Origin of the sequence: Shewanella ulleungensis (genome assembly GCF_014648315.1) — a bacterium.
GTDB classification, from domain to species: Bacteria; Pseudomonadota; Gammaproteobacteria; order Enterobacterales; family Shewanellaceae; genus Shewanella; species Shewanella ulleungensis.
The window spans coordinates 57,672-115,342 of record NZ_BMQW01000010.1; the positions used below are offsets into that span (position 1 = coordinate 57,672).

Consider the following 57,671-nt stretch of genomic DNA (forward strand, 5'->3'; position numbering starts at 1 on the left):
TTAACAGCACAATGGACATTGGCTAATAAGCTGGTTTTTAGCAAGTTACAACAATTACTCGGTGGTCGGTTAAAGTTTATGCCAGTGGGCGGCGCGGCATTAGACATTAATGTTGGCAACTTTTTTCACAGCATTGGTCTGCCAGTATTATGTGGTTATGGCATGACAGAAACTTGCGCGACCGTTACCTGTAATACGCTCGACAACCGGGTGCCAGGTTCAAACGGTAAGCCATTAGATGCCATGCAAATTAAGTTGGGTAAAGACGATGAGATTTTAGTGCGCGGCGACACTGTAATGCGCGGTTATTACAATCGCCCTGATGACACCGCTGAAGCTTTTGAAGACGGCTGGTTAAAAACCGGTGATGCAGGACGTATTGATGAATACGGTAACTTGTACATTACTGACCGCATCAAAGAGTTAATGAAAACCTCTAACGGTAAATACATTGCCCCGCAGCGAGTTGAAGGTAAGGTTGCGTGTTGCCCGTTTATCGAACAAGTGGCTATTGTTGCAGATGCGCGTAATTACGTTTCAGCCCTTATTGTGCCAGCATTTGAAGCATTAAATACTTGGGCAACCGCACAGGGCATTCATGTTGAAAACCCCATTGAATTGTTACGTCACTCACAAGTAGTGGCGCATTTTGAACAGCGATTAATCGAACTACAACATGAGTTAGCAGGGTTTGAGAAGATTAAAAAATTCACCTTGTTACACGAAGCCTTTTCAATGGAATCTGGACTGATTACGCCAACCTTAAAACTGCGTCGTAAAATGATTTACAGCAAATACCACAGTGAAATTAATGCCATGTACGCTAGCTAACGGTTTGAGTGTTTAAGTCATAGGGCGCCTGATGCGCCCTTTTTTATTCACTGAATTGTCATCTTTTTGTCTTATGCTCAAGTCTGTCTTACCTGACAGGCCATAGGATGTGAAAAAGCTTAAGCGTTATCAATATGAACGTTACGCAGTGCTCTGTAAGGTAACGTATCAAACCGACTTCGATCCACAAAGTTTGGGATTCTCATCTGATAATTATGCCGAAATTGCCAATCGTTGGGGGCATATTTGTGCGCGGGTATTATGGCGTGATGATCACCCTGAGGTGCTGGTGGTGTTTAGGGGATCGCAAACCGTACACGAATGGCTTATTAACATACATTGTTTACCCAAAGTGAAACGCTTTGTTGATTGCCGTTATCATGTTCATACGGGTTACGATTATTTACTCGAGCAGCCTAGTAACCCTTGTGCGCCTGATTATCAAAGTGGCGTTAGTATTTATCAGCAGTTAAATGCCATTGTGAGCCCTTTGATTCTATTTGGAAAAAGAGTCTCGCTAACAGGACATTCATCGGGTGGTGCGATGGCGATATTGGCAGCCGACAGGCTAGAGCGCCAATACACAAAATCAATTAAGCGAGTGGTTACATTTGGTCAGCCCGCAACGGGTTTTGGCAGTTTTAAGCGTCAATATTTACTGCATCGACGCACATATCGAATTTGTTGTGGCGTTGATGTGGTAACATTTTTACCGCCCCTACCGGGGACGTTTCATCATGTTGGGCGTATGCTGTGGCTGCATAACGAGCGTATTTATGAGAATATTTCGCCCTTTAAACGTTTTGTATTGAGTTTTGCCAGTTGGTTATTGTCGCCATTTGCTTCGCATTACATGCACAAATATATTCGCGATAAAGATTTTTTTGATGACCTGTAGCGAGATGTGTCGTTAGAATGGATTAACATCGATACATTATAATAACAAAGGATTTATTGTGGCAGACACTCAATTTAGCATGACCCTCAAACCGCGCTTTTGTGAAACCGATGCGTTAGGACACATTAATAACACGATTATCCCTGTGTGGTTTGAAGCGGCGCGCGAGCCGATTTTTGATATTGTTAATCCAGGGCAAGATTTAACTAAGTGGAACATGATCATTGCCGGTTTTACCATCGCTTTTACCGCGCCCACATACTATGGCACTGAAGTGACGGTGAAAACCCACATTAGCCGTTTGGGTAATAGCAGTTTTGATATTTTACAAAGCTGTTGGCAAAACGGCAAAAAAACCGCCGAAGCCACCACCACAATGGTGCATTACAATTACCAAACCGAAAAAAGCGAACCATTGGCCGACAATGTGCGTCAGCAATTAGCTGCGTTAACGGGCCCGGTGTAATAGCTAATTAACGTAAAAATTTAACCACATAACTGCAACTGGCATTGATATTAAAATCTTCCGCTTTTGCCCATGCCAGCCCAGTACGCACGAGCTTTTCTGCAATTCCCTGTCCGCGTAATACTGGCGGAACAAAGGTGCGATGAAAATCAATATCTTGGCCAGCCAAATGGTATTCAAGCACTGCTTCAACGCCCTGGGTGTTGACCACAAAACGATGCTGTTCGGCCTGGTGCGCTACGGTGATGACGTCTTGATTACTCATGGTGTTATCCTTGATTTCAATGTGCATTGCTAAAGCTTACTGATGCTTCGACAGGGCGGCCAGTAATTCTGGGGTTAATTTGGCTTTTTGTCCCGTCTTAAAGTTAAACATCACTACTTTAGCCCAACCCTGTGTGGTTACCGATTGCTGAGCCTGGCTAAACACGGTGTAATGCATCACGAAGCGGTCTTCTGTAATGTCGCTAATTTTGATACCTACAATAATTGAGTCCGGAAATGTTAGCGGTCGCTTAAAACGGGCGTTAGTTTCGCTTAATACTGGGCCAACACCTGTAGTTTTTAAGTCGGCAAGTAGGTTAATTTGATGAAAGAAATCGAGACGAGCTGTTTCAAAGTACTTAAAGTAGACTGAATTATTAACATGCTGTAGTGCATCCATTTCCCCCCAGGCTACTTGAATTTTAGTGCTGATAGAGTGTTTGGCTAAAAAGTCTTCCATGGGATACCCTGTGTGAGATAAAAATTAAACACTTGTTTGAAATTGCCATTAATCTACCAGTCACAAGGCACAACAACAAGGGTTATGGCCACCGGCCTACAATCAATAAGGACTTTATCTTGTCAAAATCGACTTTATTAGCCACCTCTAGTACATGGCTGTCGTCTAGCTGGGCGGTATTGTCAGCGCGACTAACAAGGTTACAAACTCAACTGAGCTTACCGCAAAAGTTATATCTGCTTGCGATAGTATTGTTGTTTACTACAGATTCTGTGGTGTGGGTGGCAATTATTAGTGTTATCGCCATGTCGATTGAGTTTTGGCATTTGTTTGAACGCATGTGGCACAGTTTGGCAGGTAAGGCTGTTTTATTACTGTTTTATGCCATTGTGGCTAACTTTGCCGTAGCCAGTTCAAGCTCGGTGGTGAACGATGTAGTGGGCGTGGCATCGAACAGCTTTAATTACACGCATAATTTCGCCATATTGCTTTATATTCCTGCGTGGAGCGTGATTATGAGCAGTATTGTATTGTTACTTTTACAGCTTATTTTCCCGCTAATGTTTAGCGTGTCATTTTTATTGCGTCCCTTTGGAGTGACTAATTTTAGACTGATTAATCATCAACATTTTCATCGCACCACATTTTGGGTGCGAGTCGTACTTGCGGCTGTGGTGTTGTATCACTTAGCCATGTTGATGGACCTTTATGGCCAAGTAGAAAAAGCCTTAGATGACCCGCAAGTTGTGCAACTCGTTGAAGCCCAACCTGAAGACGCGCTCATAGTAGAAAATGATTTGGCTTTGGTTGCGAGCGACTTAGCAAAAGAGGCTAAGCCGAAACCTAAACCTGTCCCCAAAGCTAAAACGGCTGCAGAGATAGAACGTGAAAAAGAATTAGATGCTATCGACGAAATTGCTAAACAACCTTATAACCAATTACGTAGCCAGTATTTTTCGAGTGTGCGTAAAGCAATTGCCTTATTTGCGTTTCAGCTTGAGGCCAATGCTAAATCGCGTTGTAAAAAGTCAGCAAAGTCGCATGTGGTTGAGCTTAATGATTACGAAATTTTAGAGATCACTCCAGATATCAATGGCGAATATGGTTACCATTTTGAAGTGAAAAAGTGTATCTCGCCAGCATTTCCCAGCTAAGTAAGGTCAGCTAGGTGTACGGGATTTAATGCTAATGAGAAAAAACGACCATTAGGGTCGTTTTTTATTTGGTAATATTTTTAAACAACAGGCTTAGTCAAAATGCAGCTCATCAAAACTGGCTACTTTTTTACAATCTGCTTGGCGCTGGTCGGCAAAACGGAGCATTTGGCAGGTTGTCATACCCGCAGCTGCAGCGGCTTTTAGCTCTTCAGCAACATCTGACACAAATAAAATTTGCTTTGGCTTTAGGCTAATCGTATTGCAAATGTTGCAATAGGCTTGCTTGTCTAATTTATTGCCTGTGCGGGTATCAAAGTGACCGCTAAATGAAGGGGTTAAATCACCTGAGTCAGAGTGGCTAAACAGCAATTTTTGTGCTTCAACAGAGCCTGAAGAAAAGCTGTAAATACGGATGCCTTTTTCTTTAATACGTTCAATGCTGTTGATAAAGTCAGGGTAAATATGCCCTGTAAAATCAACACGATTATAACCTTGTTTCCAAATCAAACCTTGTAAGGTTTTCAGTGGGGTGACTTTACGGTCTTCATCGATCCACTGCTGTAAAATTTCAGTCACACGCGCTATTGAGGCATCTTGCTCAAGAGCGATATCTTTAATGTCGCTGATACAACAATCTACCAACACATTGTGTTGGTTTTGCTCAAGGAACTCAGCCATCGCAGTGCGTGAATATGGAAATAACACATCCTGAATAAAGTTAAGATCGGTAGTGGTACCGGCGGTATCAACGATGATAGCTCTAATACTCATAAGATTTGTGACTCCCAAACAATAAATTAACTTAATGATGATCCTATGCTTTATTGGCCTCTAAGGCTAGTGCTATTGACTACATTGCTCCTAGGTTTGATGACTTTTAGTACAAGATGTGAGCTAGATTTAGATAATGCTAAATTGCTCGAGCGCAATGAGGGGAGAGTCGCTTTAGGGACACTGTTTAAAGCTGCTAAAGTTAGTGTGATGATTATCATCATTATGTTTATTAAGCATTTTAGTTAATGTTGCCATAATTGAGTTGGGGTAATCGATAACCATTATTTTTCAACCTAGCTCACGAATTAACAGGCCAATGAAATATAGTCTAACCTTAGGAATGGTTTACATGATTGGATAATTATAAAGGAGCGAGATATGTTAGGTGAAAGCCATGCGTTATTAGTCGATTTCCCTGAATACACAGTGACCATTTTAACGTTAATTGATGGTGACAGTGAGTTTGCGACAAATGCTCGTCGTTATCATGATTTAGACACTGAAATCCGCAAATTAGAGTTGAGAAATTCCCCAACGAGTGATGAGTTTATGCATCAAGCTAAACACGAACGATCAGTGCTTAAAGATAAGCTTTATCTTCAGTTTACTAAAACATAGAATTTTCTCGGCAGCCTCTTGTCGATAGTCTTTTTCGTCTTATCGGCAGTGTTTGGGCCTGGCCCCAGGTGTTAGCTTATACTTTTGTGTTTATGGCTTGTGGCCACTACGTCGTGGCGCTTCGCCCACACAAGACCAAGAGGAAACCAACGGCTGTTCCCTCTTTGTTTTTATAAAAAATTGGTCCCGCCGCCACATCAAACTTATTCTGTTTGATTTAAATGCTAGAGGCGATAATTTCACTACGTGGTTGAATCCTGCTTTTGATTGCGTTTCGGTTTTTATCGGCCCATCTTGTCATGCAGAGTGAAAATGCTAATGCTTCAGATGTGAATGACTTAAGCTGCGGGTTTACTTGTACGCTATTAGGCGAGTTAAATTTTTTCGGAACTTCTGGATGGAAATAATTTTTTAATCAACAGGTTAATTAAAATTATTGACAGGGTTGGTCATGGTGGTTTACGAGCCTCATCCTACCGCATGGGCGGTAGGCTGAGGTGCAGGGATGTACTTGTTCGTGTCGCTGAGTGAATGCCATGACTAACCAGTAAATGCACCCTTGGTGGAAAGAGCTTTGCTATCAGGTTTTAAGCTTAATACAGTACTTAATCAAGCTTGCTCTTACACACAAGTAATTTATGGTTTAGGTAATTTACTCTTTTACAAACACCTGACGGCCGTTTACCCAGGTGGCGATGACCTTGTTTTGCCATATTTGTTGTGGGTTTATTGCGAAGTAATCGTCCTCAACCAAGATAAAGTCGGCTTTCTTGCCGGCCTCTAGTGTACCTAATAACTGCTCCTGGTGGCCGGCATAGGCTGCGTCGATGGTGAAGCTTTTAAAGGCTTCAATGCGTGATAATTTTTCACCTGCTAACCAGCCATCCAAAGGTTTGTTGAGATGATCTTGGCGGGTTACCGATGCATGTAATCCAAAGAATGGGTTAGGTGATTCGATAGGGAAATCCGATCCATTGGCGATGACGGCGTTAGCGTTTAATAGTTTGCGCCATGCATATGCGCCAGCGAGGCGGGCCTTGCCTAAACGGTTTTCGGCCATATTTTTGTCGCTGGTGGCGTGGGTTGCTTGCACTGACGCGATAACACCAAGCTGAGCAAAGCGGGGCACATCGGCAAGGTCGAGTATTTGTGCATGTTCAACACGGTGGCGTAATGCTTTTGAATCGGTCGAAGCTATGGCTGTTTGATATTTATTGAGTACGACCTGGTTAGCGTTGTCGCCAATGGCATGCGTGTTAACCTGAAATCCGGCTTTCATTGCCTGTAAAATCAGCTTGCCGAGTTGCTCGTCTGAATACAGCATTAAACCTTTGTGACCTGGTTGATCTGAGTATTCTTTGATTAATGCCGCGCCACGACTACCCAAGGCACCATCTGCAGAGATTTTTACACTGTCAACTTTAAACATGTCGTCTGTTGTCGTGATGTGGCCTTGCTTTAAGATGCTATCAAACCTTGGGTCTTCTACCGACAACATGCCGTTAACGCGCACGCTCATGGCGTTGTTTGCCGCTAATTGTTGATAGGCTTTGATGTTACTGATGCTTATGCCAGCATCGTGCACGCTGGTTAACCCGTAAGAGGCTAAGCTGTCCATGGCCAAGGTTAACGTAGATTCAAGTTGTTGCTGATTAAGATCTGGAATAACGTTAAAGACTAGGTTCATGGCATTATCGATAAGTACACCTGTAGGATTACCTTGCTCATCTCTAACTATTTCACCGCCTTCTGGCGAGACTGTATTGGCAGAGATTCCGGCCAGAGCCAGCGCTTTGCTATTAACCCAAATGGCATGACCATCAATACGGCCAAAAGATACAGGATTAGCGCTAAAGGCTTTATCTAGGCTTTCTTTGCTAGGAAATTGCTTGTTATCCCACAATTCTTGGTTCCATCCGCGACCCATTAACCAACTATCCGTGGGATTTTTCTTAATGAATGCCTGCGCGCGGACCACGGCGTCTTGTTCGCTACTGGTGTTGGTTAAGTCGGCGGTTAATAGGCTTAAGCCGTAGCTTAGTACATGACCGTGGGCGTCGATTAGCCCAGGTAGTAACGTTTTGCCTTTACCATCAATAGTGGCGATATTGCTTGCTGAGGGTAAGGTTTGGTCTTTGGTAAAGAGCCGATCGATTTTGTCGTCGGTGAATTGAATCGCATTAAAGGTTTGTAATTTACCGCCAACTAAGGTGTAGCCATTAACATCATGCACCAATGTGGTTTGCGCAACTGTACTGGCGCTTAAACCTGTGAGACACAATGCCACAGACAGTGTTAAATACCTTTTTTTCATCATTTTATCCCTTTATGCGACTAAATTAATCAACACTTATTAAATGTTAATTAATGGTTAATAGCAAGAGGGCGCAAACGTCAGATTTAAAGCAAATGTATTCGCTTTTCTTAGTCATTTTATGTTGGTCACAAAGTTGGTTATATACATATCTGCAACTATTGTATGACATAGAGGTTTGGTTTAAATTATCAGATTAAGACTGCTCTATTTATCTCAAGGACAGAGCTACAGAAAGTCGGGATGACTTATTTAATTTCCTACCTTTTACCGTCTAATTACTTGAGTAAACGGTCCGGCTAACCGGGCTAGAACATCATGCTATAACAATTCAAATGAGTAAATTTAGATGAAAAAAATCTATTTAGCGTTATCACTGATTGCGGTGACATTTTTCTCAGGTTGCGCCTCTGTACCTATGGCCTCCTCTGAGCAAGACAATGCTTTAAAGCAATTCCAAAAACCACAAAATGGTAATGCTGGTTTATATATCTATCGAAATAGCTTTGTGGGCCAAGCGCTTAAGAAAAATGTGTATATTGACGGAAAATTAATAGGTGAAACTGCAAATAAAGTTTATTTTTACAAAGAGTTAGTTCCAGGCAGCTACGCTCTAGCTACTGAGTCTGAATTCAGTGAAAATAACATTGAATTACCAGTGGAGGCAGGGCAGCTCTATTTTGTTGAGCAGTATATTAAAATGGGTGTTTTTGTTGGCGGTGCAGCGTTGAAAAAAGTAGATATCGACACTGGTATGAAAAACATTAAAGAGTGTAAGTTAGCGAAAGAGACGGATTTGGATATTTATTTACCGAAACAAGCCGTAGCTCAAAAATAGAAAGCGTTAAATTGTCAGCTCAAAAATCGCCTAGCCAATGCTGGGCGATTTTGTTTTTAAAATTTAATTGCCTAGGGTCTGTTTATCTTTAAAGGTTATTTTTGCAGCGAATTGTTGGACATTTGTACAAGGCAGAGACTTTGAGGTGTAGTTATTCTACATAAAAAGTCGATAACGCAGTAAAAATGGCCAACAAACGCTGCCCGAAGGGTTCGGCTAAAAACGTTTTACTCTTTGTTGAATGATTCTTTGCAAATAAAGAGTTGCTTAGATTGCTAGGCATCAATCCATTCGCCTCGATTAAAACGTTTTTAACTCGAACAAAATTCAACCAGCAAAGATCAACGATGGCCCTAGTTAAACTTAGCCAAAGTTTTAGCAAGGTCATTCACATCTAACACGTTATAGTCTGGCTCTGCTGCAAGCGGGAACAATACTTTACCCTGACGACGAATGAACGCAGTTTGTAAACCTGCTTTATCGGCACCAGCAATATCCCAACCGTGGGCAGCAACCATTAGGGCTTCGTTAGCATTAACGCCTAAATCTTTGATTGCCCATTGATAAGTGCTTAAATGCGGCTTAAATACGCCAACAGATTCGATGCTCAAATTGGCATCAAAATATTGGCTTAAGTTTGCATTTTTAAGCTGTAATTGTACGCCTTCTAATGATGAGTTAGTTAATGTAACGAGCTTATAACCTTGGGCTTTTAATGCTGCTAAACCTTCTGCAACATCTGGATGAGCAGGCAATGAGCGTAATGGCGTAACAATAGCGGTTTTAGCTTGTTCGTGAGTGATTGCAATACCGTTTATTTCGGCCACCATCTCTAATGATGCCACCCCAATATTACCAAATGACTGATATTCGCCAGTGGCTGAAACCACTAGAGAGTGATGTAACATGGTTGAGAACCACAATGGCAATAAATCGTCACGACCATTTAGCGCAGTGCCAACTGATTTTCGCATGTTTTCTAGATCTAACAGGGTTTCATTCACATCAAAAATAATCACTTTGGGCTTGGTAAGTTGAGCCGCTGATTCTGTTGAGTCATTAGCGAGAACGTTGCTGCTATTAAGCAACAAAAATGCACTAGCAAGTGATAGTAGTGTGCGGATTTTCATAATACCTCTGTCAATATAGGTTAGATTAAGGGGAATAATTTGAACGTTCGTTCATAATATGGCTAGCCTAAATGAAATAGAGCTTAAAATCACGCTTTAATTGATATTGGCTGTTGAGTGAAATAGTGGTCGAACGTTTTAAATGCGCAGAAAACCGGCGACAGTAATAGTATACTAACACCGGAAATACGTTTAGCGAGGCAGGGCAACCACTTGACCATTTTTTACCACATTTTGGCAAGGATTAACCCCGTAGGCATATGCCAGCTGTGCCGGAGTGTTGATATCCCATAAGCAAAAATCTGCCTGTTTTCCCACAGTAATACTGCCAATGCGATGCTCGAGCCCCAAGGCTTTGGCGGCATTAAAAGTAACGCCTTGTAACGCTTCTTCAGGGGTTAACCTAAATAAGGTGCAAGCCATGTTAAGCATTAGTAAGGTTGAACAAATCGGTGATGAGCCTGGATTAAAGTCGCTGGCAATCACCATCGGCACCTTGTATTGACGCAGTAAATCGATAGGTGGTAATTGAGTTTCACGTAAAAAGTAAAACGCTCCTGGTAATAAGGTCGCGCAGGTGCCACTTTCGCTTATAGCTTTAACTCCCGCCTCATCTAAAAACTCAATATGATCAACCGACTTAGCGCCCAAACTTGCAGCTAAAGCACTGCCACCCATATTAGATAATTGTTCAGCGTGTAGCTTTATCTGCAAACCCGATTGCTTGGCAGCGTTTAACACTCGCTCGGTCTGCTCAAGATTAAAGGCGATATTTTCGCAAAATACGTCAACGGCATCTGCTAAACCTTCTGCGATAACCGCGGGCAGCATGTCATTAATAACAAAGTCGACATAGCCGTCTACATCGTCCTTGTATTCTGGCGGGATGGCATGAGCACCTAAAAATGTGGTGCACACATCGATATGATGATGCTCACCAAGTTCACGAGCGACCCGCAATAGTTTGAGTTCGGTTGCGGTGTTTAAGCCATAACCCGATTTAATCTCAACGGTTGTGACACCTTCTCTAGCCAAGGCATTTAAGCGTTGGCGGCCTAATTCAAATAACTCTGCTTCATCTGCATTACGACAGGCATTAACCGTTGAAATAATACCGCCACCTGCGCGGGCAATATCTTGATAACTAGCACCTTGGAGTCGTTGTTCAAACTCATTAGCGCGATTGCCAGCAAACACCAGGTGAGTGTGAGCGTCGATAAGTCCTGGGGTTATCCAACCACCTTTACCTCTGTAAACCGGCGTTGCCAAAACATCAAACTCTGGCAGATCGCTGCGTGGGCCGACCCAAGCGATTTTACCGTCTTTTACTGCAATTGCAGCTTGAGGTATCGCCCCATAAGCACCATGAACGCTCGGGTCCATCGTTGCTACGTTGACATCTATCCAGACTTGATCCCACACCATGAAAACCCCTAGAAAGGCAAAATAGCAGTAAATATTTATTCGCTAAACAATACTTGTTTTAACTTGTATATACAAGGTAGAGTTGATGCAGTAATAAACAATCATCCTATTTTAGTGAGTGTGGAAATCCTGATATGGCCCAAGCAAAATTCGCTCAAATTAAACAATTTATTTTGAGCCGTATTGAAACCGGTGAATGGCAAGAAAACGAACGCGTGCCGTCTGAAAATCAATTAACTGAATTATTTGTTTGTAGCCGCATGACTGCAAGGCGAGCATTAACTGAGCTGGTGGACTCGGGCGTGTTAGAGCGTACTCAGGGTGTGGGGACTTTTGTGGCCGGGCTTAAGTCGCAGTCATCACTGTTGGCTATTCGTAATATTGCCGACGAAATTAAAGATCGTGGTCATGGTTACAGCGTTACACCGCTTGAGTTAAAGCAGATTGCAGCCAGTGCCGCAGAGGCGAATGCATTGGGACTTGAGGTTGGCAACCCAGTTTTTTACTCGGTATTGGTCCATTGCGAGCAAGGTATACCTCTGCAAGTGGAAGAGCGATTTGTTAATCCAGCGTTGGTACCCAATTATCTAGCACAAGACTTTACATTGCAGACGCCTCACGAATATCTCTCTGCCGTAGCGCCGTTAACAGAAGCGCGTCATACCGTTGAAGCCATTATGGCCACAGCAGAATTACAGCAGCAATTGGCTATATCAGCGACCGAACCCTGTTTACAAATTTTACGCCGCACCTGGTCACGTCAAGGTGTCGTGAGCTTTGCACGGTTAGTGCATCCTGGTAGTAAGTTTAAATTAACTTCAGCGTTGGTAAAACCATGATGCCAACCAATGAGGTTTCAGTACCCGGTTAATAACCATTTCATTAAGACCTAACATTTTAAACAACAAGACCAATAAAAAACCAAACCGAATTAATCGGTTGAAGAGGATAATATGGATAAACGACACGACCCAAGCCGACGCATTATTGCGCCACATGGTACTCAATTACAGTGTAAAAGCTGGTTAACTGAAGCGGCAATGCGGATGTTAATGAATAACCTTCATCCTGATGTGGCCGAACGCCCTGAAGACTTAGTGGTGTACGGCGGTATTGGCCGTGCAGCGCGTGACTGGCAAAGTTACGACAAAATTATAGAGGTATTGCAGCGCCTTGAGGCTGACGAAACCTTATTAGTGCAATCTGGTAAACCTGTTGGGGTGTTTACTACCCATACTAATGCGCCAAGGGTGATTATTGCTAACTCTAACCTGGTGCCGCATTGGGCAAACTGGGAACACTTTAACGAGCTAGATAAAAAAGGCTTGGCAATGTACGGCCAAATGACTGCGGGTTCGTGGATTTATATTGGTTCGCAAGGCATTGTGCAAGGCACATATGAAACGTTTGTGGCTATGGCTAAACAGCACTTTAATGGCTCGTCTGCCGGTAAGTGGATTTTAACCGGTGGTTTAGGCGGTATGGGGGGGGCGCAACCATTAGCGGGTACTATGGCCGGTTACTCTGTACTCACCTGCGAAGTGGATGAAACTCGTATCGATTTTCGCATGCGCACTGGTTACGTCGACAAAAAAGCCACGTCATTAGATCAAGCCTTAGTGATGATTGATGAAGCGAACCAAAGCAGCCAGCCCGTTTCGATAGGATTGTTGGCTAACGCTGCTGATGTGTTTACCGAGTTAGTCACGCGCGGTATCACCCCAGATGTGGTGACTGACCAAACTTCGGCGCACGATCCATTGAACGGTTATTTACCCCAAGGTTGGACCTTAGAATATGCCGCGAAAATGCGTAAAACCGACGAAACTTTAGTGGTTAAAGCGGCGAAGCAATCGATGGCAGTTCAGGTTAGAGCCATGTTGGCGTTACAAGCAGCAGGCGCGGCAACAACCGATTATGGTAATAATATTCGTCAGATGGCCTTTGATGAAGGCGTAACGAATGCGTTTGATTTCCCTGGGTTTGTCCCAGCCTATGTGCGGCCATTATTTTGTGAAGGCATTGGTCCATTCCGTTGGGTAGCCTTGTCTGGCGATCCAGAAGATATCTACAAAACAGATGCCAAAGTAAAAGAGCTTATCCCAGATAATCCACACTTACACAATTGGCTAGACATGGCACGTGAGCGCATTGCGTTTCAAGGGTTACCTGCACGTATTTGTTGGGTCGGCTTAAAAGACCGTGCTCGTTTAGCCTTAGCATTTAATGAGATGGTTAATAGCGGCGAGTTGTCGGCACCCATTGTAATTGGTCGAGATCACTTAGATTCAGGCTCGGTTGCCAGCCCTAACCGTGAAACCGAAGCCATGCTTGATGGCTCTGATGCGGTTTCAGATTGGCCATTAATGAATGCGTTATTAAATACTGCAAGTGGTGCCACTTGGGTGTCATTGCATCATGGCGGCGGTGTCGGCATGGGTTTTAGTCAACATTCTGGGGTAGTGATTGTTGCTGACGGTACCGACGAGGCCGCTGTGAGGTTAGGCCGCGTATTATGGAATGATCCCGCAACTGGCGTGATGCGTCATGCCGATGCAGGTTACGACCTTGCAACAAAATGTGCCAAAGAGCAGGGCTTAGACCTGCCAATGTTAGGAGCGTAACCATGTCGACGTATTCATTTGAACTGGTGCCAGGCACTTTAACCTTGGCGCAAGCCCGTGCCATTAGTCGTAATAGTGTCAAGCTAACGCTTGCCAAGGTTGCGATTAAAGACATTAATCAAAGCGCTGAAATTGTCCAGCAAGTGCTGCGAGAAGGTCGTACCGTATATGGGATTAACACCGGGTTTGGTTTATTGGCCAACACTAAAATTGCACCGCAAGATTTACAGTTATTACAGCGTTCAATCGTGTTGTCTCATGCGGCAGGTATTGGCCAATATATGCAAGATGCCACAGTGCGTTTAATGATGGTGTTAAAGATTAATTCATTAAGTCGCGGCTTTTCAGGTATTCGTTTAGAGGTGATTGAGTTTTTAATGCAGTTGGTTAACGCAGGCGTGTATCCCTGCGTACCCGAAAAAGGTTCTGTTGGTGCATCGGGCGACTTAGCACCATTAGCACATATGTGTTTACCACTATTAGGTGAAGGCGAAATGAGTTACCAGGGACAGATTATATCGGCAACCGAAGGGCTTGATATTGCTGGATTAGCGCCAATTGAGCTGGCAGCCAAAGAAGGGCTAGCGTTATTAAATGGTACTCAAGCATCGACAGCACTGGCGCTTGAAGGTTTGTTTAATGCTGAAGATTTGTTTGCTGCTAGCTCTGTTATTGGTGCCATGAGTGTTGAGGCGGCAATGGGCAGTCGCAGCCCATTTGATGCACGTATTCATGCAGCGCGGGGGCAAAAAGGTCAAATTGATTCAGCGGCAATCTTTCGTCATTTGTTAACTAACGAGTCAGAGATCAGCCAAAGCCACACCAATTGCGAAAAGGTACAAGATCCATACTCACTTCGTTGTCAGCCACAGGTATTGGGCGCATGTTTAACCCAAATCCGCCAAGCTGCAGAAGTGCTAGGTGCTGAGGCAAATGGTGTGACCGATAATCCGCTGGTGTTCCAAGATACCGGCGACATCATTTCTGGCGGTAATTTTCACGCTGAACCTGTGGCAATGGCGGCAGATAATTTGGCAATTGCAATTGCCGAAATGGGCTCGATTGCTGAGCGACGTATGGCATTATTAATTGATTCGAGCTTGTCAAAATTGCCACCATTTTTAGTCAATAACGGTGGGGTCAACTCAGGCTTTATGATTGCACAGGTCACGGCAGCGGCACTGGCGTCTGAAAATAAAACCTATGCTCATCCTGCTTCGGTAGACAGTTTACCGACATCGGCTAACCAAGAAGATCATGTGTCGATGGCCACTTTTGCCGCGCGACGTTTGCGTGACATGAGCGAAAACACTCGCGGCGTGCTCGCCATTGAATTATTGGCGGCGGCACAAGGGTTAGATTTTAGAGCCCCATTGCAAGCCAGTGCCTCGGTGGCTTTGGCCAAAGCAGAGTTAAGGGCGGTTGTGTCATTTTATGATCAGGACCGCTACTTTGCTCCTGATATCGAAAACTCGGTAGATTTACTATTTAGTGCCAGCTTTAATCGATTATTACCGCAGGGGTTAATGCCAAGCTTTTAGACCTGATTTTTCGGGCCAAACTTTTAGCGTTAAACTTATATAATGAAAGGGCCGCAAGGTCCTTTTTATTAGGTAAAATCCCTCATCTATTGCTGGTGGTATGTTGAGTTAATTTTATTGAATTAATGTGTACAATTAAGTGCATAATGTTGGCTGTAAAACCTTTACATCTTGGTTTGTCTTTTAGGGTATTAAAGGTTCTTTTGTGTAAAGGACAATGTTGCTAAGGATTTGTGTGTGAATACAGAAGTACGGATTGAAATTGCGGCTTGGTTAACGCGCCTAGGTATTAACAGCCAACCTACCGATGGATTAGCTACCTCTATATTAATTTGTTCCTGCTTATTGATTGCCGGGATTGGTTATTACATTGCACATCGTTTTGTCGTGCATGGGTTAAATGTGATTATTCGTCGTTCGTCAGTAACGTGGGACGATATCTTTATGCGTTTCAATGTACTTGAGCGCCTTGCGTTACTGGTACCGATTGCGATACTCGACTTGCTCATACCTATTGTGCTCACTTCACATGATCTTGCCAGCATGATTATCGATCGCTTGTTGAGCTCATTATTAGTATTTTTTATCTTACGGGCAATTTACGGTGCATTGAATGCCGCTGATGAAATTGCCGATGTTAATCACATTAACCGCCGCTTACCAGTAAAGAGCTTTGTTCAGTTAACCAAATTATTCTTGTTTTTTATTGGCTTAATTGTTGTGTTTGCCATATTAGCCGACCGGTCACCTATCTATTTTTTTAGTGGTTTAGGTGTTGCCACTGGTTTGGTTATGCTGGTGTTCCGAGACACTATTTTAGGTTTTGTCGCGGGTATTCAGTTAGCGGCTAACCGGATGGTGAGCAAAGGCGACTGGATCCAAATGGACAAGTACGCTGCAGACGGTGCGGTTGAAGATGTGACGCTAACCACGGTCAAAGTGCGCAACTGGGACAATACCATTACGATGATCCCAGCATATGCTTTGGTGTCTGACGCCTTTAAAAACTGGCGTGGTATGTCTGAATCTGGTGGGCGCAGAATTAAGCGCTCAGTAAATATCGACGTTAACAGTATCCAGTTTTTAACTGATGAAGAGCGTATTCGCTTGGGTAAAGTCAATTACTTGAAAGAGTATTTACCGCAGATATTTAATGAAATTAATGCTGCGAACGCCAATGTTAGTGATATTGATATGAAAGTTAACGGTCGTCATTTGACAAATATCGGTACTTTTAGAGCGTATTTGCAAGAGTATTTACGTCGTCATGACAAAATTCATAAAGACATGACGTTAATGGTAAGGCAGTTGGCTCCAACAACCGAAGGTTTACCGATAGAGCTGTATATTTTTACAAATGATATCCGTTGGACTTATTACGAAGCGATTCAAGCTGATATTTTTGATCATATTTTTGCGGTATTACCAGAGTTTGGTCTACGTGCATTTCAAATACCTACCGGCAATGATATCCGCAGCATTAAACAAGGTGCTGAGCAACATTGATAACCGTGCAATATAAGGGAATTTGAAGTGGGTAAGATATTTGTGCTGATGTGGTTGATTGTGCTGGCGTTGCCAGTCCAGGCTAATTGGCTAAACGACATCAATCGGAAAGTCCGTTCTTTGGCACCTGAAGATGCACAAATAGCTAAACCTCCTTCGGCATTAGAGCTAGCTGATTATCCACCTCAGTATCAATATGAACGTGTTATGGCACCAAGCCATGACACGCCTTTATTTGTGCTGCAGGCAGGACTAGAGCATCTAGACACAGTTGTACTTATACATGGTTTAGGCGACTTGGCCTCTAAAGATTGGCTCAAGGTGATCCCGGCATTAGCAGCACGATATCATGTAGTCGCTATAGATTTACCAGGTTTTGGTTTGTCTCAAGGGGCGGTATTTACTTACTCTCCAAAAGAATATGCCAAAGTGATTGAATGGGTTATTGGGCAGTATCGTCACTCTGGGCAAGTCCGCTTGGTTGGCCATTCAATGGGGGCTGCGATTAGCCTGTATTATGCCAGCCAATATCCTGGGCATATTGAGCAACTGGTATTGGTAGATGCCGCTGGGATTTTAGATCGTACAGCTTATATTAAACATCTTTCTACCCGCGATAATGATCAGGCTGATTTACCGCAAGGCATAAGGCGAGTATTAGCTCGAGTAGATAATTTTGCCGATAAAATGCTTGAAAAAACCGGCACTGGGTTTGATCCAACAAGGCTGTTTAGCGCTGATTCGTCGTTGCGTAATATGACCATTGGTGAGCAAACTAATATGAATGCAGCATTAGCGTTAATGGAGCAAAATTTTTCAGTGCTAAGTTATTCGCAATTGCCCTCGACCCATATTATTTGGGGGGCCCAAGACACTGTGGCGCCATTGCGAACCGCCTATGCTTTACAGCACGTGTTGCCGTTGTCTCACTTACATGTGATTAACGATGCTGGCCATGTACCGATGAAAACTCACACTCAGGTATTTAATTCATTGTTACTGGCTAGCTTGCAAGCCTCATCTACTTTGCGCCCATTAAGAACGACTAATCTTAGCCAGCGCGTTGGCCGTTGTTTTCAAGACGACCAAACTCATTTTAGTGGCCAATACCAACAGATTATATTGAATGATTGTAAGCTCGTGCGTTTTGATAATGTGGATACTCAACAACTCACCATGAACGACTCAATACTCCACATAGTAAAGAGCCGAATTGGAAAAATGGGCCAAAATATTGCAGTTACTCGTAGTGTCATTACCGCAACAGATACCGATATAGTGGGCAGGATGAAAAGTGATCGCAGTCGTTTTGATTTTGCGGGGGTCACCTTTTACGGTGAATCGCCGGTGTTTGTATCGCAAGCGTCGACAAGATTAGTACTGTCGTTGACAAGAATTATTACACCCACTCAATCAACACGTTTAGGTGGAAGCTATGTGTTAGCCGAGCAAAGCTTGGAAAGCGCTTTGTAAGCCCTAAGGCCGTTCGGTTGTAGACTGTAACTGGTAATCTGGAATGTCTTTGGCTCGATAACCTGTTATTGAACGATAAAAATCCATTAATTGATTCATCTCAGCTTCAATATTACCAGTAGGTATCATTGGCGCAGACAGCACAATTGTTTTACGGCCAAAATCTAATCCTACAGGAACAATATTAACCTCAGCTTTGATGGCAATATGATAAAAACCACTTTTCCAACGAGTAACAGGGCTACGTGTTCCTTCTGGTGCGAGTGCTAATTTATAATTATGATTTTGTTTAAACAGCTGAACCGCGGCATCCACTAAATTATTATGTTTACGCCTATCAACCGGACTACCTCCCATTGCGCGAAATATCCATCCCCAAGGAGCAATAAACAATTGGTGTTTGCCTAAAAAATGGATTTTAGTGCCTAATGCACTGCGGGCCATAATACCGATGATAAAATCCCAGTTACTGGTGTGAGGGCCTACAATCATTACGCAAGGTTGGGTTTTATCGAGCTGTCCTTCAAACCTCCACCCCAGTAGGCGCAGCAATCCTGAACAAAGTCTATTTAACATATTGAGTCCTAATCAGAGCGTTTACGCTTCTTGTTATTGGGCTTTTCATATAACGCACCAAATCGGGGCGTTTAGTGATTAAAGCATATAACTGATTATTAGCCAATTGTGTATGATGGGGCAATCGCGGGCTTGCTAAGTGCTGCCCGTAACGATGCTGCTAAACATACGATGAAAGATTACTAATGAGTGGTCGGTTTTTTAAATTCAGCAATATGCTTTGCTTCGTCTAATATCACTTGTTCTAACTCCGATTCGGACTTCATTCGTTCAAAATCAAATTTCATTCGTTGCTGTTTAGGCAGTGCTTGACGCGCTTCCATAATCGGATGATCTCTAATAATGGCATAGTGAGCGAACAAATTAGGAAAATCGCTTGCGACTTGTTCCGACATTGATAATGCATCAAATAGTTTACCGATGCGAACGACACCTTCTGAGAGCTCACAACGATCCTCTAACATGGCTGCTGCAATATAGCGGATATCGGTGAGGATTTGTTGTCTTCGCTCTTCTGCTTTGGCTTGACGTTCTGCTTGTGCTTGTTGGTTAGCTTCAGTTCGACGCTTAAGCGTTAATAATAGGTGAGTAGCATACGCGGCAAGAGCGATAATAATGAGCAATGCAATAACTATGGCGATTGTTGGCACAATTTATCCTTTTTTGAATACAAAACTGGCGCGCACCTAATCGATTGGGTATATACCCAATCAACTAGGTGTGCGCCAGTTTATCCCATTCAAATGAAATTCATTGAGTGGTTTAGTCTTCTTTTTGATAATCTTTTAGCAGATCGGCACCCGACTCAAAACGACTTAATAGCTCATCGTCAGTCAGTTGTTTTTTAGGACTTGGTGCTGGTGATTCATCACCTTCAGTTAAGCCTAAACGTTGCATTAACTGTTCAATTTTATCTAATTGAACGTCTAGCCACTTTTGATCAGCATCAGACAGATCACGACCTTCTTCAAGTTGGTCAAGCAACTGATTTAGTCTTGGATCATCTTCTAACTTTAATAACTTTTGCTCGTCAGTTAATTTAGGCTGTTTAGGCTTAACCACTAACGGCTCAGTAATTGATTTAGGTAATGTTAATGCAACCGGCTTTTTACTGCCATGGCGTGCATCTTTTTTTACCGCTGCTCCATTGCCTGAAGCTTTACTGAGTAAAGCTTCATTGTGGCGACTGCCAGACTTACGGCCCGTTTCTGATTTCTTACCATCGACCGCGTTGCGATCGGCTTTTTTTACTCTTGGGGCAAACTTAGGGCCGTTTTCGCCGCCTTTGCGAGTTTTTTTACTGCGAGCCATGATGTTCTCGTTAGGTTTTCTAGACACGTCCTTACAGAGCAATTTCTATAAGGCACTAAATATGGATGCGCTTTATATCAGGTTTTGACGATTTTTGCATCAAAACCAGATCTTTCGATGCAAATAATAGCTCAAAATCGCTATTGGAGGCTAAATATTCGAATGTTGCTTGCTGATAAAAGCTTACATGCGTGGGATTATTTTTATAGTGCCATTTCGCAAATAAGGCTTTGTCAGTCATCAATGGTGTACTAATGGCTAACCAACCTTTGGGTTTAATCAATTGATTGAGTAATGTCCATTCCCGGTATGGATGCCTAAAGTGCTCAAATACTCGATAACAGCAAACAAAATCGTAGCTTTGGCTTAATACAGATTGATCTGCTGCGAAGAACGGATCGTATTGATTAACCCTATGGCCAGCCTCAGTAATGGTTTGTTGGCTTTTTTCATCTAATACTCTGCCAAAGTTTAGCCCTGTTAAGCGGCCTGTTTGTTGCTGTGAGATTTGTTGTAATAACGGTAAAACAAACTGTGATAATTGCTTTTGTTTTGAAGAACGTTGTGCTCGACCATAGCGTTGCCGCTCTAAGTTGGGCATTAGGTGTGATTTTGGATTAGCGAAAATTAAGCCGCATTGTGGGCAGGCGTAAAAAGCTCTTTTTTTGTCTTGCACAAAAAAGTCAGCTGAATGATGACAAAGTGGGCATGGGCTCATTAACGACAGCAGCACCTTAGTAAACAATATATATAGTGATAACAGTAAATTATATCAATGTCCAAATTCTAATGCAGATTCGTATTAGAAATTTAGTTGTTGACGATGGAACGATAAAAAAGGCATAAAAAAAGGTGGCAGTAAACTGCCACCTCGTAAAACAGTGCTTATATGCACCTTATTCTGATTCCAAGTATCCGTACTTGCTATGTGACTATCCCGGTCAGATCGTAACTTTTATTGTGCTTTCCGTGCTTTTTTAGTTGTTATTGGTCATCGCTGACGCTTTTTTATGTTCTGTCGCCGTCCTGACTACAGCTTCCGTAGATGGTCTTCAATGACTCATCATTATCCTAATTGTCTTCTGTGACAAGCAGTCAACCATCCATGTTTTAATGTACCTTCGAGCAAGCTTCTTATGGATGCATATCCAACAAAATGTTGAGTTTGCAATTATTTGAGTCATTCAAATAATACCAAAAGGGTTACTCTGTTGTGTAAGGCAGTGCTAAATAGCGGATTGACCAGTCGGTCTGTTCCTTACAAGTTTTACGACCTGGATTTCAAATTGAAACCGCGACTCATATTGTTATTGTTGAGTGGCCTTAAATTATTATTGTTATGTGTTTTCTTTATTCTTATATCTTAAATGTATCAGTCCGAAATCTGCTTGATGTTATTAGATTTATGGTTCAAACAGTTGGGTTTACCTCGGTACGGGGTGTATTTAACTCTAAAACCGTGAACTATGTCAAGCAATAATCGGTGAAGTTGACGTAAACGTAAACTTTTACTGGTAAAAAAAGGACGTTTTATTGTCCTTTTTACTATTCAATATTAAGCTAATTACTTCTTAATGGTTGAAATATATTTAGATAATGCTTCGATATCTGCATCAGATAATTTTTTAGCAACATCTTGCATCATACCATTCAAATCGTTGTTACGAGTACCGTCACGGAACTTAGTTAACTGAATTTTGATGTAGTTAGCATGTTGACCACTAATCATTGGGAAGCCAGCTGCGCCAGCGCCACTACCATCTGGACCATGACAAGCGATACAAGAGGTGATGCCACGAGCTGCGTCGCCGCCTTGATATAATTTTTCGCCTGCTTCAGTACCTTCAACTGCTGGATTAGTTGATTGAGTTTGGCTTGCAAAGTATGCAGAGATGTCAGCAATATCTGTATCGCTTAATCCCATTGCCATACCACCCATAATTGGGTCCATACGGCCTTCTTTACCGCCAGTCTGCATGGCAGAGCGGAATTCTGTTAATTGTTTTGCAAGATATGCAGGGTGTTGGCCTGCAATTTTGGGGTACATATCGATCATGCTGTTGCCGTCAACACCGTGACAGGCAGAACATACGATTACTTTAGTTTTGCCGACTTCAGCATTACCTTCAGCCATAGCAGGTGATGACATAGTGGCTACTACAGACAGCGCAAGAGCTAACTTTTTCATGGCGTTCCAACTTCTTGTTAATTTATTGTCCTGAGCTTACTAGGAAGACCCGCAAGCGTGGTAAAATGGTTTTTTCCAAGCGCTATTGATGTAGTTTACGTCGTTCGAGTAGAACGAGATCAAATATTACTACATCACACATTTAAGCGTTGCTTGGGTATATAATGTGATCAAGCTAATATTTTACACGAAAACGTGCAAAAGTAAGCAATTGTTAAACATTTATGGTAATGCGTTTACTGAAAGTAATTAAATTGGAGTGACTAGTGACCGAATCTCGTATCGATTTCCGTAAGGCAAAATTTTTAATCAGTGCGCCAGATATTGCACATTTAGATCAGTATCTACCTGGGGATATCGGGGTTGAGATTGCGTTTGCTGGCCGTTCAAATGCTGGTAAGTCGAGTGCGTTAAATGCACTAACAGAGCAAAAAAGCTTAGCTAGAACCAGTAAAACTCCTGGTCGTACGCAGCTTATTAACGTATTTGAATTAGATGCAGACCGTCGTTTAGTCGATTTACCGGGTTATGGTTTTGCTCAAGTACCATTAGCATTAAAAAATAAATGGCAGCAAGCGTTAGGCGAATATTTGCAAAAGCGCGCCTGTTTAAGTGGTGTGGTGGTGTTAATGGACATTCGTCATCCACTTAAAGATCTCGATATGCAGATGATTGAGTGGGCGGTATTAAGCCATATTCCGGTGTTAGCGTTGTTGACTAAGTCAGATAAATTGACCCAAAGCGTTAAAATGAAAACCGTTAATGATGTACGTAAAGCGTTAGGTGAGTTTGGCGACAAGGTGCAAATTGAGCCGTTTTCGTCATTAAAAGGCACGGGTAAGCCAAAAGTTTTGAGCATTTTGAATGAGTGGTGCCATCCAGCATGGTTGGCTGAGCAAAAAGCTTTACGTGAGCAAACCGAGCAAGAATAACGTTTGTGCAACGAGTAGTGATGCTATTGAATTAACCGACTTTATGTCGGTTTTTTTATGTGAAAATATAAATGAAAAAATTTAAGCAAAAAAAAACCGACAACCAAGAGGCTATCGGTACAAAAATTAGCTCTTTTGGGGAGAAGCTAAATTCAACAAGACTCAAGTGTCACCAACTCAATTTGATGACTCTCAATGACCATAGAATAACTGCTTTTTTAGCAAAGTTAAAGTATTTACTCTAAATATTTTTAGGTACGAAAAAAAACCAAAAAAAGCCCCAGCAACCTAAGTTGCTGGGGCGCCGAATTTGGCTAGTCACTATTGCTAGTGAAATAAAGGTTTGAAAGATTGAACATCTTAACCTCTGTACCCTACGAATGAGATAATAGCGCATTCGCCTTAAAATGAAAAACTGTTTTTCATAAAAAGACACAATAACTGTGATTGTTATTGCAAAATATTGTTTAAATGTTAACCGTGTCGTGTAGGTTGTTGAGTGTTTTACACACTCGTTAAAATTTATACAAGATTGTATGGCGTTTATTTTTAGGGAAAATGATTTTCGTTAAAACAAGCGCGAAGAAGCGTCGAGTCAGGTTTATTGAGGTCCATCGATGTTGGCAACAACGACTGAGTAGCTTTATCTGTGCCCTTATTGGCCGGTGCAATAAACAACAATGCCGTATTATCAAATACGGCATTGTTGATGTACGAGTTAATACATTAAAAATAGGTAATAAACTTATCTGAAATTAGTGTGCTTCATCCCAGTTATCGCCTACACCAGCTTCTGCTAATAACATGACATCAAGTGATGCAGCTTGAGCCATTAAGTCACACACTTTAGTTTTAAGTGTTTCTGCTTTGGCTTCATCTACTTCAAATACTAATTCATCGTGTACTTGCATAATGAGGGTGATTTCACCTTGCGTGTCTTGTTTTATCCACTGGTGAATCGCAATCATGGCTTTTTTGATGATATCTGCAGCGGTACCTTGCATTGGGGCGTTAATGGCCGCGCGCTCAGCGGCTTGGCGGCGCATGGCATTACGGTCGTTGATTTCTGGTAGGTATAAGCGTCGGCCGAATAAGGTCGATACATACCCTTGCTCAGCGGCGGCTGCACGGGTTTCTTCCATATACTTCAATACACCGGGATAACGAGCAAAATAGGTGTCGATATAAGTTTGTGCCTCGTTACGCGGAATATCTAATTGCTTGGCTAATCCAAACGCAGACATACCGTAAATTAGGCCAAAGTTAACCGCTTTAGCACGGCGGCGCTGTTCGGTGGTGACTTCTTCAAAGTGAACACCAAATACCTCAGCTGCGGTTGCTCTATGAATGTCTTTACCTGCAGCAAAAGCGGTTAATAAACCATTGTCTTGAGATAAGTGAGCCATAATGCGTAATTCGATTTGCGAGTAGTCGGCCGCTAAGATCTTACGACCGGCTGGTGCAATAAAGGCTTGGCGAATACGGCGACCTTCTTCGGTACGAATAGGGATGTTTTGTAAATTAGGCTCACTAGATGACAAACGCCCTGTTGCCGCATTGGCTTGATGATAACTGGTGTGAACACGGCCGGTGGTAGCATTAACCATTAAGGGGAGTTTATCTGTATACGTGCTCTTTAATTTGGCTAAGCTGCGATGCTCAAGAATAATTTTAGGCAGCGGATAGTCTAAGGCTAATTCAACTAATACTTCTTCTGAGGTTGAAGGAGCACCTTTTGGGGTTTTCTTTTTAATAGGGTAGTTAAGCTTTTCAAAAAAGAGCGTTTGCAACTGCTTAGGCGATGCAAGATTAAACTTTTCACCAGCAATCTCGTAAGCTTTATTTTCAAGATCATCCAGCTTTTTAGCCAGCTCACCACTTTGCTGGCTGAGTAGCATAGAGTCAATTAATACTCCTTGGCGCTCAACGTCTGATAACACTTGTATCAGTGGTAACTCTAGTTCGTTAAATACTGAGGCTAATTCTGATTCTTTTTCTAGTCGTGGCCATAAGTGCTCATGTAAACGCAAAGTAATATCGGCATCTTCAGCTGCGTAAGGGCCGGCAGTCGCTAAATCAATTTGATTAAAGGTAAGCTGTTTGGCTCCTTTACCCGCAACCTCTTCAAAGCTGATGTTTTTGTGGCCTAAGTATTTGAGTGCTAAGCCATCCATGTCGTGGCGTGATGCAACCGAGTTAAATACGTACGATTCAAGCATAGTGTCAAAACGTACACCGCCAAGCTTAATACCTGCATTGGCTAGAATACTCATATCATACTTTAGGTTTTGGCCGACTTTTTGCGGCATCTTACCTTCTAAAATAGGACGTATTTTTTCAAGTGTTGCGGTTTTATCTAGCTGTTGTGGTGCATCAAGGTAGTCATGAGCTAATGGCAGGTATGCCGCTTTACCTGCTTGGGTGGCAAATGATAAACCGACGAGTTGGGCTTCCATGTAATTGAGACTGGTAGTTTCGGTGTCAACTGCGATGAGCTCTGCTTTGCTAAGCTCGTCGATCCATTTGTCTAATGCTTCTTCGCTAAGAATGGTTTCATATTCTGCTTCTATAGGCGCAGATACGGTGATTTCTTCATCGCTTTCCTGGCTAACAGTGCCAGCGGGCTGCTTGTTGTCTAACACTTCAGCTAACCAACGTTTAAACTCCATTTCACCAAAACATTTGATTAATTCATCACGGTTTTGTGGCTTAACGTTCAGCTCATGCCAGTCTTGTTCTAGTTCTACATCGGTTTTGATGGTGGCAAGTTCATAGGAGAGCTTAAGCATGTCAGCGTTATCGATAATTTTAGCTGGCATGGTTTTGGAGCCTCTAAAGCCCACTTCAACCACGCTTTGTGGATCGGCCAATATCTGTGCCACACTGCCAACACCGGTTAACATAGCTAATGCTGTTTTTTCTCCGACGCCAGGTAAGCCGGGAATGTTATCGGCTTTGTCACCCATTAATGCTAAAAAATCAATAATGCGATCTGGGCCTACGCCAAACTTAGTTTTTACTTCTTCTGGGCCCATGATGGTGTCTGTCATGGTATTAATTAAGGTGACGTGTTCGTTGACCAACTGCGCCATGTCTTTATCGCCAGTACTGATTAACGTAGCACGACCTTCTTTGCTCGCTTGCAAGGCTATGGTGCCAATGACATCGTCGGCTTCAACACCTGAAATGCTAATGAGTGGTAACCCCATAGCATGAATGATGCGGTGCAGCGGTTCTATTTGACTACGAAGATCATCTGGCATCGGTGGACGTTGCGCTTTATATTCGCCATACATGTCGTTACGGAAGGTTTTGCCTTTAGCATCAAATACTACAGCTATATGGCTAGGGCTATAACGGCTCAATAAACTCCGCAACATGTTAACAACGCCATAAACCGCACCTGTCGCTTCACCTTTTGAATTAGTTAAATGAGGCGGCGCATAATAAGCGCGATAAAGATAAGAAGAACCATCGACGAGGATAAGTGGATTATTCGGGATTGTTGGCATAATGTGATTTTCGTATTGTGTATTTTGCGAGACTGATAGGATGACATTATACCCACAGCACCTCAAGGTACTTGTGAGATTGTCGCCAATTTATCTCTTTAATTGGAGAATACTTTAATGGTCCGACAAGCCGCGCGGTTGGTGAGTTTGGCTTATGTGGTTATGTATCAGAACGTTGAATTTTACTCACGAAAAAAGACCCGCAGCCTGTGGATAAGTCTGTGAGTGAAATAATCAACGTTGCTGGATAGATTTTCTTACGGCTTGAAATGAAATCAGTAACCTGTTGAATTTTATTTGTTATTTTTATTTTTGTGAGCTATTTATTAATTTCAATAAATATAACTAATTTGTGGACTTTTTTATTGATGTCAGTTAAGCCACAATGAATTTTAACGATGTTTTATGGCTAAAAAAAGCCCACCAGGTAAATTCGACGTTCTAAGTTAGCACGATTTTTAATCAGATCAACCGTTTTGTTGGATTTATGTTGTAAATTTTACATTATCAATTAAAAGTACAACAAAAAGTACAACAAAGAGTACAGCTAAAAGCTCAATCCAAATGTGTCACTGCATAAAGCATTAAGCTGTAGAGTCAAAGTTTCATTATAAATGAAGGGTGAATAGTATGAAAAAGATAGCCGTGTTACTGAGTGGGTGTGGGGTATTTGATGGTACTGAAATTCATGAAGCTGTGTTGAGTTTGCTGGCCATTACCCGTGCAGGTGCACAATATCAATGTTTTGCCCCAGATATTGCTCAAATGCATGTGGTAAATCATTTAACGGGTGAGGTGAATACTGACGAAACTCGAAACGTATTAGTCGAATCTGCCCGTATTGCCCGTGGAGAAGTGCTTAATGCCAGCAATTTAGATGTGAATGATTATGATGCGTTAGTGATCCCAGGTGGCTTTGGCGCGGCGAAAAACTTATCTAATTTTGCTACGACAGGTAGTCGCTGCCACATAAATCCGATTGTGGAAAACTTTATTCGTGATTTTGCCAATGCCCGTAAACCGGTTGGTTTTGTGTGTATTTCTCCGGTGATGATCCCACAGATTTATGGTCAAGGTGTAACGGGGACAATTGGTAACGACAGCGATACTGCGCAAGCATTTAATGAAATGGGCGGCCTACATCAGACTGTTAAGGTGGATGATATTGTGGTTGATGAAGTGCATAAAGTAGTGAGCACGCCAGCGTATATGCTAGCAACGTCGATTTTAGAGGCTCATATAGGTATTGAAAAGCTGGTCAATAAAGTGATTGACATGATTGACTAATCATTACTGTTGTTAAAGTAAAACCACTGATAAGGGTGGTTTTTTGTTTGATGCTATTAGCTATTTGGCTGTGGTTTACGACTGTCAAATAGTGCTTGTGCTAGGCCGACAATCAAACCTCCTATGTGTGCACCATTAGCGATTGGCATACCGAGTAAATCGGTAAACCCAAGCACTAGCCATACCATCATAAAACCCATATACGCTTGTGGTAAACGAATGCCACAGTTAGGTTTTCGAATGCCCATTAACCAGGTATATCCGACGACAGCATAAACCACGCCAGATAAGCCGCCAAAGTTTGGGCCTGTCATATAAAACTGCACTACGCTCGGTAAGGTGCCTGCAACAAACAGTAAAAATAACAATGGCCTTGTGCCAATATTAGTCTCGATTTTTCCACCTAAATACCACCACCACAATAAGTTAAAGATGATATGCATAGCAGAAAAGTGCATTAAACTTGGGGTAAATACACGCCATATTTGGCTTATATCACTTTGTGGGACAGCGCTGAAAAATGATAGTTGAGTATATATTGCGTCAGCAAAGCCTAAATTCATCCCTGCAAAAACGGCGACACAAGTAAAGAAGGTGATTAGTGTTAGCGGTCCAGCACCGGTTAAAAATTGTTGCAGCAACCCTTTTGTGCCTGGGCCATAGTTAAATTGCGCAGAGGTATCGCCATTATCCCACGATGCTTGTAAATATTTGCTGTCATAGGGATTGTTAGCAAATAGCTCTAGTTCAGCACGAGCTTGAGGCTCATCAGCAGGATTACTAATCACTAGGCCAACCCCTTGAGCGTGTTGCACGACATGACATTGAATGTTCAACCCTTTAAGGTAATCAATAAATGCTTGTGCTGCGCGAGCGTTAGGAAGTTGGCCTATTTCTATCATGAGTGGGCGAGGCTCCAAGCGCTGAAACCACCGTCAAGGCTGTAAACTTCATCAAAGCCTTGTTCATTTAAATAACTTGCAGCGCTTTGGCTGCTCATGCCGTGATAACACACAACAACAAGTGGCTTATCCATATCTGCTGCCGCAATATAATGGGCTAAATTTTCATTGTTTAAATTGACTGAGTGTTGAATATGGCCTGCAGCAAAGCTAGCAGCGTCACGAATATCAACAACTTGCACCTCGTTTGATGCATCAGACATATGGATTAATTCATTAACAGACAAATGTTTGAAACCAGACATGGTATTACCTATAAAAAGTTTACGAAAAGCGCTTACGGAAGCCAGTTTGCAACAAGGGGTTATACAACCCCTTGAGAGTGCAGACTATGTAATCTGGGGGGTTAATCCCAGCTTAAAATCACTTTGCCAGATTGGCCTGAGCGCATTGCATCAAAGCCTTGTTGGAAATCATCCACATTGAAATGATGCGTAATGATTGGGGTTAAGTCTAAGCCTGATTGGATCAAACTGGCCATTTTATACCAGGTCTCAAACATCTCACGGCCATAAATACCTTTGATGATTAAGCCTTTAAAAATGATTTTGCTCCAATCAATAGCCATCTCGCCACCAGGAATACCGAGCATGGCAATTTTGCCACCATGGTTCATGGTGTCTAACATAGCGTGAAATGCTGACGGTACACCAGACATCTCTAAACCCACATCAAAGCCTTCGGTCATACCGAGATCTTTCATCACATCTTTTAAGCTTTCTTTGGCTACGTTAACGGCGCGAGTTGCGCCCATTTTACGGGCTAAATCTAAGCGATATTCGTTAACGTCGGTAATCACAACATGACGTGCACCCACATGTTTACACACTGCGGCAGCCATAATACCAATAGGACCTGCACCAGTGATTAACACATCTTCGCCGACTAAGTCGAATGACAGTGCGGTATGCACTGCATTACCAAATGGGTCAAAAATTGCGGCTAAGTCATCAGATATGTCTGCTGGGATTTTGAACGCATTAAACGCAGGTAATACTAAATACTCGGCAAAGGCACCATCACGGTTTACACCTACACCAGAGGTATTACGGCACAAATGCGTGCGACCACCACGGCAGTTTCGACAATAGCCGCAAGTAATATGACCTTCGCCAGATACGCGGTCGCCAATGGTAAAACCACGAACCTCTTGGCCCATGTCGACAACTTCACCCACGTATTCATGACCGGCAATCATAGGGACTGGTATGGTTTTTTGTGACCATTCGTCCCAGTTGTAGATATGCACGTCGGTACCACAAATAGCTGTTTTACGAATTTTAATTAATAGATCGTTATGACCCATTTCTGGTTTTGGTGCATCAACCATCCAGATGCCTTCTTCAGGCTTTAATTTGCTTAATGCTTTCATTTTAATAACCTAATATTCCCGAGCTTATTGACGTGAGCGAGTTAAATAATACCCATTTCTTTACCAATACGGGTAAAGGCACTTATTGCATGGTCCAGCTGCTCGCGAGTGTGTGCTGCTGACATTTGCGTGCGAATACGCGCTTGGCCTTTTGGTACGACAGGGAACGAGAACCCAATTACATAGATATGTTCAGCAAGTAATTTGTTCGAAAAGTCACTGGCAAGTTTGGCATCACCAATCATTACTGGAATAATCGCATGATCGGCGCCGCCCAATGTAAAACCAGCCGCTGACATTTGCTCACGGAAATAACGGCTGTTTTCCCATACGGCTTCACGTAAATCTTGGCCTGTTTTAAGCATTTCAAGCACGTGAATTGAAGCACTAACGATTGACGGTGCTAATGAGTTTGAAAATAGGTATGGGCGCGAGCGTTGACGTAGCCATTCAACGACTTCTTTTTTTGCTGCGGTAAATCCGCCTGACGCGCCACCTAATGCTTTACCCAATGTACCCGTAATAATATCGACTCTATCCATTACGTCGCAGTATTCGTGGGTTCCACGGCCATTTGGGCCAATAAAGCCAACGGCATGTGAGTCGTCAACCATAACAAGAGCGCCATATTTATCGGCAAGATCACACACACCTTTTAGGTTGGCGATAACACCATCCATTGAAAATACACCGTCGGTCGCAATTAAAATATTACGTGCGCCAGCGGCTTGGGCTGCAATTAATTGTGTTTCAAGATCGGCCATGTCGTTATTGGCATAACGGAAACGTTTGGCTTTACATAAACGAACACCGTCAATGATTGAGGCATGGTTTAACGCGTCAGACACAATCGCGTCTTCGGCATCTAATAAGGTTTCGAACAAACCAGCGTTAGCGTCAAAACATGAAGAATAAAGGATGGTGTCTTCCATACCCAAAAATTCACTCAGGCTTGCTTCTAGTTGTTTGTGAGTGTCTTGAGTGCCGCAAATAAAACGTACAGATGCCATACCAAAACCATGACTGTCTAAGCCAGCTTTGGCAGCTTGAATAAGCTCTGGGTGATTTGCTAAGCCTAAATAGTTATTGGCACAAAAGTTAATCACTTTTTCGTGGTTTACTTCAATTGCTGTTTGTTGTGCAGAAGCAATGATGCGTTCACTTTTGTATAAGCCATCGGCTTTAACATCGACAATTTGTTGATTAATTCGGTCGTAGAAAGAGGTAGATGCCACCTGTGTTCTCCTAAATATGGTTATTATGCTTATCCAAATCACGCAGTAAAACACCGCTGTAATTGAAAGGGTGTTTTGGAGTTGCTGGCATTCTAACCTTTATTATTGCCGCTCCACAGCGTTTTTTTTAGTCGTCAGACCAACATGAATTAGATTAGGGCTAGTGACTATTCACATTAAAAAAACTAATCATTAACATGTGTGGTCATTGGATTTTATTGCAGGGAATAGAGCAAACAAAATCCGCAGTTATCAGAGCACAATTGTAGTCGGATATTTACGGATTGAAAGGCATTGCTATGTGCTAAATGCATGACTTAAACGTCAGCTTTTTATTACGCGGCTTGATGACGCTCTTGGCTGGCTATGTCGAGATAATGTTTCTCTAATCTACTAAACGTTGCCGATGACGCTGGGGTTTCGTAAGCCTGAAATATCATTAGCACGCGCAATAGGCCATCATACAAGGTAGCTTTAGTAATACTAGACGTGCTTGATTGGGTCAGCTGATAACTAATCCAAAAACTGACCATCATTTTTATGGTGTCAGCGAGGGCTGTCACCTTGCTCTCGTCAACATCCAGAAAACCGTCTTTTTTCAATTTGCGTAGAATATCACTTGAGCGATTAAGCACTTGCTGTTGTGCATGTAAATAACGTTTTTTTAGCGCGTCATCGCGACTTAAAATATCGGCTAAATTGGCATACATAAAACGAAACTGCCACAAGGTATAAAACATAGCGTCAAAGTAACCCATTAATAATTCTACAGTAATGGGCACATCGTCATATGCTTTGAAGCCTGATTCTAAATGGCTTTCGTATAAAGAGAAGATTGAGTTGATAATGTCTTCTTTATTGCGAAAATGATAATACAAGTTACCCGGACTAATGCCTAAGTGAGCGGCGATGTGGTTGGTGGTAATACTACGTTCACCATGTTCGTTAAACAGTTCTAGACTGGCAAAAACGATCTTGTCGCGGGTTTTCATATGATTTCCATATTCATTATTAGCTTAGGATATTGGCTTATTACAGCGATAACATTTCATTAAGCCGACTCAATATGAGTATGTTAACATTGTGTTTATCTGACAAGCAAAAATCGATGACTCCTCTGCTATGAACCGTACCATTTATTCTTTCTTTTTGTATCTTCTATTTCCTCTGGTTGTCATGTATTTGGCTTTTCGGGCGATTAAAAGTCCAGATTATCGTCGTCGATGGTCTGAACGGTTTGGTTTTGCCAAATTAAAGCGAACAGATGTGTTAGTACACTGTGTGTCGATGGGGGAAACCTTAGCGGCTATCCCGTTGATAAAAAAGCTCATAGCGCAATATCCGCAATATACATTTACCGTGACCACCACTAGTCCAACAGGCTCTGCAGAAGTGATAAAAGCCTTTGGAGAATCGGTGCAACATTGTTATTTACCTTTTGATTTTTCCTATGCGGTTAAGCGTTTTTTACGCCAAATACAGCCCAAACATGTGATTGTTATGGAAACAGAGTTGTGGCCAAATTTACTTTATTTTGCCAAACAGCAAGGGGGCTCACTGATACTAGCCAATGCACGTTTGTCACAAAAATCCGCGAGTAAGTATGCCAGCAAGCCACGTTTATCTGCCCCAATGTTAAAGCAATTCGATTTGATATTGGTGCAAACACAAGCAGAGTCTGAACGTTTTATCGCCTTGGGCGTTCAACCGCAAGACATACACGTTTGTGGCAGTCTTAAGTTTGATCTCACAATCGATCCCGATAAAAAACAGCAGGCGAAGCAAACTCGAAAACAATGGCAGCGTATGGATAAACCTATTTGGGTTGCGGGGAGCGTTCACCCAGGTGAATTTGATGCAATTTTAGCTGCACATAAACAGCTATTAATTAGCTTTCCTGATGCATTATTGATTATGGCGCCTCGTCATCCAGAGCAATTTAATTTAGCTGCAATTACTATAACTCAAGCCGGTTTCAAGCTGGCCCGTCGTAGTATGAATGATGAAGTCAGTAGTGATACTCAAGTGTTACTCGGCGACACCATGGGGGAATTGTTAGTGCTCTATGGCACAGCTGATCAAGCTTTTGTTGGCGGCACATTGATTGAAGGTGGTGGCCATAATCCGCTAGAGCCTGCTGCTATGGGCTTACCTGTATATGTTGGCCCTAATCATTGGAATTTTGCAGAAATTACAGAGTTACTTGCTAATGCAGGAGGGTTGCAGTGTGTGGCTGGAGCAGACGATCTTGCTCAACTATTAGCGGCTAAGTGGAATAATGACAAGCAATACCAACAAGCATCAACAGCTGCGTTAGCAGTAGTGGCGCAAAATCGTGGCGCGTTGGCGAAACAATTTTCGTTGATTGATTCACTTTGGCAGTAATTCAAATACTTAAATAGGGTTTAGGCTTCGATAACCTTTAAGCAACTGTTGCCAAGATTGTGAGGAAAAAGCGAGATCAGGTAGCTTGCTTTGTTCTTTATTAAATGAGCGTAATAACCTCTCTAGGTTAGCTTTTTGCCAGCTCGAGTTGGGTTGACGTAATTCGCCGCGGTCAAAATCGATTAAATAAAATTTATCATGTGCTAGTAAGATATTTTTAGCATTAAGGTCTGCATGATACACACCTCGCAAGTGAAATTTAGCAATCGCTTGGCCAAGTGCATGCCATTGTTGCTCATCGATAGGCTGCTGGCTTAAATAGGCTACTAAATCTTTAGCGCCAGCAACATGTTCAATAATAATATCGGCGTTGTACCATAAACCCGATCGTGCAACATGGGCGGCAATGGGTCTTGGTACCGCAAAACCTTCTTGATAAAGCGTTTCTAGAATAACTAACTCCGCCATAGCGCGGGTTTGTTTGAGGCCAGTGTATAGATAACTGTCGCGGTTAAATTTCCCCACAAGTCCGCCACGCCAATAATGGCGTAACACCCAAGTTTGTGATGAGTCTGTTTTGACAAACCAAGTGGTATACCGACCTTTAGATTGGCCGACAACTGCGTTTTTGGTTTGCCAAACATCCACAGAAAAATCTTGCGACGTTATTGTTGCTGCACTAGGCTCGCACCAAGCGATATAGCCTTGTTGGGTAGTTTTTATTTGCATCTAATTATCAAATAGCACGGGCTTGATTGTGGATCGAAATAACATTATACCTTAAGATCACTCACTTGCATTCCTTCCATCTTTTTTCACTGACACATATTGGATATTCAATGAAAGCTGACTTTAGTTCGATACGTTCATTATGTTTACTACGTTTGTCAGCTATTGGTGATGTGTGTCATGCCGTGGCGATGGTTCAAGCGATCCAAAAAAACTATCCTAATTTAGCTATTACGTGGGTCATCGGCAAAGTTGAGTATCAATTACTTAAGCATTTAACGGGCATCGAGTTTGTTATTTTCGATAAATCGAAAGGTTGGCGTAGTTATACTCAGCTACGCAGTGATTTAAAAGGTCAGCATTTTGATGTGCTATTGCATATGCAAGTGGCATTGCGTGCAACGATTGCATCATTAATGATTAAGGCCGATGTTCGAGTTGGTTTTGATAAAGCTCGTGCTAAAGAAGGCCAATGGTTAGTGACCAACCATGCTGTAGAACCGTTAGCAACGCCCCATGTTCTTGACGGTTTTATGGGTTTTGCAAAAGCCATTGGTGTGACCGATTTAACGCCTCGTTGGGATATTCCGGTACCGCAAAGTGACACCGACTTTGCCTCTCAACTTATTGGGGACGCTAAAGTGATGGTGATTTGTGCCGCAGCCAGTAAAGCTGAGCGTAACTGGTTACCTGAGCGTTATGCTGCCGCAGCCGATTACGCAATATCACAAGGTTATAAGGTGATGCTGTGTGGTGGCCCAACAGTATTAGAAAAAAATCTTGCTGATGTTATTCAATCTCACAGCCAATACTCATTTGATAATCAAGTGGGTAAAACAACTTTAACCCAGTTATTAGCTGTGTTAAAACAAGCGACTTTGGTGCTTGCTCCTGATACCGGCCCATTGCATATGGCAGTCACTCAGGGTACGCCAGTTATAGGGTTATATGCTCATTCGAATCCTGGCCGAACAGGGCCTTATCAATCTCGCCAATATACTGTTAGCGTTTACCCTCAAGTCATCGCTAAGCAGTTTTCTACCGAGGTAAAGTGGGGTACTCGTGCAAAAGGTGAACATTTAATGGCGATGATAGAAACGGATGATGTTATACAGAGTATGAAAAAGCTAATGAATGATCTAAGCCAAGACTAAATATTAAACGTGGTAATCGAGTTCACCTTTTCGTTGATATTAAACATCATTAAATACCTAAGCAGGTAATATATTGCACTTGAGTCATTGTGGCAGGGAACACTGTTGATATGAGTAAGAAACGCTATTTATTTTACATTTCACAAAATTATTCTTACGCGATTTTAAGGCCTTTACAAAAGATTATCTTAGCACGTGGTGATGAGGTGAGATGGTTTCTGGCGGGTAATGAAGTTGCAGATAAATACCTCAAGCCTACAGAAAAACGCTTAATGACCATTGATGAAACCATCAAGTGGCAACCGCAGGCGGTGTTTGTTCCGGGCAACATTGTGCCGAGTTTTATTCCTGGTATTAAAGTAAGCGTATTTCATGGTTTTGGTACAGTAAAAATTAATGGGCTAGGGCGTAATGGTCATTTTACAATACGCCACTGCTTCGATTTATATTGCACGCAAGGCCCAGAATCTACTGAACCGTTTCAGCTGTTAGCTGAAAAACATGGCACCTTTAAGGTGGTTGAAACCGGTTGGCCAACATTGGACCCGTTATTTAGTCCTAATGATTCGGTGATAACAAAGCGTGATGACAGACCTGTTATTCTTTTCTGTTCTACATTTTCGCCGCGATTCTCATGCGCCTCTGTTGTTTATGACAAAGTGAAGCAATTATCTCAAGATAGTAAGTGGCGGTGGTTAGTGCAATTCCATCCTAAAATGAATCGTGAGGTTGTTGAAAAATATAAACAATTACAGAATGATAACTTATCTTTTGTTGAAACCGATGATGTGCTTCCTTTGTTACGAGAAGCTGATGTGATGCTTTGTGATACTTCTTCTGTGATGATCATGTTTCTTTTACAAGGTAAACCCGTAGTCACCTTTGATAATAAAATTGATGGTAAGCACCTTATTAACATTAACAATGTTGATGATATTGAATCAGCACTTGAGCAAGCATTGGCTTATCCGGTAACGCTACTTAAAGAGATTGAGCATTATTGCGAGAGTATGCACCCTAATCGTGATGGTCTTTCAAGTGAGCGAGTTTTAGCAGAAACAGATAAATTGATCGACAATGGGTTGATAGGACTTAAGCGTAAGCCATTAAATATCATCAGGAACCTAAAGATGAGAAAAGCATTTGGTTATTGGAAGTTATAAGGCTGAATTTTTACTTTAATCGCATTGATAGATTGCCACATCTGTGGCTCTCTATCACCGCCATGCTATTACTTTGGGTTACTTTATTTGTCAGTTTGCTTAGGGGTAATGTTAAGCTTTTGTTTTAATACCGTTGAGCTCACATTGGGTGTGTAGTCAAAGTAGACCATCTCACAACTCACTTCAGGGTATTTTCCTTTCCAGTCTGATCCCACTGAAATCGCGTCTATTTGATATTCATCAACGACTTTTTGTTTGTCTTTATCGATTTGAGGTATGACTTCATCGACATATCGGTTAGCTTCTAAAATCGAAATTCGCTCCTCGAATGGAATGATAGGAGGGCGGCCTTTAGATTGTTCAATGAGTTCATCTGTCGAGACTCCAACAATTAAATAATCACATAATGCCTTAGTGCTTTTTAATATATTTAAATGCCCTTGATGAAATATGTCAAAACAACCAGATGTATACATTCGGCGGTACATTTTATTTGATGATTGTTTATTTGAAGGCTCTATGGCTGCAAAATCACTTTTTAGTGTTTTTAATAGTTCAGCTTTAAAGATGGCGTCGAGTTGTAAGTGATCTATCAAGCTTGGTGCTTTAGGCCACTGCTTATCGCTAAATTCTTTACCACAAAACTCAGTTGGAAACTCGTAACGAGGAATAATATGAAAATGAACCGCAGGGTCAACCATCATTAACATCAAATAATTGACTTTATGGCAGTCAAATCTATGTTTAAGTATTCGCTCTATATCAGAAATAATGTGTTTTTGTTCATCAGCTGCTTCAGTCGAAATACCTGAGTAGTGGTGGACATTCTCTTTACACACTAAAACCATTGAACCAAGTGTGGGTTGGTCTGGTCTGAGTAACAGATACCAGTGGTGATATGACTTAATTAAGCTTTGTGGATAATCAAATTTGCGTAAAGTGGATTGTGGCATTATTAGGCTTTAGCGTTCAAAAATTTGTTTATATCTTAATTTATCAGAATCTGTGAGTCTATCTAAGTCGAGTTAATTAAAGTGTTTTCGCATGCTTTATGCGACTTATCCCTATTTTTAGATGGCTGTCATAAGTCGCTTTAACAGTGATAACAATTTAACGCTAAGTTGATATACTCTATTTCTGTTGTATTACTGTTACCTATTTTTTGAGTTATATAAAAATAAGAGAATATTATGTTTATCGTTTTCGATACGTTAAATGTGTACTACATTCCTCAGTACATGCCCGTTATTCAAGAGTTAACCCTACGGGGGCACACTGTCAAAATGGTGTGCTATAGCAATAAAAATGACCAAGAAGCTCTGGCGAAAACATTTGATGACGTCGCAGTGGAGTGTCTTTGGGTCACAGATGTTCAAGACGCGAAACAAGTCTATTTAACGATCAAACCGGATTGGATATTTTTTGGCAATCAATTTCCGCACCTAGATTCAATACATCAATACTCTAAAACTGCCCAATTAGGTCATGGTGTAGGTCCTAAGCCTTCGTATTATCATAAATCCATTACGCCAATGACGGTGAGGTTTATAGAAGGTTCACTTCGGTTAGCTAAAATTAAACAATATTATCCAAATGATAATTTTATTGAAGTTGGATTTTGTAAGCTAGATCCATTATTTAAACACCAAGATTTAGGTTTAGATTTAATGGCGTTAGGGTTAGATGTAGGCAAAAAAACCATCTTATATGCACCGACTTTTAATCCCAGCTCTTTAGAGTGTTTTCCTGACAATTGGCCTGACGATTTTAAAAACTATAATATTCTGATTAAGCCTCACTCTTTAACTCAAGTAAGGGCTCAGTATGCCAACCAAAGAGTAAAATTAGCTAAGTGGTCTACATTTTCCAATGTCTATGTTGCTAATGAAAACGACATTTCATTACTCCCTTTTATTCAACACGCAGATATTCTATTAAGTGAAGCGTCAAGTACATTATTTGAGTTTGCTGCAGTAGATAGACCTGTGATTGTGTGTAACTTTTTTAAATTAAAATGGTCTTATCGGGGGATTTTTAAGTACCGATTTGAAAAACGCTTTGGTAAAGATAATGTACTGTATAGCGGTATTGGCTTGCATGTGGACAAATACAAATCGTTAATTAAAGCCATTCCAGACCAGCTGGCTAATCCGCAGGCTTATCAAGCCAATCGACAGCAATATACTCAAGAGCATGTTGGCCCAACTGATGGCTTAGCATCGGTAAGAATAGTCGATTATCTTGAGGGATACGGTAAGTTATAGGTTGTTGCCAATCAGCTATTTATTCAGTCCTATTAGTGTAAACATACTTCATGATGTACACAGATATAAAAAGGCAGAACGTAAACGTTCTGCCTTTTTATTATGAAGTGTAAGCGTTGGTTATTTCACGGTATTTGGTTTGTTGAGCCAAGGTGCTCTAGCGTCTGTACCACCATAGAGCTCAAATTTTCGCCCAAGTTTTTGACCACCATCTCGTGTTAATGGTTGCCAAGCTAGGCTGCCACGATTCGATACAGGTGTCGGTAAAATCGCATCGAAAGGAACTGAAATATAGAATCCTTTGGTAAAGCTACCTTCGCCAAATTGATCTGCAGATAAGTTCGTTTTCGATGCAAATGCACCGACGATAACGCCACTATCAAATTGTTTCGAGAAGTCGACTGTCACACCACGATCTTCTGCTAAATACTGGCCATAACTCACTTTAAGTAACACGTCATCGAACCAGCTTGGCTGGTAATAAACACTAGCATGGCCGGTGAAAGCACCTGTTTGAGCTCGATAGTATCGCCCTGAGTCGGCATCAAAGTTTATTTCATTTTCAAAGAAACCGAATATATTGTCTGGGTCGCGTTGTTTGACATAATTAGCATCAATACCAAATGCCCACTCGCTATCCATTGGACGATACAGAACTTCTGTTCCAATGCCACCAAACATCATCTCTAGATAGCCTACATAAGCTTGCGCATAGATATTCTCACTGAGTTTATCGAGCCAGGTTAGCTGCAGATTATCAACTCGAACAGGTGAGTCAGAGACATATTGCCTAACCAATGTTCTTACACGCTTAAGATCCGTACCATCAGGTGGTGTTTCATATTTGAACTGGTCATAGTTATCAAACAGGTTGATATACATCGAGCTACTGACTTCAATATTCTCAGTCAGCCAGCGACTTGCCGAGCCATTGATGCCGACATTAAATAAGTAAAAGTTTTCCGAACCACCAAAAGATTGAACTATTTTAGGCGCGAAACCATAATTCCATTGGTGAGGTGTTTCCCAGTCGGCTGTTTCAGTGGGTAAAGTAGGTTCAACAACGGTCGTGCTGTCGGCTACTTTCGCATCGATGTAATTATGCTGCACGACATCGATAAATTGCTTGGCGTCAATTTGAGTTTCTGTTGTCGGTAAATTTCCCGCAACTTCTATAATTTTAAAGGTTTTTGCTTGTGGAAAATGATTTACTAAAATTCGCCCAGCATGATCATGAGCATATTTTCTATCACGGTATTTTGTTTGCGTTGCAACTACTGTGACTTCATCATTTTTGATGTAGATTTTGGCGCCTCTATAGCCAGCATCAAAAGCCAATTGCTTATTCAGTTCTGGCAAATCGACTTTGCGATCGACTAAATCAGTCTTCTCTTCAATTGGTTGCTTTGGTGTGTCACGCCAGTTTGATTTTAAGGTATTAAAGTTAGTGGCTAAGCTAAAACCTAGTGTCCAGGTATTACCGCGCTCATAACTGAGTTTAAAATCACCCCAATTACTTACTCGGTACAGGACGCCATAATTAATAGGGCTGTCTTGTGTTAATTCGTTACCTGTACGTAATGCAGCAAAATCAGATTTGTAGTCATTACCATCATATTCCACTTTTAGGCGCAAAGGATCCCATGGCGTTTGATACTCAATACCGGCAAAAATGGCACTACAGCCTTTAAACCAACGCTCAACGTCTACGTCACCACCAGTGCCTTTAAAACCAGTTTCACGATTACAGTCTACTGATGAGGCCTTGTTTGAACCATTAATATTGCCGCGGTTGCCGATATAACCCCAACCGAAGCCTACAGTCGCATCAAAAGGGCCAAAACCTTTGGTCATGGCAATATATTCGCTATCAAATAAGCCAGTACCACCTATATCTCGAACCCCTATGGAGGTTTCGGGGATCCAATAGCTCTCTTCTAATAATCGTAATTTAACGTCGATACCTTTGTCGGTATAATAAGTATCACCACTAAAACTTGGATCATTACTGTAGAGTACATCGGGGACTTGGGTATAACGGATAGTGGTTTCTAACCAGGGAAATAACTGCAGTGATAATGCACCGTGATAATAATCCTCGTTAAAGGTGCCAGTGACACTAAACTCACCTTCAGCAGCCATTCTACCCGTCGGCATTTGAATGAGGCCTACACCACCGAAATCATATTGTGAAGGTGTCAGTTTTGGCGTAGATAGTTCATCGCTGTGCGCTGTGGTACTGATAGCAATCCCGCTTACCATGAATGAAATGGCAAAAACAGAAAAGATAGTTTGTTTTGCTTGATTCATGGTTAACGTATCCAATGTCTTATAAGTTCTAGAATTTGTTGATTTAATTTTTGCTCGTTATCCCTAACACCGTCAAAATCAACATAGATAATTGCGCCAGGTGCAATATCGATATGTTGTTGGTTCCAATAAGCAATAGGATATTTTTCTATTTTCCCATCAGGTTGAATTAGCCAAGCGAAGCTATTTTCTGATGCTTTTAATGGCATCGCATTCTCAATATATTGCGACGCATTTTGCCTCACAACGAACGGTTGCGGACCGTTTTGAGTCACTGCTCCTAATACCAATACATCTTGTGGCTTACTAGGGAGAGTGAGCAAGTATTTCCCCTGTAATAGTGGGTTTAGTTCTTCTTTTAATCGAATGGCATCATAATCAAGCAGGATAAATTCACGTCGAAGAAACTTATTATTCGCGATCCAAGTTGATAATGTTTTTAACGCCTGGATATTATTTGGCTTATTTATATCATTATATTGGGTTTTTAATAGGCTAAGTATCTGCTGCTGCTTTTGCTGGAATAACATTTCGGTGTTGTAATCATAAAGACCCGCAGCTAACCAATAAATAGGCTGTGGCGTAACATTTGCTTCGAGCGTGCCAATGTTTTGGATACTGTCTTTAACCACTTGAACTAAACGTGGTGCTTGTTCATATGTTAATGATACTTCGCTTCTGTCTTTCGCGGTATGAGTGACATTAATCAGTGTTTCGGCAGTTACGTGTTGTGAGCACAGTAATAATGTCATTACTGCATAAAGTGGCGTTAACAGCTTCATTCTTTGTCCTTAAATCCATAAGGCTTTAATAGGGTTATATCTATATAAGGTAAGTTCGGGGCAATTTTTTGATAACTTTTGATCACGTTGCCCGTCGATTCATCAACCCAAAATTGGTTGTCATATTCGATATTGAGATTAGCGACGACAACATGCTCATTGAATTTTTTAAGCGTTACGGTTTTATCATTGATAGTGAGCGTTTCATCACTAACAAAAGTAAAGGTGGAGTGTTGTTGATAATTGATATGATAACCAGGTTGCCAATCGATAGTACTTTGCCATTGCATTGGGGTACTACTTAAATGTAGCCCTAATGTCACTGGGTCAGTTTTTTCGCTGTGTATGTTGATGCGATTACCATCAAATAAATTGATGGTTTTCAGGAGGCGACCATTACGAGTAACCAGCATTCCAGCATCTGAGGAAATCCATTTTAATTCGACATTTTGGCTGTTTATGGATGTAACTGGAAGTGTTAGCGGTGTTTCTGCGAGTGCAAGCAAGACATAAGCTCTATGCGAATCGTTGACTCTGACATAGATACTAGAATAGGGGCTTTGGTCGATTTCACTAGCAGGGATATCATCATCAGGTAGACCAACAACGCTATCTTTTAACATGCCACCAATTTGTACAAAGGTATTGCTACAACCGGTTAAGGAAAAAATGAAAAGCAGGGGAAGTAGATTTTTGTTTTGAAAAATTAGAGACATACGAGCTCAATTCCTTAAGCTTTGACCCAACAGCCGAAAAAAGAAAATAAAAAAGCACATTAAAAAATGTGCTTTTTAATCAACAAACTAACTTAGTTTGTTACTGTAGTTGTACCAGTACCAGTGCTCACAGTAGTAGAGCCAGTTCCTGTACTGTTACCACTTTCTTCATTGCTGTCATTTACTACAGTAGCAATAACGCCTACTGTAATAGCACCAGCAACTGCAGCAGTACCAACCGTAACACCGCTACCAGTTGTTGTAGTGGTTGAATCAGTTGTAGTACCGTCAGCATGAGCTGAACCGATCATTAATAAAGCAGTAGTTAACGCGATAGCTGATTTTTTCATATTAAAAGTATTCCCGTAAATTATTCAAACACACCTAAGTGGAAGATTAGCATATAATCGATTCACTTCCATATATAATTCGACACAAATGCTTAATAAATATTCAGCTTGATCGAGTTGCTAATTTACACGATTTTGCATTTATTTACAAAAACAGTTTAATTAATTATCAATTACAATTGGGTGAAGCGGCAATGTACTGTTAAAATCGTTAGCAATTTAAATCAAGATTACGGCTTTTACTATGCACAGAAGAGCAATTTATCCGGGTACTTTTGATCCAGTTACAAATGGTCACGCAGATCTTATTGAGCGTGCAGCGCGCTTGTTTAAACACGTCATCATAGGTATAGCATCTAATCCGTCCAAACAACCGCGATTTACTCTCGAAGAGCGTGTTGCCCAGGTTAACTTGGTAACGGCCCACTTGGACAATGTTGAAGTGGTAGGGTTTACTGGTTTGCTAGTTGATTTTGCTAGAGAACAACATGCCAGTGTGTTAGTTCGTGGTTTACGTGCAGTCTCTGATTTTGAGTATGAATTTCAGCTAGCAAACATGAATCGTCGATTAAGCCCTGATCTTGAGAGTGTTTTTTTAACTCCAGCAGAAGAGAACTCCTTTATATCTTCAACCTTGGTAAAAGAGGTCGCACTTCATGGTGGTGATGTTAGTCAGTTTGTTCATCCACAAGTTGCAGCTGAATTGAAGTTAAAAGTAGAAGAGAAGCAATTTGCTGACAAAAAATAGCAATTTATGAGCCATATGATATACACATAAATATAGCTCATTTCGTTAAATTTATCGTTGCTGGCATATACCACAAAATACCGTGGTACGTTGGCCTAGTTTGATTTCACTTAATAAATTACCACAATGGGTGCAGGTTTCACCGCCTCGGCCGTAGACATGTAATTTTTGGGCAAAGTAGCCTGGCTTACCATCTGCATTAGTAAAGTCTTTTAAAGTTGTGCCACCTTGCTTTATGGCATGGGCTAAAATTTGTTTCACTTCACTAACTAACACGGTTAATCGTTCAATATCAATGCTGCCTGCTTCTGCTTGCGGGTGTATACCTGCGGCGAATAGAGCCTCATTGGCATAAATGTTCCCTGCGCCAACCACTATATGATTATCCATTAGGCAAAGTTTAATGGCTTTTTTCTTACCTTTTAATGCAGCTTGCAGCTGTTGAGGGGTAAAGTCTCTGCTCAATGGTTCTGGGCCAAGTTTTGACAATAATGGATGGGCTTCTTCGGGTAACTCGTACCATAGCCATGCGCCAAATCGCCTTGGATCATTAAAACGTAACATGCGGCCATTTTCTAATACTAAATCAATATGGTCATGTTTTTCAGCGGGAGTGTTACGCGGTAAAATACGTAAACTACCTGACATGCCTAAGTGCACGATAGTCATGCCTGCATCAGTATCAATTAATAAGTATTTAGCGCGACGACGGACGTTGTTAATGCGTTGACCGATAATGTTTTGCGCTACATCAGGCACTGGCCAACGAAGTGATCCATTACGCACAATCAATTCACTGACAGTTTGCTCGATAAGGTATGGGCTTATCCCCTGGCGGGTGACTTCAACTTCTGGTAATTCGGGCATAAAAACTCATTATTTAGATTGTGACGGTACGGCGAGCACTGGCTGTAAATCAGCGCGTAAACTTGGCGGTATTTTGTACCAATTTTGATTTGATGATTGCAATAAGCCATCTTCGGGGAAATAACGCCATTGTTGTGCGGTGTGAATATTGCTAATTGCGATAGTCAGCGTTTGTTCACTGGCGCTATGTTCAGGTTGAACCGTTAATGGTGACACACTAATATTTTGCCAAGCCTGTGCCCATTGCTGACAGTTAAGGACTTGTTCATGACACCACCATTCATCACCTTTTTTACTTAACCATATATCATCGAGATGAAGTTGTACTAACGGTAGTTGAGGGTCGAACAGCGCCACGGCTTCATCGGGCACATTAGCGGTTTTGTCATCAATAAACGATAACACCGCGATCATAAAGACACTGGCGCCGATAATAATATAATTCCAATTTTTTCGAGAAAGCGCCATAAGAGAGTCCTTTTCGTTAGATACAGCAGTATGCTTGTTCTTTTAGTTTATCACCCACGCGATAAAAAACGAATCTAGCGATACAAGACTCGAGCGGGTTAATCGAAATGATTGATACCATGATACGAAAGAGGCAGGGATGTAGATTACCCGAAGATAAAGATAACAATAGCGAGAGTCGACAAGATAGCAAATGAGGCAATCGAAAGGATTGGGTCATTCAATCTCAGACAATCACTGCGCGCAGCAATGATTGTCGAGACTAGAAGATTTAAAGCAAATCGGCAAACGGTTGAATAAATACGCTATCACCCGCAGGGATGGTTGCTGTGTCGTCTGCGATAACAATAAGGCAATTCGCATTCACCATTGAATTCAACATACCTGAGCCTTGCGCTCCAGTTGTTTTGACATGGATTTTTCCGTCATTTGCGATGCTATAAACGCCGCGTAAAAATTCCGTTCTACCGGTTTTACTGCGTAAAGAGTGGTCTGCAATGGCTGGAATAAATTGTGGCTGCCAGTTTGTTTCTCCGGCAAGTTTACGAATAGCAGGTTGCACGAACTGCATAAATGACACCATCACCGCGACAGGGTTGCCAGGTAAACCAAAAAACAAACTCTGGTCTATTTTACCCACTGCTAAAGGGCGGCCTGGGCGCATGTTAATCCGCCAAAAATGAGTGTTACCCACGTTGGCGAGTGCCATTTTTATGTAGTCAGCATTGCCCACTGACACGCCGCCAGAACTAATGACAATATCCGCTTTTGCTGCTGCGTCGCTCAATGTGTTGGTCAGGGTTTGTTCGTTATCGTCAATAATCCCGAGGTCAATAACCTGACAACCGAGCTTTTTCGCCATTGACAAAATGGTATAGCGATTAGCATCGTAAATACAGTTAGGCTTTAGCTCATCACCGGGTTGACTCACTTCATCACCGGTTGAGAATACCGCAACAACAGGACGTTTAAAAATAGGTAAGCGATTAAACCCCAGAGATGCCATTAAGCCCAGTTCTGCAGCACCTAACCTAGAGCCGGCAGATAATGCCACTTGACCTTTAGCAATGTCTTCACCGGCAAGGCGAACATGTTGACCTTTGATGATGTGCTCAAGCTCAAGTAGGGTAACTGTTTGACCGCTTTCTTCGGCTAATTCACGTGCTTGAATGGTGTCAGCACCTTGTGGCACTGTTGCCCCAGTCATAATGCGCACCGCTTCACCTGATTGCAGTAAATTTGGGTAGTTATGTCCCGCGAGCACTTCTGCCACAATCTTAAGCGGTGCGGTCGACAAACTATCAAATGCAAAAGCATAACCGTCCATTGCTGAGTTTGTTTGTTGTGGCACATTAATTTCTGAAATAATGTCTTGAGCGAGAATGCGGTTATCAATATCAATAAGATCAACTAGTTCTGTTTGGTTAATCGTTTTCACTTGACCTAATACTTTACTAATACCTTGTGAGACGCTAATGCCGTATTCAGACTCTGGTTGGTCTCGTAATGCTTCGTTGTTAAAACAAATAGGTAATTTAACTTGAGGAGCTTGCCAATTTTGTTGGTAGAGTTGAACAAAATCAGCAATTTGTGCCACATTGTTTAAGTCTAATCGCGTCAAGGTGTCTGGGACCTGAGTGTCTTCGCAGCAAGCGATAGCGACTATATTTTCGTCATGCACGTGAATGAGCGGTTTATTGTGTGCAGCACGGTGTAATTCGATTTTGGGTAATGTTAATTTTTTAAAACCTTCAACAAGTACGATATCGACTTTTTCAGCTTCAATTTGGCGCAGTAAATGCTGTAGTTGAGGATCGCCCTCAACAGGATCTTCAGTCATTAATGCCCAGCGCACATGAGATGCAACCAATACTTGTTTTGCACCCGCTTTACGCATTTCATAACTGTCTTTACCTGGAATATCAACATCGAAGTTATGATGTGCATGTTTGATAACTGCTAAGCGAATACCGCGTTGATTGAGTTCAGGAATAAGCTGTTTTAATAGGGTTGTTTTACCGGTGCCGCTGTATGCACAAAACCCTAAAACGGGAATAGGTAATGGATTACTAAATACTACAGTCATCGTGGACCTCTTAATAAATTACTTGGCAATTGTCTGGGCGAGTTGTTGCTTTTGTTCTGGTGTGTTGACGTTAACAAAAGCATTAGGTTGATCGGCAAAACTCTCTACTGCCACTTGATGTTGACGATACCAAAAATCAATTTTGCGCTCGCCTGCATCCAAAAATGCCTGCATAGATTCTGCTAAGTAGGGTTTAAGCAAGAGCACGACTGGCTGTTCACGTTCGCCATCACTCGCAACAGCAATATCGGCATTTTGCTTGGTAAGCGCGGCTAATAATCGTGATGCTAAATCGCTTGGTAACATAGGGCAATCACAGGGCACGACCAATAAATATTCTGCTTGAGTTTGTTTTAGCGCCGTGACCATGCCAGCTAATGGACCTAAGTAGCCACTGTCTTGATCGCTAAAAACGCTATAGCCCCATTGCTCATACTGAGTTTGGTTACGGTTAGCGTTAATCATAATACGGTCAACCTGAGTGCTGAGTTTGTCGATGGTATGGCAAATCATTGCTTGGCCATTAAGATCAACTAAGCCTTTATCGTTGCCACCCATTCGTCTAGCCATGCCGCCAGCTAAAATTACTGCGTCAATCTGTGGTGCCATAATGTAATTCCGTTGAATTAGTCTGATGCACTGTATCTGCTGTAGGTACATGCATGCTGGTATGAATAGTACGTTGCTTAATATGCCAATGTTGCTGGCATAATGCAGTGAGGCCACAAGTTTGGTGACTACTGATTAACAGGCCGGTGCCGTCTTGTTTTAATTGATTGATCATTGCTAATACTAAACGTTGCGAATGCTTGTCCATATTCGAAATAGGTTCATCGAGCATGAGCAGTTTAGGCTGGGTAATCCATGCTCTTGCAATAGCAAGGCGTTGGCGTTCTCCGCCAGATAAATCACTAGCATGATGAGTTAATAAGTCGTTAAGTTGAGCCATATTAATGGCTTGCTTAATTCTGTTGCTACGTTCGCTTGACGTCAATTTCAATTGATTTAGAGCATAGGTCAAGTTGTATTTTACTGAACCCTCAAACAAATAAGGATGTTGATGTAAATACACAGCTTTGCCTAATAGGCTGTCTGCTTGCCACCAGGATTTAGGTGTAAAACCTTGATCAAAAACCACACCCTCTGTTGGCTTAATCAAGCCTGCTAGGATTTTCATTAGGGTCGATTTTCCAGAGCCATTATCGCCCTGCAAATAAATCACATCACCTTGTTTAAAGTTCAGTTCATCCACGCTAAATAAAGTATTTTTTTGAAACTTCATCAGCAAATTCTGAGCATGAATTTCTACAGGTTTGCTGGTGGATAAGCTATTCGATGAGGTCATCTTAATGACTCCTTGGGAGGGCTTTACCTCGCAATGAACCTAAGATGAAGTTTAGCACCAAGGCTAAAATTAATAATACTAATCCTAATGCAATGGCTTGGGCAAAGTCACCTTTACTGGTTTCTAATGCAATAGCGGTAGGAATATTGCGTGTCACATTCATAATGTTTCCTCCCACCATCATTGAACAGCCAACCTCTGTAAGGATACGGCTAAAGGCAGCAATAATGGCCAGAAGCAGAGGTACTCGAAGTTCACGACATAATGTCCATACTGCGCGTATCCATGTTGCTCCTAGTGTACGGGATGTTTCCCAAGCGCGGCGATCTACGCTTGAAAAGGCAGCTTGTGAAAGTGCAACCATAACCGGTGCGCAAATAAGCATTTGCCCTAAAATCATACCTTGTTGGGTAAACAACCACTTTAAATCACCGAGCACACCTTGGCGAGTGAGTAATAAATACACCAGCAATCCAATGACAACCGTTGGAATCGATTGTAGGGTTTGAATGAGGTTAGTTACAACCCAGCGGCCACGAAAATGACTGAATGCAAGAATAAAACCTAAGATAATCGACGGAATAATCGTGATCAGCAGCGCCGCAAAGGACACCGAGAAAGAGATATTAATAATCGCCCAAACATCTGGGTCAAAAGAGAGCAGCAAGCTAAATGCTTGCTGCAATAGGGCTAACCAGCCGTCACTCATTTTTTATACGTTGCCTTGAACAATTGCTCTCCTTGCACAGTGAATTCATTAATCATGGTTTGTGTTGCAGGGGTGATAAGCCAATCGCTTAATGCTTTTGCACCTTTATGATTAAGATCAGGATATTTTTCAGGGTTAATTAGCATGATTTGGTAAGGGTTAGCTAATGCTGCGCCACCTTCAAAACTAATGGTTAAATCAAGTTTAGCTTTATAAGCAATAAAAGTACCGCGGTCTGCTAACGTATAAGCTTGCAATTCATTTGCCATTAGCAAGGTTTTACCCATGCCTTGGCCTACAGATGTATAGCCTTCAAAGTCCGGTGTTACGCCAGCAGCTTGCCAAATTTCAAGCTCCTTCATATGAGTGCCTGAGTTATCTCCACGTGAGATAAACTTGCTTGGTTTCGCTGCAATTTTACTAAATGCTTCTGTCGCATCTTTGCTCAATTTTGCTACTGCAGGGTCATCTTTAGGCCCAAGTACAATAAAATCATTTTCCATAATACCGCGAGGTTCAACACCGTAACCATCGGCAACAAATTTTGCTTCTGCTTCTGGAGCATGTGTCATGACAACATCAACATCACCTTGGCTGCCTAGCTTTAATGCCTGGCCAGTACCGGTCGCAATGACTTGCACACTGTAGCCAGACTCTGCTTCAAACTTAGGTAAAATCGCACCTAATAATCCTGAGTTTTCAGTACTCGTTGTTGTCGCGAGTTTAATGACTTCGCCTGCTAACGCGACTGGGCTGAACATCGCACCACTAAAAACCGTAGCGGCTAATAACATGCTGACACTTGCTTTGAGTTTTAACATTTCCATTCCTTGTAGTATTAATGACCGGATTTTTTCTTAATTACCAAAGCCATAAGCAAGTTAAATGCCAAATGATTTTAAAGCAAATACAGTTCACGCCTAAAATCGAAATTGTGAACTTGATCCCAAGCTTGATGAAATTATGATAGACAAATTGTCCCACGATCACTTTTCTGTGGTTCATAGTGACCCTGTCATTTCGATTCAATGGTAGAGTAAGTTAAAAGCGTGTCAAAATGTCCTAATAAGAGTCCATTTATGAGTCCTGACGAACAGATCACCCCTATAGCCCAAACCACAATGTCGGTATTAATCGTTGATGACGAGCCCGGCATGCGCAGTTTTTTGATGAAAGCTTTAGCCAAAAAATTCGCTCTCGTTGAAACGGCATCCACCATTGCGCAAGCAGAAACGCTCCGTAGCCAAGGTCATTTTGATTTACTCATTGTCGATATAAGACTGCCTGACCGTTCTGGTATTGAGTGGCATGAAGCATTAAACGATCGTGATAGACAATCCGACATTATTTTTATGACGGGGTATGCCGATATGGATGTAGCAATCAAAGCGCTACGGGCAGGCGCTTCTGACTTTATTATGAAACCATTTCACCTTGAACAAATGATGACCGCAGTTGACCGCTGTATTGAAAAGCGTTTGTTAAAACGCGAAAACTTTATGTTAAGGCGCGAATTAGCTCATGGGCAGTCATCAACCATTATTGGTAATAGTGAAGCTATTCGCGATGTTAAACAAGTCATTGAACGCATAGCTCCCACCAATGCAGTGGTATTGATTGAAGGAGAATCTGGCACAGGTAAAGAACTTGTAGCAAGGCAGCTACATCAACTTAGTGGCCGCAGTGGTGCTTTTGTACCTGTTAACTGTGGTGCTATAGCGCCAGAATTATTGGCCAGTGAGTTATTTGGTCATACGGCGGGCGCATTTACGGGGGCAAAAGGCAATCGTGAGGGTCTGTTTAGTTATGCCTCTGGCGGGACCATTTTTTTAGATGAAATTGGCGAGATGCCAATGAACATGCAAACCGCGTTACTTCGCGTTCTTGAAGAGCGATCTATTAGACCTGTCGGTAGCGAAAAAGAAATCGATATTGATGTGCGAGTTGTTGCCGCAACCAATCGTTTACTGATTGATGAAGTTGAAGCAGGACGTTTTCGTCGAGACTTATTTTACCGCCTCAATGTGCTCAATATTGTGATTCCATCTTTGCGATCTCGTCCTGAGGATGTCGTTGAGTTAACGCATTTCTTCACGTTACAGTTATCACAAGAACTGGGCATTAAAGATGTTATTTGGAGCCATGAAGACCTGCAAGTACTGCAGCAATATGATTGGCCAGGTAATATTCGTGAGTTACGTAATATGATTGAACGTTGCATTTTATTAGGTAAACCACCGGCAGAATACTGGAAAAAACCTGTAGTGACAGTGGTACCAGAAGCAATGGGTTACCCGCTTGATTGGCCTTTAAAAGAAGTTGAAAAGCTCCATGTTACTCAGGTCGTTGATGCACATAATGGTAATAAATCTGCAGCAGCAAGAGATTTAGGGGTATCGCGTAAAACGCTCGACCGTAAATATAAAGAGTGGGCTCATCATGACGATGACAGCAGTGGAGAAATACAGTAGTGGCTAATAAATCGGGTTTATTCACTCGAGTATTTGGTATTAGTTGGCTACAGATGCAGTCAAAGGTACGATACCGCATTTTATTTCTAACCTTATTGCCGATCTTATTAACTCTGGTTAGCTTAGTTTTCATCACGATTTATTGGAACGTGATATATACAGGCAAACAATTGTTTATGAAGGTAAAAGCAGACCTCGTCGTTGCTGAAAACACCTTGGCACAGGTTCAGAGACGACAACAACATCAGCTTAGTACTATTAGTGGGTCGTGGGATTTTCAACATGCTTTTCAGTTGCTCAATAACAACGATTCACAACCTAATGCTGCCGCAATTAATGCTCTCAATATATTATTGGCTGAAAAACAGCAAACGCTAGGTTTAGATTTTTTACGCCTCATAAGTCTAAGCGATGCCGCTGCCGATCCTGATTTACGGCTAATGTTGCACCAAACACAACAGCAAGCAATATCAGGGTTGATGGTCTTACCTAACAATCGACTCGCAAGGATTAACTCGGTTCTTGCTGAGCAAGCTGAAATTGAGCTTGTTGCCACTAGGCATGCGGCAGAACCGCCTAAAAAAATGGAAAGTCGTGGGTTATTAAGCCGCACACTAATGCCTGTAGCGGATCTGTCTGGTAATGTGTTTTGGTATATTGATGGTGGTATGCTGTTAAATCGTAACACATTGATTGTAGACCATATTAGGGATTTGGTTTATGGTGAGGGTACATTGCCTGAGCGCTCAATTGGTACGGTTACACTATTTTTAGACAATATCCGAATTAGTACCAATGTGCCTTTAGAACAGTTTCCAAGTGATCTGAGCAAACAAAATAGAGCCATTGGTACCTTAGTGTCAGACGAGGTGTATCAGCAAGTATTAATAGAGGGCGAAAACTGGATTAACCGAGCTTTTGTATTGAGCGAATGGTATATATCGGGCTATTCACCCTTGTATGATATTCGAGGCAAACGTGTCGGCATGGTTTACGCCGGTTTTTCTGAAGCGCCATTTTTACATAACTACTTATTAAACATTATTGAGCTCGGCACCATTTTGGTGATCGTGTTATTTCTATCGGGCTTTTTGGTGTATCGCGGCGCAAATAGTTTATTGCAGCCCATTGAGTATATTCATCAGGTTGTAACTGCTGTGCAAGCGGGTCGTAATATTCGCATTGGTAAATTGGGCTTAACCAGTGATAACGAATTAGCACAATTAGCCGATCAGTTTGATCGAATGCTCGACCAACTGCAGCGTCGTAATGCGCAAATTCAAGCCGCAGCCGAGCAACTCGAAATCAAAGTTGAACAACGAACCCGGAGTTTGCAGGACAAAACCGAAGAACTTGAACGAAATGTCGCCTTATTACATGCCACTCGCCAGCAATTGGTTACCAATGAAAAACTCAGCGCATTAGGTGAATTGATTGCGGGTATTGCTCATGAAATTAATAATCCCACCGCGGTGATTTTGGGCAATATGGAGCTATTAAAATACGAGCTTGGCGATGGTGCAAAGGTTGTCGAAGAAGAAATCGAATTGGTTATTCAACAGGTCGGCCGCATCACTACAATTATCCGTAGCTTATTACAGTACAGTCGGCCTGGGGAATTTAATGCACCAATTGAATCTCAAGCTATTACCCCTATTGTAGAAGAAGTGCTGCTATTGGTGCGTCACTCTATTGAGCAACAAAAAGTGGAACTGGTGAAAGAGTTAACCGCCAGCACACTGGTCGAGGTTAATCGGCCACAATTATTGCAAGTATTAATCAATTTAATGGTTAATGCGGCCCATGCTATTAAAGCCAACGGTCGTATTTGGTTGAGAACCTACGATTGGATTGAAGATGGTCAAAGTATTGGGGTGAAAGTTGAAGTTGAAGATGAAGGGATTGGTATCTCGAAAGAGGATTTAGGCCGCATTTTTGATCCATTTTATACCACACGTAAAGACGGCACAGGCTTAGGTTTATCATTAAGTTACGGTATTATTAAACGTCTTGGCGGCACCATTGAAGTTAAATCTACGCTTGATGTTGGTACCGTATTTACCATTGGTTTGTATCACAAAGCAAAAGATGATCAACAGCTTGGACCATATGATGGTTTACAGTTTGGCGATAAAACATAATATAAATGATACGAGAAAACAGATAAAAAAAAGCCGGGAATAATTCCCGGCCACAAAGAGTGTGTGAGCAATGTCGTGCTTGCGAACTCAGTAGACTACTTAAAGGTGATGAAGTCTCTATTTAGTAAACCGAGTTTTGGAACGCAAGTTAATAGTAATCATTCTCATTTGTGTTTGCAAGTCCTTAAACAATAAAATTATCATCTTTACATTGTCATCATCACTAAAATAAACAGACCTTAATTATTGAGTCATATGATTAACTGAATATAGGCTTGGGTGATGGCGCTAGCTGGGGGATTTACTTAAGTTCAATGCCTAGTTGCATCGCACTATTGTTTGATGAGTGAACCCATTTGAACATTGTAGTGGACTGATTAAGCGTGTTTAACCATCAAGCTCAGCTAGACTGGCGACTAAGCTTGATGATTTATTATTTCGAGTTCAGATTATTTGTTCACTTCAATAATGACATGTTCGTTATTTATAGGGCTATCGAACAAAATCTTGTCTTGAAGCACTTTTAGTAGCACACCATAAGCCGGTAAGAATAAGCCTAAACTGACAATTAATTTAAAGCCATAATCCACCGTAGCGATTTCGGGCCAGTGAGTGGCCATAAACATGTCGCTAGATGCGTAGAAAGCCACACTAAAGAATACTAACGTATCGACAAAATTACCTATTAAGGTCGATGCCGCTGGAGCAACCCACCATGCCTTTGCTCGGCGCAATTTGGCAAATACGGTGATATCCATTAGCTGGCCAATCAAATAGGCTACAAAGCTAGCAAAGGCAATTCGAAATACAAAGCTGTTCCATTCTGCTAATGCTGAAAATGTTTGTAGCTGACCTTGATGAAATAGCACCCCCACTACATATGACACTAATAACGCAGGGATCATTGCCTTGAGAATAATGCTTCTGGCGGCTTGCTGGCCAAAAATCCTCACCGTTAAGTCAGTGGCTAAATACACAAACGGAAAGCTAAATGCACCCCACGTTGTGTGGTAGCTAAACAGCTGAAAAGGTAATTGAACAAGGTAGTTACTTGCGCAAATAATTAAGATATGAAAACTGACTAATAGCATCAGTGCTCGGCGATATTTCGCCTGGGATAACTGCAACATATTGTGGCCTTTTTAATTGGGTTAGCGCGGGGTGAGGGAACCCGCTATTGATACGGTTAACAGTATTTATGTATGTCAGTTTAGCGACATATCGCTATAGAGCGGTTTCATAAATGACTACTACAGAGAATATTATCATTATAGTTGTGTCGCTATGCGATCGCCTTTTAACTCGGTCAATCTAAGTGAAAAAGGGGCTGCAAACACGGGGGCGGGATAATAGCATGGGTAATATTCAAGCGAAAGATTAAAGCGGTGTTAAAAGTCGATTAAAATAGACAGTACAGTGGCCAATTTGTTTTCTAATTCTTGCCATTCTGCCTGCGGATCTGAGCCTGCAACAATCCCAGCACCTGCAAATAAATTGATTCTGCGCGGTTCAATTAACGCACTGCGGATCGCCACTGAAAATTCAGATTCATTACGATTAAAATAACCACAAGCCCCAGTGTACCAGCCTCTTGCATATCCTTCACGTTGACGAATAAAGCTCAATGCTGCTTCACGCGGTAATCCTCCCACAGCTGGCGTAGGGTGTAATGCGCGCAATAACTCAAAGTCACTGACTCCTGGTTGTAATTGAGCTCGAATCGAACGATGTAAATGTTGAATATGATTTAATTTAAAAATTTTAGGTTGTTCATCCGCGCCAAGGTATTGGCTCAATGGTGTTAGTACATCGACAATATGCTGTCTTACTAGCTGATTTTCATGGCTGTTTTTAATGTCATCTAATAAGGCTTGAGCAAGCAAATTGTCTTCATCTGGGTTGAGTCCGCGCACAGTCGTACCTGCCAATGCTTCTGTAAATAGCTCTTGTTGGCGACGTAAATATAAACGCTCAGGCGAGCATGAAATAAACGCTCGCTCTGGACTAAACTGAAAACCAAACTGAAAACTGTTGGGGTTTCTACCTTGCCAACATGCTAATACTGTCCACGGTTCAATATCGTCACTGACATCAATTTGAGTATGGCGTGATAACACCACTTTTGGTGTTGTGCGATTAAACTTTTCTTGAGTGACTTGTTCAACTAACTCTTTCCAACGTTCATAACGGGGTAAATCACTGCGACCCATTAACGTCATTTTGTTTGGTGGTGACAACGGTTTCGGTTTATTAATTTGCTCAATAGCAGTCAATGCTGCTTGTATTTCTTGTTGCGGATCGGTGTTTTCAAAATTAAGGTTTACCAGTATTCTGAGCTTATTACCTGTTCGACGTAATTCTATTCTTGGTAACACAAAGTGTGCTCTGCCAAACTCTGGCCAGCTTTCTACTGTGCGGTCAAAGGCGAGGCCACCATAATAGCGAATGTCTTGTTGGTTAGTTTTATTACGTTGTTGTTGATAAATTTGTGCCAAAACACTGTCGTCGACTTGGTCTTCAAAAAAGAAGCTTTTACAAGCACCAATCGCGGCGACATCTTCATCTCGGTCTCTACCGTGCCAATAAATTTTAGGAAATTGAGTTTGTGCAGCTAACCAAGAGAGTAAAGGCAAAGCGGGAGCTTCTACAGATAATTGAATAATGGATTCACGTGCAGGCACTTTACTAAGCTGGTTAAGCTTAGTAATCAGTTCATTAAATTGTGATGAAAAGAAGTGACCCAAGAACAATACCTCACGTATAAATACAACAGAGTTAAGGTAATAAAGCGATTAAATACTGTCAATTAGCAAGGTTAAATCGTGTGATCTGAATTGCTAATATAATCACTCTGACGACTCGAAAGCAGCATATTGTGTCTTGGCGCATTGAAAAATACGCTTCTTATTTTTGTAAGCGCTTACTATTAAATTGGTGGTGATAGTTTATTTGCTAAAATCGACAGGTAATAACTAACATAACAATTGTTTATTCCTATGGGTGATGTATAAACATAAGTCACAATAATACGGTGACCAAAAGGCTATACTGACGAAAATCGATAGAATAATGGACTAAGATAGTTCAAAATAGTAACGATTATTATGTGAGCTAGATCTCAATTTAAGTTTTTCTTCCCGGAGTACGTGTACATGAGTGGTTCAGTTGAATCAAGCAATGTCATTAAGATCCCTGTTGATAAACTTGCCCTTGGCATGTTTGTTACGGCTATAGATCGTCAACAAAACAAAGTCGACATTCGCAACCCTGGTCAAATCAAACATCGCGA

General features: G+C 41.8%; 53 protein-coding genes (2 of these 53 cut by a window edge). 21 read left to right on the top strand and 32 right to left on the bottom strand.

The genetic code is table 11. The features are described 5' to 3' along the window. From IEY40_RS16470 to IEY40_RS16480, 3 genes are all read left to right on the top strand, one after another. A protein-coding gene (locus tag IEY40_RS16470) for an AMP-dependent synthetase/ligase (protein ID WP_188958098.1) crosses the window boundary here: on the top strand, nt 1–831 show its final stretch. The gene continues 963 nt to the left of window position 1, outside the view; only the last 831 of its 1,794 coding nucleotides appear in the window; the start codon falls outside the window, past its left edge; the stop codon is at nt 829–831. Nucleotides 832–940: 109 nt separating this feature from the next. Then, nucleotides 941–1,729 carry a lipase family protein gene (locus IEY40_RS16475; protein WP_188958100.1) on the top strand — a complete coding sequence of 263 codons (789 nt, stop codon included), beginning with the start codon at nt 941–943 and terminating at the stop codon, nt 1,727–1,729. Between the two features lie 79 nt (nt 1,730–1,808). Continuing rightward, nucleotides 1,809–2,195 carry an acyl-CoA thioesterase gene (locus IEY40_RS16480; RefSeq protein WP_283108079.1) on the top strand — a complete coding sequence of 129 codons (387 nt, stop codon included), beginning with the start codon at nt 1,809–1,811 and terminating at the stop codon, nt 2,193–2,195. A gap of 7 nt (nt 2,196–2,202) precedes the next feature. Here the strand turns inward: IEY40_RS16480 and IEY40_RS16485 are convergent, their stop codons facing one another. Together IEY40_RS16485 and IEY40_RS16490 are read right to left on the bottom strand one after the other, a co-directional pair. Then, nucleotides 2,203–2,460, bottom strand: a complete 258-nt coding sequence (locus IEY40_RS16485; protein ID WP_188958104.1) for a GNAT family N-acetyltransferase — start codon at nt 2,458–2,460, stop codon at nt 2,203–2,205. Nucleotides 2,461–2,496: 36 nt separating this feature from the next. Continuing rightward, a complete protein-coding gene (locus tag IEY40_RS16490; RefSeq protein ID WP_188958106.1) occupies nt 2,497–2,919 on the bottom strand; it encodes an acyl-CoA thioesterase in 423 nt (140 codons plus the stop codon). Between the two features lie 119 nt (nt 2,920–3,038). On the opposite strand from IEY40_RS16490, the gene IEY40_RS16495 reads away from it, so the two are divergent. Beyond that, nucleotides 3,039–4,073: a hypothetical protein gene (locus IEY40_RS16495; protein ID WP_188958108.1), complete on the top strand. Its 1,035-nt coding sequence runs from the start codon at nt 3,039–3,041 to the stop codon at nt 4,071–4,073. Nucleotides 4,074–4,166: 93 nt separating this feature from the next. Here the strand turns inward: IEY40_RS16495 and mtnC are convergent, their stop codons facing one another. After that, nucleotides 4,167–4,847, bottom strand: coding sequence for an acireductone synthase (mtnC, locus tag IEY40_RS16500; protein WP_188958110.1), 681 nt, complete (start codon nt 4,845–4,847; stop codon nt 4,167–4,169). Between the two features lie 381 nt (nt 4,848–5,228). Here mtnC and IEY40_RS16505 point away from each other — a divergent pair, with 381 nt between their 5' ends. Then, on the top strand, nt 5,229–5,468 hold the full coding sequence (locus tag IEY40_RS16505) for an HP1242/YdcH family protein (protein WP_188958113.1): 240 nt from the start codon (nt 5,229–5,231) through the stop codon (nt 5,466–5,468). A gap of 652 nt (nt 5,469–6,120) precedes the next feature. On the opposite strand, the gene IEY40_RS16510 is transcribed toward IEY40_RS16505, so the two are convergent. Further along, nucleotides 6,121–7,785, bottom strand: a complete 1,665-nt coding sequence (locus tag IEY40_RS16510; protein WP_308424504.1) for an amidohydrolase — start codon at nt 7,783–7,785, stop codon at nt 6,121–6,123. 346 nt (nt 7,786–8,131) lie between these two features. On the opposite strand from IEY40_RS16510, the gene IEY40_RS16515 reads away from it, so the two are divergent. Further along, nucleotides 8,132–8,620, top strand: coding sequence for a DUF2846 domain-containing protein (locus IEY40_RS16515; RefSeq protein WP_188958115.1), 489 nt, complete (start codon nt 8,132–8,134; stop codon nt 8,618–8,620). A gap of 353 nt (nt 8,621–8,973) precedes the next feature. On the opposite strand, the gene IEY40_RS16520 is transcribed toward IEY40_RS16515, so the two are convergent. Both IEY40_RS16520 and hutI read right to left on the bottom strand, forming a co-directional pair. Beyond that, nucleotides 8,974–9,750, bottom strand: a complete 777-nt coding sequence (locus IEY40_RS16520; RefSeq protein WP_188958117.1) for a haloacid dehalogenase type II — start codon at nt 9,748–9,750, stop codon at nt 8,974–8,976. A gap of 192 nt (nt 9,751–9,942) precedes the next feature. Continuing rightward, nucleotides 9,943–11,175, bottom strand: a complete 1,233-nt coding sequence (hutI, locus tag IEY40_RS16525; RefSeq protein ID WP_188958119.1) for an imidazolonepropionase — start codon at nt 11,173–11,175, stop codon at nt 9,943–9,945. 134 nt (nt 11,176–11,309) lie between these two features. On the opposite strand from hutI, the gene hutC reads away from it, so the two are divergent. The 5 genes from hutC (at nt 11,310) to IEY40_RS16550 (ending at nt 18,319) form a co-directional block, all read left to right on the top strand. Continuing rightward, a complete protein-coding gene (hutC, locus tag IEY40_RS16530; protein ID WP_188958120.1) occupies nt 11,310–12,014 on the top strand; it encodes a histidine utilization transcriptional repressor HutC in 705 nt (234 codons plus the stop codon). Nucleotides 12,015–12,128: 114 nt separating this feature from the next. Beyond that, nucleotides 12,129–13,799 carry a urocanate hydratase gene (hutU, locus tag IEY40_RS16535; protein WP_188958122.1) on the top strand — a complete coding sequence of 557 codons (1,671 nt, stop codon included), beginning with the start codon at nt 12,129–12,131 and terminating at the stop codon, nt 13,797–13,799. A 2-nt stretch (nt 13,800–13,801) separates the two neighbouring features. Then, entirely contained in the window at nt 13,802–15,340 is a 1,539-nt protein-coding gene (gene hutH, locus IEY40_RS16540) for a histidine ammonia-lyase (protein WP_188958124.1), read from the top strand. Nucleotides 15,341–15,577: 237 nt separating this feature from the next. Further along, nucleotides 15,578–16,846 carry a mechanosensitive ion channel family protein gene (locus IEY40_RS16545; RefSeq protein ID WP_188958126.1) on the top strand — a complete coding sequence of 423 codons (1,269 nt, stop codon included), beginning with the start codon at nt 15,578–15,580 and terminating at the stop codon, nt 16,844–16,846. Nucleotides 16,847–16,873: 27 nt separating this feature from the next. Further along, nucleotides 16,874–18,319: an alpha/beta fold hydrolase gene (locus IEY40_RS16550; protein WP_188958128.1), complete on the top strand. Its 1,446-nt coding sequence runs from the start codon at nt 16,874–16,876 to the stop codon at nt 18,317–18,319. Nucleotides 18,320–18,322: 3 nt separating this feature from the next. On the opposite strand, the gene IEY40_RS16555 is transcribed toward IEY40_RS16550, so the two are convergent. The 5 genes from IEY40_RS16555 to IEY40_RS16575 all read right to left on the bottom strand — a co-directional run bounded on the left by IEY40_RS16555 (nt 18,323) and on the right by IEY40_RS16575 (nt 22,394). Further along, the gene (locus IEY40_RS16555; RefSeq protein WP_188958130.1) at nt 18,323–18,895 is read right to left on the bottom strand and encodes a lysophospholipid acyltransferase family protein; all 573 of its coding nucleotides are present in this window, start codon (nt 18,893–18,895) and stop codon (nt 18,323–18,325) included. Nucleotides 18,896–19,077: 182 nt separating this feature from the next. Beyond that, nucleotides 19,078–19,545 carry a DUF2489 domain-containing protein gene (locus IEY40_RS16560; RefSeq protein ID WP_188958132.1) on the bottom strand — a complete coding sequence of 156 codons (468 nt, stop codon included), beginning with the start codon at nt 19,543–19,545 and terminating at the stop codon, nt 19,078–19,080. 112 nt (nt 19,546–19,657) lie between these two features. Next, on the bottom strand, nt 19,658–20,206 hold the full coding sequence (gene yihI / locus IEY40_RS16565; RefSeq protein ID WP_188958133.1) for a Der GTPase-activating protein YihI: 549 nt from the start codon (nt 20,204–20,206) through the stop codon (nt 19,658–19,660). A gap of 55 nt (nt 20,207–20,261) precedes the next feature. Next, nucleotides 20,262–20,924, bottom strand: a complete 663-nt coding sequence (locus tag IEY40_RS16570) for a class I SAM-dependent methyltransferase (RefSeq protein WP_188958135.1) — start codon at nt 20,922–20,924, stop codon at nt 20,262–20,264. Nucleotides 20,925–21,770: 846 nt separating this feature from the next. Beyond that, a complete protein-coding gene (locus IEY40_RS16575; RefSeq protein ID WP_188958137.1) occupies nt 21,771–22,394 on the bottom strand; it encodes a c-type cytochrome in 624 nt (207 codons plus the stop codon). 266 nt (nt 22,395–22,660) lie between these two features. Here IEY40_RS16575 and yihA point away from each other — a divergent pair, with 266 nt between their 5' ends. Continuing rightward, nucleotides 22,661–23,326, top strand: a complete 666-nt coding sequence (gene yihA / locus IEY40_RS16580) for a ribosome biogenesis GTP-binding protein YihA/YsxC (RefSeq protein ID WP_188958139.1) — start codon at nt 22,661–22,663, stop codon at nt 23,324–23,326. Nucleotides 23,327–24,081: 755 nt separating this feature from the next. Here yihA and polA read toward each other — a convergent pair. Then, the gene (gene polA, locus IEY40_RS16585) at nt 24,082–26,838 is read right to left on the bottom strand and encodes a DNA polymerase I (protein ID WP_188958141.1); all 2,757 of its coding nucleotides are present in this window, start codon (nt 26,836–26,838) and stop codon (nt 24,082–24,084) included. A gap of 630 nt (nt 26,839–27,468) precedes the next feature. Between polA and elbB the strand changes: the two genes are divergently transcribed. Beyond that, nucleotides 27,469–28,125 carry an isoprenoid biosynthesis glyoxalase ElbB gene (gene elbB, locus IEY40_RS16590; RefSeq protein WP_188958143.1) on the top strand — a complete coding sequence of 219 codons (657 nt, stop codon included), beginning with the start codon at nt 27,469–27,471 and terminating at the stop codon, nt 28,123–28,125. A 56-nt stretch (nt 28,126–28,181) separates the two neighbouring features. On the opposite strand, the gene glpG is transcribed toward elbB, so the two are convergent. From glpG to IEY40_RS16615, 5 genes are all read right to left on the bottom strand, one after another. After that, entirely contained in the window at nt 28,182–29,027 is an 846-nt protein-coding gene (gene glpG / locus IEY40_RS16595) for a rhomboid family intramembrane serine protease GlpG (RefSeq protein ID WP_188958145.1), read from the bottom strand. Next, nucleotides 29,024–29,332: a thiosulfate sulfurtransferase GlpE gene (gene glpE, locus IEY40_RS16600; RefSeq protein WP_188958147.1), complete on the bottom strand. Its 309-nt coding sequence runs from the start codon at nt 29,330–29,332 to the stop codon at nt 29,024–29,026. Before glpE ends, glpG begins: the two co-directional genes overlap by 4 nt. A gap of 101 nt (nt 29,333–29,433) precedes the next feature. Further along, nucleotides 29,434–30,459 (bottom strand): L-threonine 3-dehydrogenase, encoded by a 1,026-nt coding sequence (tdh, locus tag IEY40_RS16605; RefSeq protein ID WP_188958149.1) that lies wholly within the window; start codon nt 30,457–30,459, stop codon nt 29,434–29,436. A gap of 41 nt (nt 30,460–30,500) precedes the next feature. Continuing rightward, on the bottom strand, nt 30,501–31,694 hold the full coding sequence (locus IEY40_RS16610; protein ID WP_188958151.1) for a glycine C-acetyltransferase: 1,194 nt from the start codon (nt 31,692–31,694) through the stop codon (nt 30,501–30,503). Nucleotides 31,695–32,029: 335 nt separating this feature from the next. After that, nucleotides 32,030–32,686, bottom strand: coding sequence for a TetR/AcrR family transcriptional regulator (locus IEY40_RS16615; RefSeq protein WP_188958153.1), 657 nt, complete (start codon nt 32,684–32,686; stop codon nt 32,030–32,032). 130 nt (nt 32,687–32,816) lie between these two features. On the opposite strand from IEY40_RS16615, the gene waaA reads away from it, so the two are divergent. Continuing rightward, nucleotides 32,817–34,079: a lipid IV(A) 3-deoxy-D-manno-octulosonic acid transferase gene (gene waaA, locus IEY40_RS16620; protein ID WP_188958155.1), complete on the top strand. Its 1,263-nt coding sequence runs from the start codon at nt 32,817–32,819 to the stop codon at nt 34,077–34,079. A gap of 9 nt (nt 34,080–34,088) precedes the next feature. On the opposite strand, the gene IEY40_RS16625 is transcribed toward waaA, so the two are convergent. Then, nucleotides 34,089–34,808, bottom strand: a complete 720-nt coding sequence (locus IEY40_RS16625) for a 3-deoxy-D-manno-octulosonic acid kinase (RefSeq protein ID WP_188958157.1) — start codon at nt 34,806–34,808, stop codon at nt 34,089–34,091. A 110-nt stretch (nt 34,809–34,918) separates the two neighbouring features. Here IEY40_RS16625 and IEY40_RS16630 point away from each other — a divergent pair, with 110 nt between their 5' ends. Together IEY40_RS16630 and IEY40_RS16635 are read left to right on the top strand one after the other, a co-directional pair. Beyond that, complete coding sequence (locus tag IEY40_RS16630; protein ID WP_188958158.1) at nt 34,919–35,962, top strand: glycosyltransferase family 9 protein; 1,044 nt, start codon at nt 34,919–34,921, stop codon at nt 35,960–35,962. Between the two features lie 110 nt (nt 35,963–36,072). Next, the gene (locus IEY40_RS16635) at nt 36,073–37,125 is read left to right on the top strand and encodes a CDP-glycerol glycerophosphotransferase family protein (RefSeq protein WP_188958160.1); all 1,053 of its coding nucleotides are present in this window, start codon (nt 36,073–36,075) and stop codon (nt 37,123–37,125) included. Between the two features lie 83 nt (nt 37,126–37,208). Here the strand turns inward: IEY40_RS16635 and IEY40_RS20210 are convergent, their stop codons facing one another. After that, nucleotides 37,209–38,078: an adenylyltransferase/cytidyltransferase family protein gene (locus tag IEY40_RS20210; protein WP_229777140.1), complete on the bottom strand. Its 870-nt coding sequence runs from the start codon at nt 38,076–38,078 to the stop codon at nt 37,209–37,211. A 237-nt stretch (nt 38,079–38,315) separates the two neighbouring features. Here IEY40_RS20210 and IEY40_RS16645 point away from each other — a divergent pair, with 237 nt between their 5' ends. Continuing rightward, nucleotides 38,316–39,389, top strand: coding sequence for a CDP-glycerol glycerophosphotransferase family protein (locus tag IEY40_RS16645; protein ID WP_188958162.1), 1,074 nt, complete (start codon nt 38,316–38,318; stop codon nt 39,387–39,389). A 120-nt stretch (nt 39,390–39,509) separates the two neighbouring features. On the opposite strand, the gene IEY40_RS16650 is transcribed toward IEY40_RS16645, so the two are convergent. The 4 genes from IEY40_RS16650 to IEY40_RS16665 all read right to left on the bottom strand — a co-directional run bounded on the left by IEY40_RS16650 (nt 39,510) and on the right by IEY40_RS16665 (nt 43,547). Further along, complete coding sequence (locus tag IEY40_RS16650) at nt 39,510–41,699, bottom strand: YjbH domain-containing protein (protein WP_428848156.1); 2,190 nt, start codon at nt 41,697–41,699, stop codon at nt 39,510–39,512. Nucleotides 41,700–41,701: 2 nt separating this feature from the next. Further along, nucleotides 41,702–42,481, bottom strand: coding sequence for a capsule biosynthesis GfcC family protein (locus IEY40_RS16655; RefSeq protein ID WP_188958164.1), 780 nt, complete (start codon nt 42,479–42,481; stop codon nt 41,702–41,704). After that, nucleotides 42,478–43,197, bottom strand: a complete 720-nt coding sequence (locus IEY40_RS16660; RefSeq protein WP_188958166.1) for a YjbF family lipoprotein — start codon at nt 43,195–43,197, stop codon at nt 42,478–42,480. Before IEY40_RS16660 ends, IEY40_RS16655 begins: the two co-directional genes overlap by 4 nt. Nucleotides 43,198–43,289: 92 nt before the next feature. After that, a complete protein-coding gene (locus IEY40_RS16665) occupies nt 43,290–43,547 on the bottom strand; it encodes a hypothetical protein (protein ID WP_188958168.1) in 258 nt (85 codons plus the stop codon). Between the two features lie 244 nt (nt 43,548–43,791). Here IEY40_RS16665 and coaD point away from each other — a divergent pair, with 244 nt between their 5' ends. Further along, nucleotides 43,792–44,295 carry a pantetheine-phosphate adenylyltransferase gene (gene coaD / locus IEY40_RS16670; protein ID WP_188958170.1) on the top strand — a complete coding sequence of 168 codons (504 nt, stop codon included), beginning with the start codon at nt 43,792–43,794 and terminating at the stop codon, nt 44,293–44,295. Between the two features lie 51 nt (nt 44,296–44,346). On the opposite strand, the gene mutM is transcribed toward coaD, so the two are convergent. From mutM to IEY40_RS16705, 7 genes are all read right to left on the bottom strand, one after another. Continuing rightward, nucleotides 44,347–45,162 (bottom strand): bifunctional DNA-formamidopyrimidine glycosylase/DNA-(apurinic or apyrimidinic site) lyase, encoded by an 816-nt coding sequence (gene mutM / locus IEY40_RS16675; RefSeq protein ID WP_188958172.1) that lies wholly within the window; start codon nt 45,160–45,162, stop codon nt 44,347–44,349. A 9-nt stretch (nt 45,163–45,171) separates the two neighbouring features. Then, nucleotides 45,172–45,630, bottom strand: a complete 459-nt coding sequence (locus IEY40_RS16680) for a hypothetical protein (protein ID WP_188958174.1) — start codon at nt 45,628–45,630, stop codon at nt 45,172–45,174. A 271-nt stretch (nt 45,631–45,901) separates the two neighbouring features. Further along, nucleotides 45,902–47,716, bottom strand: coding sequence for a bifunctional molybdopterin-guanine dinucleotide biosynthesis adaptor protein MobB/molybdopterin molybdotransferase MoeA (locus IEY40_RS16685; protein WP_188958176.1), 1,815 nt, complete (start codon nt 47,714–47,716; stop codon nt 45,902–45,904). An 18-nt stretch (nt 47,717–47,734) separates the two neighbouring features. Then, complete coding sequence (gene mobA / locus IEY40_RS16690) at nt 47,735–48,325, bottom strand: molybdenum cofactor guanylyltransferase MobA (protein WP_188958179.1); 591 nt, start codon at nt 48,323–48,325, stop codon at nt 47,735–47,737. Further along, entirely contained in the window at nt 48,309–49,061 is a 753-nt protein-coding gene (locus IEY40_RS16695) for an energy-coupling factor ABC transporter ATP-binding protein (protein WP_188958181.1), read from the bottom strand. The genes mobA and IEY40_RS16695 overlap by 17 nt, the downstream gene beginning before the upstream one ends. 1 nt (nt 49,062) lies before the next feature. After that, the gene (locus IEY40_RS16700) at nt 49,063–49,770 is read right to left on the bottom strand and encodes an ABC transporter permease (protein ID WP_188958183.1); all 708 of its coding nucleotides are present in this window, start codon (nt 49,768–49,770) and stop codon (nt 49,063–49,065) included. Then, nucleotides 49,767–50,564, bottom strand: coding sequence for an ABC transporter substrate-binding protein (locus IEY40_RS16705; protein WP_428848157.1), 798 nt, complete (start codon nt 50,562–50,564; stop codon nt 49,767–49,769). Before IEY40_RS16705 ends, IEY40_RS16700 begins: the two co-directional genes overlap by 4 nt. A 285-nt stretch (nt 50,565–50,849) precedes the next feature. Here IEY40_RS16705 and IEY40_RS16710 point away from each other — a divergent pair, with 285 nt between their 5' ends. Further along, entirely contained in the window at nt 50,850–52,241 is a 1,392-nt protein-coding gene (locus tag IEY40_RS16710) for a sigma-54-dependent transcriptional regulator (RefSeq protein ID WP_188958187.1), read from the top strand. Between the two features lie 53 nt (nt 52,242–52,294). Next, complete coding sequence (locus IEY40_RS16715) at nt 52,295–54,382, top strand: sensor histidine kinase (protein ID WP_188958259.1); 2,088 nt, start codon at nt 52,295–52,297, stop codon at nt 54,380–54,382. Between the two features lie 449 nt (nt 54,383–54,831). Here the strand turns inward: IEY40_RS16715 and IEY40_RS16720 are convergent, their stop codons facing one another. After that, entirely contained in the window at nt 54,832–55,512 is a 681-nt protein-coding gene (locus IEY40_RS16720) for a 7-cyano-7-deazaguanine/7-aminomethyl-7-deazaguanine transporter (protein WP_188958189.1), read from the bottom strand. Between the two features lie 258 nt (nt 55,513–55,770). Beyond that, the gene (locus IEY40_RS16725; protein ID WP_188958191.1) at nt 55,771–57,126 is read right to left on the bottom strand and encodes an isochorismate synthase; all 1,356 of its coding nucleotides are present in this window, start codon (nt 57,124–57,126) and stop codon (nt 55,771–55,773) included. 408 nt (nt 57,127–57,534) lie between these two features. Here IEY40_RS16725 and IEY40_RS16730 point away from each other — a divergent pair, with 408 nt between their 5' ends. Beyond that, nucleotides 57,535–57,671, top strand: partial view of a cyclic di-GMP phosphodiesterase gene (locus tag IEY40_RS16730; protein ID WP_188958193.1) — the 5' end (the start) only. Its footprint extends 1,057 nt past the window's final position; the window shows 137 of its 1,194 coding nt (coding positions 1–137); its start codon is at nt 57,535–57,537; the stop codon falls past the right edge of the window.

Excerpts from the sequence above, each read along its gene's own strand:
- IEY40_RS16710 (WP_188958187.1), top strand. The coding sequence starts at position 50,850 with ATGAGTCCTGACGAACAGATCACCCCTATAGCCCAAACCACAATGTCG.
- IEY40_RS16635 (WP_188958160.1), top strand. The coding sequence starts at position 36,073 with ATGAGTAAGAAACGCTATTTATTTTACATTTCACAAAATTATTCTTAC.
- IEY40_RS16695 (WP_188958181.1), bottom strand. The coding sequence starts at position 49,061 with ATGACCTCATCGAATAGCTTATCCACCAGCAAACCTGTAGAAATTCAT.
- IEY40_RS16645 (WP_188958162.1), top strand. The coding sequence starts at position 38,316 with ATGTTTATCGTTTTCGATACGTTAAATGTGTACTACATTCCTCAGTAC.
- hutI (WP_188958119.1), bottom strand. The coding sequence starts at position 11,175 with ATGGTGTGGGATCAAGTCTGGATAGATGTCAACGTAGCAACGATGGAC.
- IEY40_RS16490 (WP_188958106.1), bottom strand. The coding sequence starts at position 2,919 with ATGGAAGACTTTTTAGCCAAACACTCTATCAGCACTAAAATTCAAGTA.
- yihI (WP_188958133.1), bottom strand. The coding sequence starts at position 20,206 with ATGGCTCGCAGTAAAAAAACTCGCAAAGGCGGCGAAAACGGCCCTAAG.
- IEY40_RS16650 (WP_428848156.1), bottom strand. The coding sequence starts at position 41,699 with ATGAATCAAGCAAAACAAACTATCTTTTCTGTTTTTGCCATTTCATTC.
- IEY40_RS16575 (WP_188958137.1), bottom strand. The coding sequence starts at position 22,394 with ATGAAAAAGTTAGCTCTTGCGCTGTCTGTAGTAGCCACTATGTCATCA.
- IEY40_RS16655 (WP_188958164.1), bottom strand. The coding sequence starts at position 42,481 with ATGAAGCTGTTAACGCCACTTTATGCAGTAATGACATTATTACTGTGC.
- hutU (WP_188958122.1), top strand. The coding sequence starts at position 12,129 with ATGGATAAACGACACGACCCAAGCCGACGCATTATTGCGCCACATGGT.
- IEY40_RS16615 (WP_188958153.1), bottom strand. The coding sequence starts at position 32,686 with ATGAAAACCCGCGACAAGATCGTTTTTGCCAGTCTAGAACTGTTTAAC.
- hutC (WP_188958120.1), top strand. The coding sequence starts at position 11,310 with ATGGCCCAAGCAAAATTCGCTCAAATTAAACAATTTATTTTGAGCCGT.
- waaA (WP_188958155.1), top strand. The coding sequence starts at position 32,817 with ATGAACCGTACCATTTATTCTTTCTTTTTGTATCTTCTATTTCCTCTG.
- glpE (WP_188958147.1), bottom strand. The coding sequence starts at position 29,332 with ATGTCTGGTTTCAAACATTTGTCTGTTAATGAATTAATCCATATGTCT.
- IEY40_RS20210 (WP_229777140.1), bottom strand. The coding sequence starts at position 38,078 with ATGCCACAATCCACTTTACGCAAATTTGATTATCCACAAAGCTTAATT.
- IEY40_RS16520 (WP_188958117.1), bottom strand. The coding sequence starts at position 9,750 with ATGAAAATCCGCACACTACTATCACTTGCTAGTGCATTTTTGTTGCTT.
- IEY40_RS16510 (WP_308424504.1), bottom strand. The coding sequence starts at position 7,785 with ATGATGAAAAAAAGGTATTTAACACTGTCTGTGGCATTGTGTCTCACA.
- hutH (WP_188958124.1), top strand. The coding sequence starts at position 13,802 with ATGTCGACGTATTCATTTGAACTGGTGCCAGGCACTTTAACCTTGGCG.
- coaD (WP_188958170.1), top strand. The coding sequence starts at position 43,792 with ATGCACAGAAGAGCAATTTATCCGGGTACTTTTGATCCAGTTACAAAT.
- elbB (WP_188958143.1), top strand. The coding sequence starts at position 27,469 with ATGAAAAAGATAGCCGTGTTACTGAGTGGGTGTGGGGTATTTGATGGT.
- IEY40_RS16505 (WP_188958113.1), top strand. The coding sequence starts at position 5,229 with ATGTTAGGTGAAAGCCATGCGTTATTAGTCGATTTCCCTGAATACACA.
- IEY40_RS16515 (WP_188958115.1), top strand. The coding sequence starts at position 8,132 with ATGAAAAAAATCTATTTAGCGTTATCACTGATTGCGGTGACATTTTTC.
- mtnC (WP_188958110.1), bottom strand. The coding sequence starts at position 4,847 with ATGAGTATTAGAGCTATCATCGTTGATACCGCCGGTACCACTACCGAT.
- tdh (WP_188958149.1), bottom strand. The coding sequence starts at position 30,459 with ATGAAAGCATTAAGCAAATTAAAGCCTGAAGAAGGCATCTGGATGGTT.
- IEY40_RS16660 (WP_188958166.1), bottom strand. The coding sequence starts at position 43,197 with ATGTCTCTAATTTTTCAAAACAAAAATCTACTTCCCCTGCTTTTCATT.
- IEY40_RS16705 (WP_428848157.1), bottom strand. The coding sequence starts at position 50,564 with ATGTTATTAGCCGCTACGGTTTTTAGTGGTGCGATGTTCAGCCCAGTC.
- IEY40_RS16720 (WP_188958189.1), bottom strand. The coding sequence starts at position 55,512 with ATGTTGCAGTTATCCCAGGCGAAATATCGCCGAGCACTGATGCTATTA.
- mobA (WP_188958179.1), bottom strand. The coding sequence starts at position 48,325 with ATGGCACCACAGATTGACGCAGTAATTTTAGCTGGCGGCATGGCTAGA.
- IEY40_RS16665 (WP_188958168.1), bottom strand. The coding sequence starts at position 43,547 with ATGAAAAAATCAGCTATCGCGTTAACTACTGCTTTATTAATGATCGGT.
- mutM (WP_188958172.1), bottom strand. The coding sequence starts at position 45,162 with ATGCCCGAATTACCAGAAGTTGAAGTCACCCGCCAGGGGATAAGCCCA.
- IEY40_RS16685 (WP_188958176.1), bottom strand. The coding sequence starts at position 47,716 with ATGACTGTAGTATTTAGTAATCCATTACCTATTCCCGTTTTAGGGTTT.
- IEY40_RS16555 (WP_188958130.1), bottom strand. The coding sequence starts at position 18,895 with ATGTTAAATAGACTTTGTTCAGGATTGCTGCGCCTACTGGGGTGGAGG.
- IEY40_RS16715 (WP_188958259.1), top strand. The coding sequence starts at position 52,295 with ATGCAGTCAAAGGTACGATACCGCATTTTATTTCTAACCTTATTGCCG.
- glpG (WP_188958145.1), bottom strand. The coding sequence starts at position 29,027 with ATGATAGAAATAGGCCAACTTCCTAACGCTCGCGCAGCACAAGCATTT.
- IEY40_RS16480 (WP_283108079.1), top strand. The coding sequence starts at position 1,809 with ATGACCCTCAAACCGCGCTTTTGTGAAACCGATGCGTTAGGACACATT.
- IEY40_RS16625 (WP_188958157.1), bottom strand. The coding sequence starts at position 34,808 with ATGCAAATAAAAACTACCCAACAAGGCTATATCGCTTGGTGCGAGCCT.
- IEY40_RS16570 (WP_188958135.1), bottom strand. The coding sequence starts at position 20,924 with ATGAGCCCATGCCCACTTTGTCATCATTCAGCTGACTTTTTTGTGCAA.
- IEY40_RS16630 (WP_188958158.1), top strand. The coding sequence starts at position 34,919 with ATGAAAGCTGACTTTAGTTCGATACGTTCATTATGTTTACTACGTTTG.
- IEY40_RS16680 (WP_188958174.1), bottom strand. The coding sequence starts at position 45,630 with ATGGCGCTTTCTCGAAAAAATTGGAATTATATTATTATCGGCGCCAGT.
- polA (WP_188958141.1), bottom strand. The coding sequence starts at position 26,838 with ATGCCAACAATCCCGAATAATCCACTTATCCTCGTCGATGGTTCTTCT.
- IEY40_RS16700 (WP_188958183.1), bottom strand. The coding sequence starts at position 49,770 with ATGAGTGACGGCTGGTTAGCCCTATTGCAGCAAGCATTTAGCTTGCTG.
- IEY40_RS16485 (WP_188958104.1), bottom strand. The coding sequence starts at position 2,460 with ATGAGTAATCAAGACGTCATCACCGTAGCGCACCAGGCCGAACAGCAT.